We start from the raw sequence: 51,144 nt of genomic DNA, 5'->3' as shown, positions 1-51,144 counted from the left end.
CCCCACCCGGAGCTGTTTTTTACGGCCGCCTGGCGGCATTTGGGGGGGGGGGGGGGGGGGGGGCCGCGCCCCCGCCCCGCCCCCCCCCCCCCCGCGGGGGGGGAGGCCGGACCGGTCGTACGGCGTCAGCGCAGTTGAGCGTCGCTCGGGGTCTGCGCGCCCTGGCCGGGCACGGCCTGCGGGGCATCGGGCCCGGGGCTCTCCTTGGTGTCGCCCTCGATGTCGATGTGCGGCAGTACGCGGTCGAGCGCGTTGGGCAGCCACCAGGCCTTGCGGCCGAGGAGCACCATGAGCGCGGGCACGATGGTCATCCGGACGACGAGCGCGTCGAAGAACACGGCCACGGCGAGCGAGAGGCCGAACGCCTGCAGCATCGTCGACTCCGACAGGATGAAGCCGCTGAAGACGCTGATCATGATCAGTACGGCGGCGGTGACCACGCGGGAGCTCTGGGCGAAGCCCGTGACGACCGCTTCCTTGGACCGGCCGTCACGCACGTAGGCCTCTCGCATCCGGCTGACCAGGAACACCTCGTAGTCCATGGCGAGTCCGAAGACGAGGCCGATGATGATGACCGGCAGCAGGTTGACGATGAGGCCGGGTGCGGAGACGCCAAGGACGTCGACGGCCCAGCCCCACTGGAAGACCGCGACCATGACGCCGAAGGTTGCGGCGAGGCTGAGCAGGAAGCCGAGCGCCGCCTTGAGCGGTACCAGGATCGAACGGAACATCAGCATGAGGAGTAAGAAGGCGAGCCCGACGACGACTGCCACGTACGGCAGCAAGGTATCCGCGATGCGCTGGGAGATGTCGATGTTGAGTGCGGTCGTGCCGGTGACGGCGATCGCGGCGCCGCTGTCGCGGTGCACGTCCGCCGCCCGGACGCGGATGTCGCTCACCAGGTCCTCGGTGGCGGCGCTGGCCGGTGAGCTCTTCGGCGTCACCATCATCAGGACGGTGTCGCCGGCCTTGTTGGGCACCGCCGGGGAGACGACCTTGACGTCGGGCAGGGAGGAGATGCTCGAACTGACGCGCTTGGCGGCGGCGTTGGCGTCTCCGCCTTCCTTGGAGTCGACCACGATCGTCAACGGGCCGTTGTTGCCGGGGCCGAAGCCCTCGGTCACGAGATCGTAGGCCTTGCGTTGAGTGGTGCTTGTGGGTTCGCTGCCGTCGTCCGGCAGGCCGAGCCGGATGTCGGCGGCGGGCAGGGCCAGGACGACGAGCGCCGCGCAGGCCGCTACCAGGAAGAGCACCGGCCTTCGGGCGACCAGCTGGACCCAGCGCAGACCCATGGTCGGCTTGGCGGAGCGGTCGTCGCCGGTGTCCTTGTCGAGCGGTGTCCGGGAACTGTCCGGTCCCGCCTGCTCCTTGGCCTCCCGTTCGGCGCGGGCCCGGCGTCCGAGCACGCGCGGGCCGACGAAGCCGAGCAGCGCGGGCAGCAGGGTCAGCGCGACGAGCACGGCCACGGCCACGGTGAGTGCGGCGGCCACACCGATCTGCGTCAGGATCGGGATGCCGACGACCGAGAGGCCGACGAGCGCGATGATGACGGTGATACCGGCGAAGATGACCGCGGAGCCCGCGGTGGACACGGCCCGGCCGATGGACTCCTCCGCCGGGCGGCCGCTGAGCACCTCCTCGCGATATCGGAAGCTGATGAACAGGGCGTAGTCGATGGACACCGCCAGACCCAGCATCAGGGCGAGGGCGGGGGTGTCGGAGTTGAGCTCGATGAAGGCGCTGCTCGCCTGGACGGCGCAGAGGCTGACGCCTACGCCCAGGATGGCGGTCAGCAGCGGAAGGCCCGCGGCGACGAGCGAACCGAAGGTGATCACCAGGACGATGGCCGCGACGAGCACGCCGACGAGTTCGCTGCCGCCCTCCTCCGGTGCGCCCTTGGGCGCGTCACCGCCGAACTCGACGGTCAGTCCGGCCTGTTCACCGGGCTTGGCGGCATCGAACAGTGCCTCCCTGTCGGAGTCCGTGAGCTCGCTGCGCGGCTCGCGGTAGTCCACCTGGATGAGCGCCATCCGCTTGTCCGGGGAGATCGACTGCGCCTTGAAGGGGTCGGCGGCGCCGGCCACCTTGGGCGCGTCGCCGAGCCTGCCCACCATCTCCTCGACGGCCTCGCGCTTGTCGGGGGAGGTGACCTTCTGTCCCTCGGGGGCCACGATCACCACCCGGGCGACGGCACCGTCCGCGGAGGCCTGCGGGAACCGTTCCCCGAGCAGGTCGATAGCCCGCTGGGACTCGGTGTCCGGGATGGAGAAGGACTCCACGGTGGGCTTGGACAGAGTGGCTGCCCCGACGCCGAGGGCGACCAGGAGAACCACCCAGATCAGGGTGACGAGCCGACGTCGTCGGAACGACTCCCGCCCGGTCCGATACAGAAAGGCCTTCACAGGATTCAACCTTCTTTTGCAAGTGTACCGTCAGTTCGGAGTGCACTGTACTCTGACACCGGGAAAACTGAAAGAGGTCGGGGCGACCGCCGGCAGGGGCTGTGGTCGACCGCCCGCAACGAGAAAGAGGAAGAAGGGAACTCCCAGATGGGCGTTGCGAAACAGCACCAATCACGGACAGCGGCAGCGGCTCAGAGCGGGCCGGTCCTCGGACTGCGTGAGCGCAAGAAGGCGAAGACCCGCGCCTCCATCCAGCAGGAGGCGCTGCGCCTCTTCCGTGAGCAGGGCTATGAGACGACGACGATGGAGCAGATCGCCGAGGCCGCTGAGGTGTCCCAGAGCACGGTCTTTCGCTACTTCCCGACCAAGGAGGAGCTGGTCGCCTCCGACGAGCAGGACGCCTTCTTCATCGAGGCGTGGCGTGCCCAGTCGGCCGATCTGCCGGTCCTTCAGGCCCTGCGTCTGGCCATCAGGGAGACCCTCGAGGGGCTCTCGCCCGAGGAGTTCGGGGCTCAGCGCGACCGCGATGTACTGATGGTGACCGTGCCTGAACTGTGGGCCGCGAGCCTGGGGAACGTCACCCAGACCATGCGGGTGATCACCTTGTTGGTCGCCGAGCGCACGGGGCGCCCGGAGGACGACACGAAGGTCCGGGCCATCAGCGGCGCGATCTTCGGCGTCATCCTGAACACCATGCTCCGCTGGGCCGAGGACCCCGACCACGACGTCGCCGAGGACCTCGACCAGATGCTTGCCCATCTGGACAACGCCCGGTTCGACAGTGTCGTGCCGGAGTGACGGGCATCCGGTACCTCACGGCGACGCCTTGAGCCAGACCCGGCGGGCTCACAGACCACCGCCGGGTGCCATCAGTAGTGGGGGAGGGAGAGGCGATGAACGGGCAGCATCGCTCGGCAGGATCCGTCATGGTACGGGTCCTGAACATGGAAGGGCGCCCGGTTCCCCGGGCGCGCCTGACGCTTGTGGACCGCGGTGGCCGGATGCTCGGCCACGGCGAGGCGCGAGCCGACGGCTTATGTGAACTGGCAGTGCCCGGGGCCGAGCCGTACGTCCTGCTGGGCGGGGCCACCGGGCACCTGCCCGGCACGACGGACCTCGACGTGACGGCCCGGCTGCTGTCCGACGAGACCGTACTGTTGCTGCGTGAGGTGACGACCGCGCGGGGGAAGGTTTCCGAGGACTCGCTGTACATGCCGGTCCCGGAGGCGCTTGCGGTGTTCATGGACGACCGCGGAAACGTGGCCGGCTCCGCCGTGACATCGGACGACGGGTGCTTCGAGGTCGCGGGGTTGCGCCCCGGCGGCTACATGCTCATGGTGCTCCATCGGGAGTTCGAGTACTGGCTGCGTGCGGTGCACGTCGGGGGCACCGAACCGCTCCTGGCCGACGCCACGTTGACGCGCCGTCTGTTCTCGTGCCTGGGTGTGGTCCTCGACGCCCGCGGCGAACCGGTGCCGGGGGTGCTCGTCAGGCTTGCGGACGGCTCGGGCCTCGAGCTGCGGGAACACGCCGACGAGGACGGCAGGTTCGGCTTCCCGGCCGTACCCCAAGGGCTCTACGAGTTAGGGATCGGGGAGCGGCCGAGTTCCCGGAGCGTGCTCGTGGCCGAGAATCTGACCCACCTGGAGGTGACCGTCCCTGACCCCTAACCCGGAGCCTAGGGGCCCCCTAGGGGAAGTGTGCCGGTCCGCGCGGCCGGTAGCTTTCGTCCCGCAGTGCCGGGTTCCCCGTCCGCCTCGGCGCCCCGCGCCGAGCTCCCCTTTCGGGGGCCCCGCAGGAACGATTGGAGGTCGTCGTCGGACATGGCAAGTTCCCTCGAGCCGAACAGCCCGTGGATCCGGGTCTTCCACCCGTCGGAGCGGACGCGCGTGAGACTCGTCTGTTTCCCCCACGCCGGCGGATCGGCGAGCTGGTTCCACCCGATGTCCGCCGCGCTCGCGCCCGACGTCGAGGTGCTGGCCGTGCAGTACCCGGGCCGTCAGGAGCGGCGTCTGGAGCCGTCGTTCACGGACATCGCCGAAGCGGCTGACCGGATCACCGAGGAAATCGCCCCGTGGCGCGAGGGTCCCCTCGCCTTCTTCGGCCACAGCATGGGAGCCACCATCGCCTACGAAGTGGCCCTGCGCCTGGAGCGCGCGGGCTCCGGACCGGTCGCGCTCTTCGCCTCCGGCCGCCGGGCGCCGTCCCGGGTGCGAGACGAGGGCATTCACGAGCGGCCGGACAGCGGGCTCGTCGCCGAGATGAAGGCGATGAGCGGGACGGAATCGGCGCTCCTTGACGACCCCGAGATGCTGGCGATGATCCTGCCGACCCTGCGTGGCGACTACCGTGCCGCCGAGACCTACCGCCACCGCGAGGGCGACCGCCTCGACTGTCCCGTGTTCGCCTTGACCGGGGACCGCGATCCCCGCGCGGACGTGGTGGATGTCGAGGCCTGGCGGGAACACACCAGAGGTGACTTCGACCTGCGGGTCTTTCCGGGTGGCCACTTCTATCTCAATGGGTCGGCGGAAGTCGTGGACCTTGTACGCAACCGGCTTCTGACCGTTTCCGTCTGACGGCCGAGTTATCTCCCTCACACGTCGGCTGCCCGTCAATCCCCCGGACGTGCAGCCGACTTCCCGTCGTGTCGGCGCTTCACCGCCCGGTACCCGCTCGTCGCTTTCGGCGTGCGGGACTTCAACGTGCCCGAAAATGGCCCGATGTGCCCCGCCTGCTTTCGGTCGCGCTATCGGAGGCCGGGAAGATCCCACTGGCGCGTCCCTCTTGAGACGTGTAGCCTTCAAAAAAAATGAGACATTCATTTGATGGGGGACTCGTCGTCTGTGTGCCACGGGTGGTGGAGGCTGAAAAGCCTCGCGGGAAGCCGTTTCAGGCCAGGTGGCCATGGCCGACCAGCGAGCTCCGATCGTTGAGCCGTGTCCGCCTGGTGGGTGGGCCTACTTCTGATGTAGTCGCCACGGAGGTGCGTTAATCCTCCCGCCTTCACCTGGGTGAACGGTAGATGTAGCGGAGAACGGGTCATTACGGGGGCTTGTCATGCGCTTTTCGCACAACGACCGAGAATTAACGCAGTTGAACAGGATGCTGGGCTCGTGCCTGAGCCGAAAAGGCGGGGTCGTCCTGATTGACGGCACGGTCACCAGCGGAAAGACGGAGTTACTCAGGAGTTTTTCGGAGAATGCGCTCGAAGAGAACGCTCTGGTTCTCTCGGCGCTCGCCGTGCAAACGGAGAAAGAAATTCCGTTTGGTGTCGTAGATCAGCTGGCGCACAATGCGCCCATGCAGTTCGCCGAGATAGCCGAACTGCAGGAGATCATCGCTACCGGAGCCTCTGTCAGCACGACTTCCGGTGCCGACCCGGAACGGGTCACCCCCGAGCACGGCCGGGTGCTCGCCCAACTGCACGCTGCGGTGATACGGCTCGCGGAACAGGGCCCAGTGGTGATCACAGTGGACGACCTGCACCACGCGGACCGGATCTCCCTGCAGTTCCTGTGCTATCTGGCCCGCCGCATCCTCAACAAGCGTGTCCTGCTCGTGCTGGGCGTGCAGACCGGGGCCGTACCCATCTTCCCGCTGTTCCAGATGGAGATGTCCTCCCAGACGAACTGCCGGCGGGTGGTGCTCGAACCCCTGAGCGTCCGCCAGGTCGGCGACCTGCTCCGCGAGCGCGCGGGCGGCGAGGAGGCGGCCCGGCTGACGCCGCTCTACCACGCGCTGAGCGGCGGAAACCCGCTGCTCGTCAATGCGTTGCTCGCCGACGGCCTGGGCACCATGGACGTCCTGTACACCGAGGGCGGGCTGCCGAACTACCGCCGCGCGGTGCTCACCTGCCTCCAGCGGATGGACCGGATCTCGGCAGAGGTGGCACAGGGCATCGCCGTGCTGGAGGCGACGGGGTCCCGGCATCTGATCGACCGGCTGCTGGGGCTCGACAGCGCGCTGGTCCGGCGGGCGGAGCACATCCTGTACCGCAGCGGACTCCTCACGGCCCAGGGCTACCGCCACGGCGAGGCCCGCACTGCCGCGCGCGAGAGCCTCTCGGCCGAGCAGCATGAGGAACTCCACACCAGAGCCGCCCGATTGCTCTTCCAGGAGGGAGCCGGGGGCACCGATGTGGGCACCCACTTACTTGCCGCGGACAGCGCCAAGGAGCCCTGGGCGGTGCCTCTTTTGATCGAGGCCGCGGAACAGCAGTTGCGGGCGGACGATCTGGACCGGGCCACCGCGTATGTGCGGCTCGCCCAGCGGGAGGCCGTGACCGAGCAGCAGCACGCAGACGTCACCCTGATGCTGGCCCGGACGGAGTGGCGCCTCAACCCCGCGGTTGTGGCCCGCCACCTCGCACCGCGCCCCGGCTCCTCCGCCGAACCGGCGCTGCAGTCCGGACAGGTCGTCCAGATGGTCCAGGGACTGCTCGAACAAGGTCTCCTTGAACAGGCCCAGGAGGCGCTGCGCTGGGTCGGCGATTCGGGCTTCGACGCCCAGCACGCCGACTGCGAGGCGTGGACCGCCTTCAAGGTCTGGCTGGGGTGCACCTATCCCTTGCACGCCTTCCAACTGCCGGGCGTGCCCGAACGGACCTGCCCGCCCGGCCAGCCCCGGAATGCCCGCCCGGTCGGCGAGCTTGCCGCTTCGGCCCACCTGCTCGCTTCCGTGCTCCGCGGTGATCTGGCCGACCCCGGACTGGAACTGGCCGAGGACCGGTTCCGCAGGCTCCGCCTGACCGGCAGCACGTTCGAGGCGCTGGGCATCACGCTGCGGGCGCTGGTCTACGCCGACCAGTACGGCACGGCGTACGACTGGGGCGAGGTGCTGTTCAAGGACGCCAACGACCGCAACGAACCGGCGTGGCTCGCGCTCTTCGCGAGCATCATGTCCGAAGCGGCGCTGGGCCGGGGTGAACTGGGGGCGGCGGCCGAGTACGCCCGCACCGCCATGACCAGCGGGGCGGAGCTGAACGGCCCGGCGATGTCGGGCGTGTCCCTGGCCGTGCGCATCCTGGCCCTGGTCGAGTCCGGCGACCTCGACGGCGCGAGCCGCCTGCTCTCCCGGTCGGCACCGGATACGGCGGCCCACGGACGGCAGGGCCTGCACCTCCTCCATGCCCGGGGCCACTACCACCTGGCGAACCAGCAACCCCACCTGGCTTTGCGGGACTTCGAGTCCTGCGGGCAGCGCATGTCGGCCTGGGGTCTTGACTCGCCTTCCTTCATCCCCTGGCGCACCGACCGGGCGCAGGCCCTGATCGCGCTCCACCGGTACGAGGAGACCCGGGAGTTGGCCGAAGAGCAGCTTGCCGTACTCGGCCCGCTCCAGGGCCGCACCCGTGCCATGACCCTGCGCGTCCTGGCAGAGGTCACCATCCCCGAGAGGCGCCCGGTGCTCCTGGAAGAGGCGTTGCAGGTCATGGTGGAGGCGCCCGACCACGTCGAAGTGGCCAGGATCCTCGGCCTCCTGGGCCGTACGCACCAGGCCCTGGGCGAGCCCGCCATCGCCGGCAGGTTCCTGGAACGGGCCCGCGACACCGCCCGCGCCTGTGGCGCCGACCGGCTGCTCGCCACTCTCGGCGAGGACGCCGACACCACGTCCTGCGACGACGACGTCCGGAGCATCGCCGATCTGAGTGCGGCCGAGCAGCGCGTGGCCCTCCTGATAGGCGAAGGCCGGACCAACAGCGAGGCCGCGGCCAAGCTGTTCGTCACCGTCAGCACGGTCGAGCAGCACCTGACCCGGATATACCGCAAGCTCGGCATCAAACAGCGCAGCGATCTGCGCGCCCGTCTGATCGGAAGCCACAGCTGACGAAGCCTGCGGGCCTGCCCGCCCCCGACCCGGCTGCCGAGGCTCGCCCGGAGGGTCATGAGCACTCGGGCGAGCCCGGCGCGTACGGGAGGGGCATCACGGTGAAGACCGGCCTGCTGGACCGGCGGCGCCGGTGTGAACAGCGGGGCGGTTAAGGCGTGTTGGTGCCGTCGGGCGGGGCCACCGGGTGGGTGTGTGAGACGTGCGTGAGACGATCCAGAAACAGGCCGCAAGGGGAGGGATCTCATGGGGGACAAGGGTCGGCTGCACGTCAGTGCGGAACTGGCGGGGGTCCTGGAGCGGATCGACGCGCTCGGTGAGATGCTCGATGAACAGGCCCATACCGCCGAGGAGTTGGGCAGGCTGCCGGAGGACACGGCGCGGGCACTGCTCGACGCGGGGATCGTGCGGGCGGAGCTGCCGCTGAGCCTGGGCGGGTACGAGTTCGCGCCGCGGCAGCTGATCGAGACGGTGGAGCGGGCGAGCTACCACGACGCCTCGGCCGGGTGGACCATGTTCGCGCTGCAGCTGATGACCGGGACCACCGCGGCGTACCTCGCCGGGGAGGCGGCGGCCGAACTGTTCCCCGACGTGCCGAACGGGAAGTACGCGCTGCTCTCCGGGCACGGCACGCGCCCCGGCCGGGCCGTCCCCGTGGAGGGCGGCTACCGGGTCAGCGGCGCCTGGCAGTTCGCCTCCGGGATGGCGCACGCCACCCACATCCACAGCGCGATCCAGGTCGAGGACACCGGTGAGCTGCGGGTCCTTGCGATGCCGAAGTCGCAGGTGGCCCTGGACGGCAACTGGGACGTGCTCGGGCTGCGTGCGACACACAGCATCGACTACCACTGCACCGATGTGTACGTACCGCACGAGTACACGTACGTCGCGACCACGGACACCCCGGTCAACGGCGGAGCCGTCTACCGCCTCGGCCTGGTCAACATGTCAGCGATCGGGCACACGGGCTGGGCCCTCGGCGTCGGCCGGCGGCTCCTGGACGAGCTGAAGAGGGTCGCCGCGGCGCGGACCGGTTCGCGGGCCGCCGCGGTCGACACCTCCCAGTTCCACGCCGAGTACGCGACGGCGGAGGCCAGGCTGCGGGCGGCCCGGGCCTGGGTGAACGACGTCTGGCGGGACATCGAACAGACCTTGGACCAGGGCGAGTCGACGAGCACGGAGCAGGACACCCTGATCCGTCTGGTGCTCAATCACACGACCTCGACCGTGTACGAGGTGGGCCGCACCGTGCACCGCTGGGCCGGTTCGGCGGCGATCCGCCGCGGCCCGGTGGACCGCTTCCTGCGCGACCTCGGCACGGGCACGCAGCACATCACGTCGAGCCCTGTCGTGCTCCAGAACTGCGGCAAGTGGCTCAGCGGAGCCGAGCCGGACGCCCGGTGGAGCTTCCTCGACCTGGCCTGACCTGACCTGACCATCCGGCACGCCCCTCCGGGAGCCGGTTCAAATCCTGTGGTCCCGATGGAAACGTCGCAGGTGGGGGTGGCCCTCGGGTGGGCTCTGGTCTTCGTGCCCGGGAGCGCTATGGGGAGCTGTGGGCCGCTCCCTGCGCTTCAACTCGGTCGGTCCTCGGCTCGCACCAGGCGGGCCACCAAAGCGGCGACCAGGGCATCTCGTGGGATGAGCACTTTGAACTTGCCTGCCGTGGTGACGGCGAAGAAGCGGCGCGGGCTGGCGGTGAGGACCTCGGCCCAAGCGTCGTCCGGGGCCTGCGCGTCGATGCTGTCCGTCACCAGAAAGACCTCGTACAGCTCACGCAGACGCTGGATGGTCACGAGGCGGCCTGATTCCGGTGACGGTCTGTCCAGGTCCTGCTGCAGGTACAACTCGAAGGCGAACGCCGGGTCCGGTGTCTGGTTCTCCACCGGCGGCAGGCTCTGGTTGGCGCCCCAGGGAAGCATCACGGAGGGGGCAACGGATGCATGGGGGTTCGGAAGGGGCTGGCCGAGCTGCCAGGCGGCGGTCTTTGCGCGGGCCCGCTCATGGGCCGCGCTCAGCAGAGGATCGGCCTTGAGATGTGCGGCCAGCAGCCGGGACGGTGGCGCCCAGCCCAGGAAGGTGCCCGGCGTTCCGTTGCGTTCGCCCACGAAGGCGATGGCCTGCGGCCGGTCCCGCCGCGCGGCCCCGGCGATGAGGATGAACAGCCGGGTCTCCCACCAGGTCTGGCCCTGCCGCAGATCGACCACCGTGACTTCGCTGTCATGGGCTCGTCGCAGGGCCCGGAGGATGCTCCGCAGTGAGGTCCGCTCGAGCGGCATGTCCTCGGGAGTATCGAGGTTCTCGGTGAGTGTCGCGGTGCGCACCACTTCTGCCGCGGACTCCGATGCCGCGGCGAAGGACAGTGACACCCCGGCCACCTCGATGCTGCCGGCGTTCAGCGTCTGCAAGAACAGCAGTATGACCGGCAGCAGGCTGAGCGTAACTATGCCCAGCAGCAGCCATCCGTCGTAGCCCTGCTCCGGCCAATCGGCCACGCCCCTGGACAGCGTCAGTGCCAGCACCAGCGCTACGAGGATCAACGGTGCTGATAGCAGGGCCCGTTGGGCGGACCACGGCCATAACCGCCGACTGGTGCCGGTGCCGGTACCGGCACCTGACCTCGCCGATGCCGCTGCGTCAGACATGATTCCCCCAGCCCTGCGGGCCCTGGCAAGACACCGTGCAGAGTGTGGCATCGCCGGCCGCACAACCACCTCGCGCGAAAGACGTATTTCAGCTGGGAGCGAGCTACCGGTGCACGGCCGCGCGCGGGGTTGCGGGCGGCCAGGATGGTTCCCTCAAGAGGTGGTGCTCCGTCGGCCCAGCCGATGAGGCTCGCCCGTCGCTAGAAGGTGTAGCGCGTGTGGCTGAACACCTGGCCGTCGTGCCCGAAGCCGTACGCCGTGCCCGGTGCCACCGCGAACAGCAGGTCGGTGCCCTTGCGGATGCTGTCGCCGAAGCCGTGGAACGGGCCCTCCGGCGAGGTGATGTGCTCCCCGTACTGCGCCTCGAACGCGTCGATGACCTCCTCCTGCCGTGCCGGATCCGTCACCCGCTCCGCCGTGCCCTCGACCACGATGTCGAGGCCTTCGGAGAGCGAGTTGTGCCCTGTGGTGAGTGCGCAGTGGGCATTGCCGGCCAGGTTCTTCGCCTTCTGCTCGCCCTGCCCGGTGCTGAAGTGCAGTGCCCCGTCGTGCCAGGCGGCGATCAGTGGCGTGACGTGCAGTCGGCCGTCCGGCCGGATCGTGGTGATCCAGAAGACCTCGGCGGTCCGCAGCTCGCGCTGGGCCCTGGCCCAGTCGGTGGCGGTGACGTTCTCCGCGCCCGGGCGCGGGTTGAGCGCGGAGCTGTAGCGGGCGTCGAGCTCGGTCTGGGGCTGCTTCGGCGTCATGCGGGACTCCCTTCCCTCGTCATGTGGCGAAGGCTACGCAGCCCGGCGCCCGGCCGGATCGCTGAAGCGGCCGGGCGTGTCGGCCAGGACGTCGCGCCGTGCGGTTGAGCCTGCTCGCTTCCTTCATTCACTGCGTTGACCGGCGCCGATCCAGGGACGCCGGACGCTTGTGCCGCCCTGTCGGTGGCTTCAGGATGCAGGCATGTCTGAGTCAACGTCAGCAACCGAAGCAGGAGCCACAGCCCAAGCCGGAGCCGCAGCCCCAGCAGGAGCCGCAGCCGAAGCAGGAGCCGCAGCTGAAGCCGCGTCCGGTTCCTCCTCGCCCTCCGTTCTCGCTGCCCTGGTGGCGGGGTTGCGTGGTGGCGCGATCGAAGTCGTCGATCTCACCGCTCCGTTGTCGTCCACCACGCCGGTGCTTGAACTGCCGCCCGAGTTCGGGCAGACCAAGGTGTTCGAGCTGGAGGAGATCAGCCGGTACGACGAGCGGGGGCCCGCCTGGTACTGGAACAACTTCCGCACCGGCGAGCACACCGGCACCCACTTCGACGCACCCAACCACTGGGTCACCGGCAAGGACCTCGCCGACGTCGCCTCGGTGCCCGCCCACCAGCTCGTGGCTCCCGCGGTGGTGCTCGACTTCACCGACGAGGTCTCCAAGGACCCCGATTTCCTCATCGAGGTGGACCACATACAGGCGTGGCAGAACCGGTACGGGGCGCTGCCCGACGGCGGGTGGCTCCTGGTGCGGACCGGGTGGAGCAGCAGGTCGTACGCGCAGGAGCCGTTCCTCAACGCGGACGAGAGCGGGCCTCATACACCGGGCCTGTCCGCCGCGTGCGCCCGCTGGGTGGCCGAGCAGTCGCCGGTGGTCGGGCTCGGCGTGGAGACGGTGGGCACCGACGCGGGCCGGGCGCACGCGTTCGAGCCCGCGTTTCCCTGTCACTCGTACCTCATGGGCAGCGGCAAATACGGACTGACGCAGCTGCAGAACCTGGCGGAGCTGCCACCGACCGGGGCCGTCGTCGTCGCGGGGCCGCTGCCCATCGTCTCCGGCTCCGGGGCGCCGGCGCGGGTCCTCGCCCTCGTCGAACGCGCGGGGCGGCCGTCGTGAAGGTCGCCGAAGCGGTCGGGCGTGCCCTGGTCGCGGCGGGGGTCGGCCAGGTCTTCGGCGTGGTGGGCTCCGGCAACTTCCACGTCACCAACGCGATGGTGGCGGCGGGCGCGAAGTTCGTCGCGGCGCGCCACGAGGGTGGCGCCGCCACCATGGCCGACGCCTACGCCCGCGTCGGAGGCGCCGTGACGGTGGTCAGCGTGCACCAGGGGTGCGGGTTCACCAACGCCCTCACCGGGATCGGCGAGGCCGCCAAGAGCCGTACGCCGCTCGTCGTGCTCGCGGCGGAGGCCTGCAATCCGCGCTCCAACTTCCATGTCGATCAAGGGGCGTTGGCGGAGGCGGTCGGCGCGCGCAGTGCCCGCGTGACGTCGGCGGCCGACGCCGTCGCGCAGTCGTACGCCGCCGTGCGCCGTGCCGTCGAGGAGCGGTGCACGGTCGTGCTCAACCTTCCGCTCGACGTACAGGAACAGGCACTGGACGTTCCGGGCGCGGACCTGGCCCTGGCCGCCGTGGTGCCGCCGCCCCCGCGCCCCGCCGTCGTACCCGCCGACGACGACATCGCGGCCCTCGCCGAGATCCTCGCGCACGCCGAGCGCCCGGTGCTCGTCGCCGGACGCGGCGCGCGCGGCCCCGGCTGCCGCCAGGCCCTTGAGGCGCTCGCCGAGCGCTGTGGCGCGCTGCTCGCGACGTCGGCGGTGGCCCGCGGCCTCTTCCAGGGCAACCCGTGGTCGCTCGATGTCGCGGGCGGGTTCTCGTCGCCGCTCGCCGCCGAGTTGATCCAGGGCGCCGACGTGATCGTTGCCCTGGGCTGTTCCCTCACCATGTGGACCACGCGGCACGGCAGGCTCATCGGCCCGGACACGACCCTGGTCCAGGTCGACGACGACCCCGCGGCGCTCGGCGCGCACCGCCCCGTCCACCTCGGGGTCACCGGCGACACGCTCCTGACGGCGGAGAGGACGCACACCGCGCTGGGCGACAGGGGCGGCCCTGGCTACCGCACCTCCGCCACCGCCGACGCCCTCGCCGCGCGACTGAGCTGGCGCGACGTCCCGTACGACGACACCGGGACCCGGGACCGCATCGACCCGCGGACGCTGAGTATCGCCCTCGACGACATCCTTCCCGCGCAGCGCGTGATCGGCGTCGACTCGGGCAACTTCATGGGCTACCCGACGATGTACCTGTCCGTCCCCGACGAACACGGACTGTGCTTCACCCAGGCCTTCCAGTCCATCGGCCTCGGCCTCGCCACCACCATCGGCGCGGCGCTGGCCCGCCCGGACCGCCTCGCGGTGGCCGCGCTCGGCGACGGAGGGGCGCTGATGAGCGCCGTCGAACTCGACACGGTGCGCAGGCTCGGACTGCCCATGGTGATCGTCGTCTACAACGACGACGCGTACGGAGCGGAGGTGCACCACTTCGGCCCGCACGGACTCCCGCTCGGCACGGTCGAGTTCCCGCCCACCGACATCGCCGCCGTGGCCCGCGGCTACGGCTTCGACGCGGTGACCGTGCGCACGCCGGCCGACCTGAAGGGCGTACAGGACTGGGTCGCGGGCCCGCGTGCCGCACCGCTGCTCGTCGACGCCAAGGTGGTACGGGAGCACGGGGCTTGGTGGCTCGAGGAGGCGTTCCGCGGACACTGAGTGCGCCACCTGGTTGTTGGTGGGGCGGTTGAGACGAACGGGACTGCTGCGCGTACGTGACGGCACACGGAAACCATCCGGTGGTGGTGTGCACCGCCGGGGACAGGAGCCGCACGTGTCGCGCAAGAAGACTTTCAGCCGCAAGAAGAAGGTCGCCCTCATAGTGGGCGCCGCCGCGCTGGTGGCGGGAACCGCGGTGGTGATGACCGGTACGAGCCAGGCCTCGGTGGCGTGTGACGGACTGGCCACCGCGCTGGCCAACAACGAGGAGTTCATCGCGGGCCAGCGAGCGAAACCGGACGCGCAGTCCGCGGCTCGGATCGCCAATCGGGAAGCGGTGATCGAGGAGATCAAACGAAAGCAGGCGGCCTCGGGCTGTGATGCGGGTGAGGACGCGGATGCCGGTGCGGGGGAGGGGGCAGAGGCCGGGGCCGGTGAGGGTGCCGGTGGGGACACCGCCCAGCCACCGGTGGAGGAGCCGGGTGGCGATGCCACGGCCACGGTCACGGCCCCGCCCGGGGACGGCGGAGACGCGGGGGCGGAAGGCGAGGTCGTCTGCGCAGGCTCCACCGTCACGCTGTCCGGCGAGGGCGGTGCACCGGCCGCGTCCAGCAACGAGTTTCCCGTCGGTACGCAGCTGAAGGTGACGAACCTGGACAACTCCAAGTCCACCACGGTGGAGGTCACTTCGACGTCGGGCAGCTGTGTGCTGCTGAACAACGCCGCGTTCGAAGACGTGCGCGAGGCCGGGAAGTTCCTGATCCGCAAGGCGCGGATCGAGCGCGTGGGATAGACCGAGGTTCCCCTGATCGTATGATGCGTCAGAACCGCTTGTGGGTGGGGGACTTGAGGCGGTGGCAACTGCCCGGGTCCTTCAGGGCTCTGGGCCTCATCGCTCGGGGGAGACGTCGTTGTTCCGTGCCTGTCTGTACGCGGAGAACCCGGCGCCCGCGGTGCTGCCCCCGGCGCTGCGCGCGTGGCTGGGACTGACCTCGATCCTCGCCACGCTGGTGGTCGCCGTGCTCGGGGTCCTTTACGCCGGTCACGGCGAGCCCGGCAGGGTGGACAGGTGGTTCGTCGACCCGACGGCGGACAGCGTGCGGCCGCCGTGGCGGAACGTCGCTCTGGCCACGGACTTCCTGGGGGAGCCGGCCGGAGCGGCGGCACTTGTCGTGGCCGCCGTGACGGGCTGCCTGCTGCTTCGGTGGACTCGCGCGGCGGTGCTCGTCGTGGCCGCCGCCGGCCTGACCGTGGGGACGGCGACGCTGATCAAGCAGGTGGTGGGCCGCACCATCCACGGCGACGGGAACCTGTCCTACCCGAGCGGGCACGCCGCCTTCGTCACCGCGCTCGCCCTCGTGGTGGCGCTGCTCGCGACCGGCCGGCTCGGCCTCGGCAGGTCGGCCGGTACGTTGCTCGTGCTCGCCGCGGCGCTGGTCTTCGGGGCCGCCATGGGCTGGGCGCAGGTCGCCCTCGGCGCGCACTACCCGACCGACGTCCTCGGCGGCTGGTGCACCGCGCTGGCGGTGGTACCGGCGACGGCGTGGCTGGTCGACCGTACGGCCGACCGGCTGGCCGACCGAACGGCCGACGCCGGTCGGCGGGAGCATCGCTGACATCGCGCCACGTCACCTCACGCAAGGCGCCGGAACACGGGCTTCACCGGCCGCCCGCCCAGCCAGGGCGTGGGGTCGGCGGCGTCAAGTGCCTTGCGGTACACCGCACATGCCTGGGCCACCGCGTCGACGGTGTGGTCGATGTCGGCGTCGTCGAGCGCGCTGCTCACCACGAACGACGGGGCAAGCACCCCGCCCGCGAGGAGCCGGCGCAGGAACAGCGTGCGGTACTCCTGCGACGGCTGCCGGTTCTCGTCGAGAGTGGCGAACACCAGGTTGCTGGCCCGGCCCCGGACGACGATGTGGTCCCCGACGCCCATGGAGGCCGCGGCGTCGCGGACACCGGCGGCCAGCCGCTCGCCGATGGCGTGCAGTCGCGCGGTGACACCCTCCTCGACGTACGTGGTCTGCACGGCCATCGCGGCGGCCAGCGAGTGTGTTTCCGCGCCGTGCGTGGTGGACAGCAGGAACACCCGGTCGCCGGAGTGGCGAAGGCCGCCCCGCTCCATCAGCTCGCGGCGCCCGGCAAGCGCCGAGACGGCGAACCCGTTGCCCAGCGCCTTGCCGAACGTCGAGAGGTCGGGGACGACGCCGTACAGACCCTGGGCGCCCGCCTCGGACCAGCGGAAGCCGGTGATCATCTCGTCGAAGATCAGTACGCAGCCGTGCCGGTCGGCCAGTTCGCGCAGGCCTGCGAGGTATCCCGGCGGCGGCTCGGTGTGCCCGGCCGGTTCGAGGATCAGACAGGCGACCTCGTCCGGGTACCGGGTCAGGAGCTCCTCCGTGGCGGCCAGGTCCCCGTAAGGGAACGCCACGGTGAGCTCGGTGGTCGCCGCAGGGATACCGGCCGACATCGGCGTGGTGCCGATGAACCAGTCGTCGACGGAGAAGAACGGATGGTCGCCGCAGATGGCCACCCGCGGGCGCCCCGTGACGGCGCGGGCGAGGCGCACCGCGGCGGTGGTGGCGTCGGAGCCGTTCTTCGTGAACTTCACCATCTCGGCGGTCGGCACGGTGGCCAGGAAGCGCTCCGCGGCCTCGACCTCCACGATGGAGGGCCGGACGAAGTTGCTGCCGCGGTCGAGTTCACGCCGTACCGCCTCGAGCACGCGTGGGTGGGCGTGGCCGAGGCTGACCGACCGAAGGCCGGAGCCGTACTCGATGTAGCGGTTGCCGTCGACGTCCCACACGTGGGCACCGTGGCCGTGGCTGATGACCGGGGCCAGGTTCTCGGGGTACTGGTCGTCGCCCTTGGCGTAGGTGTGCGCGCCCCCGGGGACCATGGCGTGCAGCCGCTCGTTCGCCTGCCGCGACCGGGGCAGCAGGAACTCTTCGGTGTCCACGCTGACTTCAGCTCTCTTTCCGCTTCAGGACTTGCTCCAGGGCCTCGGCGAGGCCCGGTGCCTTCCGGTCCCGCTCGGACATCGATGTGACCGGCAGCGGCCAGGCGATGGCGAGCTCCGGGTCGTCGAAGGCGATCGTCACGTCCTCGGCCGGATCGTGCGGGCGGTCGATCCGGTACGAGGTGTCGGCGGTCTCGGTCAGCGCCTGGAAGCCGTGCGCGCACCCCGCAGGGATGTACAGGGTCGCCTGCGTCTCGTCGGACAGCTCGAAGAAGCCACGGTTGCGGTAGGTCGGCGAGTCCGGCCGCAGGTCCACGACGACGTCGAAGATCCTGCCGTACGAGCACCGCACCAGCTTGGCCTCGCCCGCTCCGGAGCGCAGGTGCAGGCCGCGCAGCACGCCCCGCGCAGAGCGGGACAGGCTGTCCTGGATGAAGGCGCCCGGGTCGAGGCCCACCGAGCGGACCACGTCGGCGTCGAAGGTGCGGCAGAAGAAGCCGCGTTCGTCGGCGTACGGCGTCGGCTCGAACAAGTACGCGCCGGCGATCGCCGGGACTTCGGTCGCCTTCATGAAGCCTCCCGCAAGGCGTGGGGGTGGTCGGTTGCCGGGAACAAGGCCTTGGTCAAGGCGGTGAATTGCTGTTCGAGCTGCCGGGCGACGACCCGGTTCCGCTCGGCGAGGGTCCGCCGCAGCTCCGCCGATCGCTCCTCAAGGGCCCGGAACTGCTTGAGCAGCGAGTCGGCGTCGACCTCGCGGGCCGGGTGGCAGTACGCCCCAAGGCCCATCCGCTCCATAAGGGCGTCGCTCTTCGCCGCGTAGCTGAGTGCGAGCGTCGGCGTGCCGACCTTCAGCGCGCAGACCAGGTTGTGGTAGCGGGTCGCCACCACGGTGTCGGCAGCCGCCGTCTCCTTCATGAGGTCGGCGAGCGAGGCCGCATCGGATGCGGTGACCAGCGGCGAGCCCACCGCGTCGAGGATCGCGGCGACCACCGGCGCGTCGCATGCGTCGCCGGTGAGCAGCCGGACCTGCCTGCCGTCCTCAACCAGCGTACGGACGAACCGAGTTGTTCCGTCGAGGTAGCGCCGGTGGATCTCCTCGGCCCGCGCGCGGTCGTCGTCGCCGCCGTGGAAGGCCATGACGCCGACGCAGACCGGACCAGGCTGACCGGATGACGCGCCCGCCGGCGGTGTCGGCAGGGCGAAGGCGAGGTCCGGGTAGACCTCGTCGCGCGCGGTGTCCACGCCCATCGCCCGCATCGCGTCGCGGGACAGGGCGTCGCGGTACGACCGGTAGGTGGCGAGCCGCGCCGACCAGCGCACCAGGGCCCGGGTCGACCGGTTGCCGATCGCGGCGGCGCCGACGCCGACCAGCGCGACCCGGGTGCCGACCAGCCGGCCGCTCGCGCAGAGGAGGAACAGCGAGTACGGGAAGCCCCACGGCCGCAGCGGCAGCGTGGCCTCCAGGACGCCCATGCCCGGCACGATCACCACGTCGTGCCGCCGCACCCAGGCAGCGGTGCGGACGACGTCGACGAGTTTGCCCAGACCCTTGCCCGCGATCGCGCCCGCACGCGACGCGGTCCGGTACTCGCCGCGGTACCAGTGCAGCCGCGTCGCGGGGATCCGGTACCGCGCCTCGACGACCTCGGGTCCGCCGCACAGCGCGTCCACGACCGCCTCCGGGTGCTCGGCGCGGAGGTACCCGAGCACGGCCTCGAGCGACCCGTCGTTGCCGAGGTTGCCGGAGCCGAGCAGGCCGAACACCCCGACGCGCACCGGGGTTTCGGACGCGGCGATCATGCCTGCCGCCCCTCAAGACCTTCACGGCCTTCACGGCCCGCGACGAGGGCGTCGACGGAGACCGTGAGCTCGGCCGGGTCGACCGGGGCGCGGTCCTCGACCCGCTCGCCGGTGCCCGGCCGGGCCCGGCTGGTCATCCAAGCGGCCAGGTGGCGGTAGCACGCACGACGGTCGGCGGAGGACAGAGGCGCCCGCCGGATCGCCGAGGCGAAGCCCCAGACGTACTCGGCGAGCAGCCGGGGCGTCGGGTGCAGCGGGCCCGCCCGGCGCGGGTCCAGATTGACGCACCGGGAGCGCTTGGAAGGGTTCGCGCGCTCGGCGCGGGTGGGGTGGTCGCGGCGGAAGTACAGCAGCTCGGGCACCTGGTGGAAGGGCCCGTGCAGGACGATCTCGGCGACGAACGTGCGGTCCGCGTGGTGGTAACTGTCGTGCGGCTTCACGCGGCGCAGCACGTCGGACCGCATCACCCCGTAGAAGTCGTCGCCCCCTGGCTCGAAGAGGAAGCTGCGGAAGCGCTCCGGCGCGCGCGGCAGGTCGGTGGCGATCCCGTACTCGTACGGGACCTTCAGCTGTCCTTCCTCGTCGATGACCGCCTGGCCGGAGTGCGCGAGGACCACGTCCGGCCGCTCGTCGAGGGCCTCCACGCAGCGCCGCAGCAGGTCCCTGGCGTACAGGTCGTCGTGCGAGGCCCACTTGAACAACTCGCCGCGGCACTGGGTGAACACGTAGTTGTGGTTCGGCGCGGCGCCGATGTTCCGGAGCAGCCGGATGTACCGGATGCGCGAGTCCCGCGCGGCGTACTTGCGGCAGATGTCCTGGGTCCCGTCGGTCGACGCGTTGTCGGTGATGACCAGCTCGAAGTCCTCGTAGGTCTGGCCGAGCAGGGCGTCGAGCGCCTCGGCGAGATACTCCTCGCCGTTGTACACGGGCAGGCCGATGCTCAGCCTGGGTTGCGCGGTCATGAGGTCCTCACTTCGGGAATGGGGTTCTGGTGGCGCTCACGCAGGGCGGACCGCAGCTGCAGCCACCACACGGCTGAGCTGCAGACGGTCGCGGCGGCGACGCCCCAGGCCGAGCCGACCGTGCCGGCCACGGCCGCCCCGCCGAGCCCGCCGCCGACATAACAGGTGGAGGCGATCAGTTGGCTGCGCAGGCTGCGCCGGGCCGCGCCGAGTGCGCGCAGCCCCGCCGCCGCGCCGGTGCCGAGGCCGGCGCCCGCGACGCCGAGTGCGGCCGGCACGATGAGCTGCGACGCGGAGCTCCAGACGTCGCCGAGCACGGCCTCGCCGAGCCGGTCCGGCATCAGGACCAGCGCCGCGCCCCAGAGCAGCGCGGCGACGGCCTGCCCGGCGCCGAGCACGAGGCAGAACCTGGCAAGGCGGTGCGGGGCCCGCCGCAGCACCCGTGCCGCCTCCGCGACGGTGACCAGGGACAGCCCCATCAGGACGGCGAGGAACGGACCGAGCAGCAGCTCCGCGCCCCGGACCGCACCCACCGCGCCGACCCCGACGATCGCGCCGAGCCCGTACGCCCGCAGCTGGCTCGCCCCGCTGACGCCGACGTTCTCGACCAGGTACCGGTAGCTGAGATCGCGCTGCTCGCGCAGCCACGCGCGCGCCCCGGTCATCCGGGGCCGGATGCCGGACTGGAGGCAGCCGTACACCGCGGCCACCGAGGCGGCCGCGCCCCAGGCGAGCACGAAGGCGGCCACGGTGCCCACGCGGGCCGCCACCACCAGGGCCGGGACGAGCGCGACGCCCCACACGAGGTCGTTGACGAACGCCTTCCGCCCGGTGCCCGCGGCGAAGAACGAGTACCGCCAGGCGTCCTGAAGGAGCAGCCCCGGCAGCATGACGCCGAGGCAGGCGAACGCGGGCCCCACGCTGCCGCCGAGAGCGAGGCCGACGACCAGGGACACCGCGCCGATGGCCGCACCGACGCCGAGCGCGGTGCCGGACGACCGGGCCACCGCACCGCGCCAAGACGCTTCCGGTACACCGCTGAAGCGCACCACGAGCGGGTCGGTGGCAAGACCGCGGGAGACGCTGAGCACCACGCCGTAGGTCACCCAGGCCAGGCTGAACACGCCGAACGCGGTCACGCCCAGCGAGCGTGCCACGTAGATCCCCACCGCGAAGTTGGTCATGCTGGAGGCCGCCTGGTCGGCAAGCCCCCAGGACAGCCTGCCGACCATGGCCCGCTTGGCGGTCACCACCGTCGGCCTCGTCTTCTCCCCCTCGGTGGTCATCGGCTTCACGCCTTGATCAGCCCGGCGCCGTGCAGGGCATCGGCCGCGGCGGCGACCGTGTCGAACGGAAGGCCTGCCCGCTCGGCGACGTCAAGGAGACTGTGCCCGCCGTCGGAGAGGCTCAGCACCCAGAGCATGGCCATCTGGGCCTGCTTCGCGTCGCTGCGGCCGCCGAGCGATTCGTACAACCCCCGTCGGCCCAGCTGTGGTTCGCCGTAGGGGCTGAGGTTGACGTACCGCCGGTTCCGGTCGAGCACGGCGAACGCCTCACGGCAGACGGCGAGCGTGTCCTCCATCGCGTCCGGGGAGACGAAGTCCGGGTTGTCCGCCGAGGTGTGGTACTCGGGGTAGCCCGCGTACGGCGTCCGGCTGAGCGAGCCCACGCCGAGATCGAACCCGGGGGAGCAGAACTGCCGCTCGTCGTAGCCGTACGGAGTGAACTCGGTGACGTGGTGCGGGCGTTCGGACGCGGCCAGCATGTGCCGCATCACCTGGTCGATCTCCGCGTCGCCGCGCCTGCTCTGCTTGTACGTCAGCCGGCCCCGGTCGCCTGCGCAGGCCAGCACGAGACCGTGCTTGACCCGCTCGATCCGCTCCGCGTTCTGCGCCAGCCAGGTGATGGCCCCGATGGTGCCGGGCGCGAAGATGAACCGGTAGGTGTAGTACGGCGTCTGCTCCGCCAGCGCCCGCGCCAGGAACGTCGCCACCGCGATGCCCGCAAGGTTGTCGTTGGCCAGCGACGGGTGGCAGACGTGGCAGGAGACGATCACCTCGTCGGGGACCTGCCCGGGGATCACGTGCTCGGCGTAGGTGAGGTGGCCGTCGGCGAGCGTGGAGTCGACGCACACCTCGTAGTCGCCGTCCGGCAGCGCGTCCAAGGTCTCCTGGGCCAGGCAGAAGCCCCATTCCGGCTTGTAGTAGCTGGTGCGGTACGGCACCCAGGCCGGGTGGTCCGGCAGCGTGTGCAGGTGTTCGCGCAGCTCGGCGAGCGGCATGGTCCGCGACACCGGCACGCTGTAGCCGAGCACGTGCAGGCTGGACGCGGCGAAGTCGACGACGCGGTGGCCCGCGGAGTCGGCGACGTACGCGTCCCGGATGTTCCACTCCTGCGGCACCGTCCAGTCGAGCACCTGCGTCCCGGTCGGCACCTCGTGCACGTGCAGCGGGACGTACTCGCCGACGATGTCCAGGGTGGCGCGCACGCCGTCGCCGGTGATGCTCCGGCACAGCGGGTACAGCCGCTCCACCAGCGCGTGCATCTGTTCACCGGCGGTGGTCATCCGCGCCGCCGCAGGGTGTCGTCGACGGTGCCGGCCTCGGACGCCGCGCGCAGCACGGCCAAGCGCGTGAAGCGCTGCTCGAAGTCCTCCCGGGTCAGGCCGAACGAGCGGTAGGCGTCGGCGAGTTCGATCGCTCCCTGCTTCACCGTCCACTCGCAGTCGAAGCCGGGTATCGCGGCGCGGAACCGGGAGAAGTCCACGCGGTACGACCGCGGATCGGCACCGGTCTCCCCGGTGATCACCACCTTCGAGCCGGACACCGCGTCGGCGACCTGCTCGGCGATCTCGGCGACCGTGACGTTGTTGATCTCGCTGCCGATGTTGAACGCCCGGTCGTGCACCGCTTCCCGCGGTGCGGTGAGCGCGGCCGCGAAGGCCCGCGCGATGTCGGCGGCGTGCACCAGCGGGCGCCAGGGGGTGCCGTCGGAGAGCACGAGCACCTCGCCGGACAGGAGCGCGTGGCCCACCAGGTTGTTCAGGACGATGTCGGCGCGCAGCCGGGGCGAGTAGCCGAAGGCCGTGGCGTTGCGCATGAACACCGGGCTGAAGTCGCCGTCGGCCAGGGCGTGCAGGTCGTCCTCCACCCGCACCTTGGACTCCGCGTACGGCGTCACGGGGCGCAGCGGGGCGTCCTCGGTCACCAGGTCGCTGCCGCCGGCGGCGCCGTAGACCGAGCAGGTGGACGCGTACAGGAAGCGCCGCACGCCGGCGTCGTGGGCGAGCCGGGCGAGGCGTACGGACGCGTGGTGGTTGATGTCGTACGTGAGGTCGGGCGCCAGCGAGCCCAGCGGGTCGTTGGACAGCGCGGCCAGATGGATCACGGCGTCCACCCCGGCCAGGTGTTCGGCCGTGACGTCACGCAGGTCCACCCGGTGCCCCGGCGGGTCCGCGGGGGGCGGGCCGAGGACGCAGTCGGCGAACAGGCCGGAGTCGAGCCCGACGACCTCGTGTCCGGCGGCCGCGAGGACCGGGGTCATCACGGTGCCCAGGTAGCCCTGATGTCCGGTCAGCAGTACGCGCAAGGTTCATTCCCCCAGGTTGAGAGTGAGTTTGGTGACGGCGAACGCCTCGGCGTAACGCGCGTTGCATTCGATACCGCGGATCCGTGCGAGGCCGAGGAAGGCCTCCCGGTCGTACCAGGCCCGGCGGTGCTGCGAGGGGTAGTGCTCCTCCAGCAGCCGCACCTTCTGTTCGGCGATCTCCGGCGACAGCGGCTGGTACGCCGCCATACGGCCGAGATCGCCGTCCCACTTGACGATCTCGTAGCCGAGCACGAGGTGGTCGCGGAACGCGGTGGGCACCAGCTGCGCGAGGCCGCGGTGATCCTGGTGCGCGTCATCGGTACGCGGCGCGAGCACCAGATCCGGATCGCTCCGCCCGCGCAGCTCCTCGATCGCGGCCTTGGCCTCGTCCCAGTGCACGGGCATCCGGCCGTCCGGCAACTTCAGCACGGTGAGGCGCAGTTCAGCTCCCGGGCAGAAGGCGGCGAGCGCGGCCCGCTCCTCCTGCTCACGCTCGGTGCCGCCGCCGGAGAGCACCAGCGCTTCGATGCGGAGACCCGGCCGCGCGAGACACATCGCGAGGAGCGTTCCGCCCGCGCCGATGGCGATGTCGTCGCAGTGCGCGCCCACCGCGACGACCCGGTCAAGGCTGCGGGTCCCGAGCCGGATCATGCCCTCGCCCCCGCGCCGTCCCGTTCCCACACGGCCCAGGGGCGCTCGCCCCTTGCGTAGCCGGCGTCGAGCGAGGCCCGCTCCTTCACGGTGTCGGTCGGCTTCCAGAAGCCGCGGTGCTGGTGCGCCACCAGGCGTCCCTGCTTGGCCAGTTGGGCGCATCCGTCGGCGACCAGGTCCCCGTTCTCCGGTATGTGGTCGAAGACCTCCTGACGGAGCACGAAGTAGCCGCCGTTCTCCCACATCGGCAGTTCGCTCACCGGGGTGATGCCCCCCACCAGGCCGTCCTCGCCCAGCTCCACACAGTGGAAGGAGGACTGCGGAGGCACCACCATCATCGACGCACCGGCATCACGCAGGGTGAACTTCTCGATCATCTCCGACAGCGGGGCGTCGGTCAGTACGTCGGCGTAGTTGGCGAGGAACATCTCGTCGCCGTCCAGGTGGTGGCGCACCCGGCGCAGCCGCTCCCCGATCGGCGACTCGATGCCGGTCTGCGCGAACGTGATCGTCCAGTCCGAGATGTCGGTGGAGAGCAGCTCGGTCCGCCCGCCCCGCAGTATGAAGTCGTTGGACGTCGTCTCCTCGTAGTTGAGGAAGAAGTTCTTGATGTGGTGGGCCCCGTATCCGAGGCACAGGATGAACTCCGTGTGCCCGAAGTGCGCGTAGTAGCGCATGACATGCCAGATCAGCGGTCGAGGGCCGACCATCGCCATCGGCTTGGGCACGTCGTCGGCGGCGCCGCTGCGCATCCGCATCCCGTAACCGCCGCAGAAGAGTACGACCTTCATGATGTCCCCTCGACAATGCTCAGTTCCGGGATGGGAAAGACGAGGCGGCCGCCCCAGGTGTGCACGAAGGACAGCTGCTCGACCAGCTCGGCCCGCAGGTTCCACGGCAGGACGAGGACGTAGTCCGGCCGGTCGGCGGCGATCTGCTCGGGCGCCAGGATCGGGATGCGGGTGCCGGGGGTGAACCTGCCGTGCTTGTAGGGGTTGCGGTCGACCGTGTACGGGAGCAGGTCGGGCCGGATGCCGCAGTGGTTGAGCAGGGTGTTGCCCTTGCCCGGTGCGCCGTAGCCGACGACCGTCTCGCCGCGCTCGGCGGCGTCGATGAGGAACCGCAGGAGGTCCCGGCGCACCTTGGCCACCCGGGCGGCGAACTCGGCGTACCCCGACAGCTCCTGCAGCCCGGCCGCCTTCTCCTTGTCCAGTACGTCGGCCACTTGCCGAGTCTGCTCGCCGGCCACCTCGGACGGCCTGGCCCACAGCCGGATGGAGCCGCCGTGCGTGGGCAGCAACTCGACGTCCACGAGCGTGAGTCCGCCGCTCGCGAGGGCGCGGGCCGCGGACGCGACCGTGTAGTACTGGAAGTGCTCGTGGTAGATCGTGTCGTACTGGTTCTCCTCGATCAGGGTCAGCAGGTGCTGCACCTCGATGGAGACCCAGCCGTCGTCGGCGACCAGGGCGCGCAGCCCCTGGGTGAACCCGACCACGTCGGGGATGTGCGCGTACACGTTGTTGGCCACGACCAGGTTCGCAGGGCCGTGCTCGGCGCGGACGGCCGCGCCGGTGGCCGGGTCCAGGAACGCCGTGAGCGTGGGCACACCCGCGTCGCGCGCCGCGGCGCCGACGTTCACCGACGGCTCGACGCCCAGGCAGCGGATCCCCCGGTCCACCACGTGCTTCAGCAAGTACCCGTCGTTGCTCGCGACTTCCACCACGAAGGCGTCGGGGCCGAGCCCCACCCGCGCCGCGGCGTCGTCGACGAACGTGCGCGCGTGCTCCACCCAGGAGGTCGAGTAGGAGGAGAAGTACGCGTAGTGCGTGAACGTGTCCTCCGGCGTGATCAGCGGCGGTATCTGCGCGAGCCAGCAGTCGGTGCAGACCCGCAGGTGCAGCGGGTACGCAGGCTCCGGCTCGTCCAGTTGCTCCGCGGCGAGAAAACTCTCGCACGGCGGGGTCGCCCCCAGATCGACGACGCTTGCCAGCGTCGCTGAGCCGCAGAGTCGGCATCGTGTCATGTGCTGTCCCCATCCCCCCTGCTCGCGCGGGTGCCCCGTCGCGAGCCGGTGTTTCCGTCCCCCAACGGCGGCGGGCTGTCCCCGCCGCCGGACCGACCCGCGATCGCGGTGCGGTACTCATCCACCAGGCGCTCCAGGCCGACGGCCGGGCTGAAGCCCTGCTCATATCGGCGCCGGGCCGCCTGGCCCATCTCCCGGTTGCGGCCCTGCTCGGCCGCGACCCGGCGTATGCAGGACGCCAGCGATGCGGCGTCGCCCGGCCGGTGCAGCAGCCCGGTCACCCCGTCGTCGACGAGTTCGACGAAGGCGCCGTGACCGGCGGCGACGGCCGGAACCCCCGCCGCCATCGCCTCCACGACCACCAGGCCGAACGCCTCGAGCCACGTCGAGGGGGCCACCACGGCGACCGACCGCGCGACGGCCTTGCGGCACTCCGCCGGGTCGTACAGGCCGACGTACCGCACGTCGTCCCGGCCCGCAGCCCAGTCGGTCACCTCGCGTTCCAGCGGCCCCGCGCCGGCGATCACGAGGGGCACGCCCACGCCGCCGCTCGCCGCGATCTCGTCCCATGCGGCCATGAGCAGCCGCACGCCCTTGGCCTCCGCGAGGCGGCCGAGATAGAGCAGATGCTCGCCGTCGCCCGCTCGGCGTGCGTCCGGCTCCGGCACGAAGTTGTGCTTCACCACGAGGCGTTCGGATGGCATGCCGGACCGCACCAGGACGTCGCGCTGCGCCGCGGAGATGCACAGGAAGCGCTCCACGCCGGACCACCACCGCCGCCGGTTGGCCGACAGGCTGACGGCGAGCGGCACCGTAGCGAGGCGGGAGCTCCGGTAACAGCCGTGCCGGACGGCGGGCAGCGGTGACCCGCCGACGCACTCGGTGCACGGCTTCCCGTCCCGCTGCAGTGTGCCGGGCGGGCAGACCTGGGTGTAGTTGTGCAGCGTGGCGACGGCGGGCACGCCCGCGTCGGCGCAGGCGGCGAGGACCGCGGGCGACAGGAGTGGGAAGACGTTGTGGACGTGCACCACGTCCGGCCGCTCGGCGCGAAGACGGGCGGCGAGCTCCCCCCGGACCGCCGGGTTCCACGGCACGAGCAGCGGCACCGCGGCCTTGGCGAGCAGGGACATCGCGGCGATGTCGTCGCTGCGCCGCTCGAACACCTCGACCCGGTGGCCGGCCGCGCGCAGCAGCGCCGCCTCCTGGTCGACGACCTTGTTCTCGCCGCTCGGCTGCGCCGAGTTGTAGCGGTTGTGCACCACGAGGATGTGCATGCTCAGGTCACCTCCGATTTCCGGGCCCAGCGCGGGACACGTCGTCGCGGCACTGCGGGCGTCGGCAGGTGCGCGGCCGCGGCGGGCGCCGCGAGCAGCGAGGCGGCCAGGGCCAGATGCAGCAGGTACGGCGAGGCGTCCCCGAGACCGGCCTCGGTGTACGACGCGATCGCGCAGTAAGTGATCAGGAAGATCGCGCAGGCCCTGGAGAGCGACGGCGGCCGCAGCAACGCGACGCCGGCAAGGACGACGATGATCGCCACCACGATGGCGGCGCCGGTCAGACCCTGCTCGTGGTAGACGGCCAGCCAGCTGTTGTCGATCGGCAGCCCGCCGAACGACTTGTCGCCGAGGCCCACGCCGAACACCTTCTCCGAGGTCGTCCGCGGCGCCGCCAGCAGGGCGTCCCAGACCTTGGCCCGGCCGTTGAGGCTCGAGAAGTACTCCTGGGTCTGTCCGCGCATGTACCACGCCTGCATGGCGGAGCTGAACCCCGCCACGGCCACGACGGCGCACAGCACCGCCCAGGTGAAGAACCGGCGGGCGGCGGCGCTGGTCAGGATGAGCGAGCTGATCGCCACCGCGAGGCCGATGAGCATGCCGAGCGTGGCCGTTCTGGTGTGGGTCAGCGCGAGCAGGACGAGTGACGGCACGATGACCACCGCCGCGCTGGTCCGGTCGGTCCGGCGGCCCAGCAGGAGCAGCACGGTGAGCCCGATGATCACCGCGGCGTACTGTCCGATCTGTGGCGGGGTGAGCGGCCACAGCGCACCGACGAGACGGCCGCCGTAGATCTCGGGCAGGGCGGCGCCCGGTGAGATGACCGCGCCCGCGGCCACCGACCCGAGCACCGCGAAGTACATCCGGATGTGGTGCCTGACGAACGTCAGGCCGCCGTCCCACCAGCGGCTGAGCAGCCACAGCGTGCCGACGAAGAGAGCGAACCGGCCGCAGCGGAACAGCGCGCCGAACCCGGACTCCAGGTGCGCGCTGGAGATCACGCTCGGCACGAGCAGCAGGGTGAGCAGGAACAGGAAGGCGCTGGCCCGGAAGCGCAGCCGGAGGTTGACCGTGAGCGCGAGCGCGAACGCGGCGACCAGCGCCCCCATGGTGACCATCTGGATGAGGGAGCGGGGCAGCGGAATGATGGTCTCCGCCCCGGCGGAGCCGAGCGTGTTGAGGATCAGCAGTCCCCAGACGATCCCGACGGCCCTCGGTGTACCGGCAGGGCGCGGTTCGACGCCGGGCCGGGTGTCAGCCGTGTCGATTCCGCCCGGCAGCCCGTCACGCCTCAGGTACCCGCCCACCTCAACCACCGGCCCGTGGGCCGAAGGTGCTGCCCTTGTCCTGCTCGTACGGCGTGCCCTGCCACTCCCCGGAGTCGAGCACCCGGCTCGGCTCGTGGGCGACGAACCTCCACGGTCCGAGGTAGTCGTTGTCGTGCCAGCGGTTGTGCTGCTTGCGGGTGATCGCCTCGGCCACCCGCTCGCCCTTGTACGGCGACCAGTCCGGATAGGTGCCGTAGTTGGCGAGGACCGCCATGCGGTCGCACTTGTCCGTGCACTTGACGACGGACTTGTCGAGGACGAAGCGGTTGTCGTGGATGTCCACCCGCTGGGTCTTCCACCGGCAGTCGGCGTACAGCGGTGCGGTGGCGATCTTCGGCCGCGCGCAGCGGTCGGTGTCCTTCACCAGCAACGTGCAGTCACCGGACGAGGTGTTGGCCGGGCTGTTGCAGAACCGGTCGGCGTTCTCCCACAGGGTGATCCCGGACCAGTTGTTCTCCAGCACGTTCCGGTAGATCTCGATCTTGTCCGTGCGCGCCCGGACCCGTGGTTCGCCGCCGGACTCGGACAGGTAGATGGTCGCGAACGGGAAGTTGTCGCCGCGGGCGTTCTTGCGGCCCTCGACCCAGTTGTTCCGCCGGACCGTGTTCTTGCGGATGACCGCGTTGTAGCTGGTCTCGTAGATCAGCGCGGCACCGTCGTTGGCCTCCAGGACGTTGTCCTCGATGCGGAAGTCGTTGTTGTTGGTGTCCGCCCACAACCCGGTCCCGCGGTTGTCGTGCACCCAATTCCCGCGCACGTCCGCCCCGTTGACGGCCCAGAACTTGATGCCTCCGGTGCAGCCGCAGCCCTTGCGCCGCCGCTCCCAGTCGCCGGTGTTGTTGCCCACGATCTCGTTGCCCTCGACCACCAGACCGCTGATGCGGCCGCCCGCCTTGTACGCGTTCATTCCGTACTGACCGTTGTCGCGCAAGCAGTTGGCGCGGACCCGCTGGCGTGCACCGGCCATCAGCCCGGCACCGGAGTTGTTCTGGATCTTGGAGTGCTCGATCAGCCACCCGTCGGCCGAGTCGTGGTTGACCACGCCCTCGTCCGGCGGCGCCACGAACCGCTGCACGGTCAGGTGGCGGATGGAGACGTCGCGGGCGGTGCCGCCGAACGCGTACTGGTTGGTCTTCCGGCCGTCGAGCACCGCGCCCGGTGCGCCGACGTAGCGGTTCCCCTTCTTGGGGATGATCTGGGCGAAGCGGTCGGGATCGAGCTTGTGCTTGCCGGGCCGGAGCCAGAACGTGGTGTTCGGCGGGCTGCTCTTGGTCTTCGCCGCCAGATCACCGGTCACCGCGGGGTCGACCTTCACCGCACCCGCCGGCGCCTTCGCGGGACCGGGCGCGGGCTTGGCGCACACCCGGGCCACGGACTTGGACGACGCACCGGACGTGGTCGGCGTACGGGTCGGCTCCGCCCCGGCGTCCGGCGTGCTCGTACAGCCGGTCGCCAGCAGGGCCAGCGCCAGCGGTGCCGCCGGCAGCGCCCAGTGCCGCCACTTGATCCCCACGCGTCCTCCTTAGTCGCAGAACCTGAGTACGGTGGTGAACCCCTCGGTGCTGTCGGCGAAGCCGGTGCCGATCAGCGTGGTGGAGGGTTCCTTGCGCCCGAAGCCGGGGGAGTACCAGCCAAGCGGCGGGTCGCTCTCGCCGCGATGCGCCTGCCAGGACAGCTGCCCGGGCAGGTCGAGCACCGCGGAGCGGTCCTCGCCGTCCCGGGTCCAGGTGAGCACCGCCCAGTTCGCCACCAGGTCCGCGGCGATCGCCGGGCCGAGGTGGAACGCCAGGCGCACGGCCGGCCGGCGCGGGCCGCGCACCTGGTCGACCACCCGCAACTCCTTGGCCGCGGCGTTCAGTTCCACCCGGCGGCGGTGCACGGAGCGCTGGTAGCCGTCGTGCTCGGCGCACCAACGGGCCGTCCCGCCTTCGGAGGCGCCGGATGTGTCCGCGACCAGGACGCGGCTGCGGGCATGCCGGGTCCACAGGAACGGGCCTCCGGACACGGACTGGTCACCGCCGTCCAGCTGCAGGGTGTTGTGGCCGAGGGTCGAGCGGAAGTACTGCCGCCACTCGGGCTGCCCGTGGTAGCAGAACGTCCCCGGGTCGGCGAGCACGTCGACCCCGTCGTGCCGGACCTCCACGGACAGCGCGTCCGCGTGGGCGTGCGCGGCGATGGACAGGAATCCGTGCGGACCGCCGTCGCAGCGGCACCAGATCTCCCCCGGGCCGCGCAGGATGGTCATGCCCGCGTCGGCGAAGTGGGCCGGCCGAACTGCCGGGCGGGTCACCGCCGGTGCGGTGCCCTTCTCCGCGTACGGGCGGATGAGCGCGGCAAGGAGCGGCGTGCGCACATCGGTGCCGGTCACGTCCGGCCACCAGGCGAGCCGGCCGAAGACGGCGTCCCCGGTGGCGAGGAGCGAGGCCCAGCGGTCGGTGCCCGCGCCGTCCACCACCAGACCGTGCCCGTCGTCCGCGTCCCCTTGACGCGGCGGCCGCAGTCGGCCGTCCACGACGGCCGCGAGCGCGTCGGTCATCCGCAGCAGTACGAGGCGGATCGACGCGGGAACCGGTACGTCGGCGGTGTCCGCCTCGGCCAGCGCGGCCAGGCCGAGCTCAAGGACGAGTCCGTGATACTCGGTTGCCGACTCGCGGTTGAGGCCGGAGCCGAAGGTGTTGCTCCGCAGATGCCGCTCAAGGGACCGCAGCGCGCCGGCCCGCCAGCGCGGCGACGAGGGGAACCACCCGAACGCGCACGCCGCCGCGAACTGCCCGGCGGTCTCGGCGATGACGTGGTTGTTCGCCGAAGAACCCCGGCTGGGGAAGGCGGCAAGCCAGCGCTGGTGGTGCCAGATCTGGTTCAGTGCCACCGGGTTGTCCTCGAAGAGACCGGCCGCGCCCGGCCAGCCGTCGAGCAGCCTGCGGATCCACACCCAGGAAAGGAGCCTGATGCCCAGCTCGATGCCGCTGATCCAGTGCACGCCGCGCAGCGGCGGGTTGGCCGTCCACCACGACCGCAGGTGCTCGGCCACCCGCTCGGCGTACCGCTCGTTCCCGGTGATCGCGTAGGCGGCGGCGAGCACGGTGAGGTACTGGTGCCTGGACAGCTCCCAGATCTGCTTGATGTCCCCGACCGCGTCCTCGTTCCGGTACGGCACGTCGAAGGCGTAGCCCCAGGGAGCCCTGCGCCCGGTCTTCGGGTCGCACCACCAGTCCGGGTCGGTCAGGTCGTCGCGGACCACCCCGAAGTACTCGGCGTGCCCGTACATCAGCCGGTCCGCCTCGGCGACGAGGCGTTTCGCGGCGTCCGGGGGTATCGCGGCGATCGTCCCCGCGGGCAGTACCGCGGTGAACCGGGCGCCGGTCACGCTCGGGCAGTCCGGCCGCGCGGAGCGCCACCGCCGCCTGCGCACCGCGTCGCCCGCCCGGCCGCCGACCTCCCGCGGTCCCATCCGGGAGAGGCGCCGTAAGTACCAGCCCGCGCTCATGGTCATCGCGCCCTCGCCAACGTCACCGGCGCACCGCCGACAAGGCCGGCCTGCACGGCGAGGGTGGCCGCCGTGGTGGCGACGAGCGACTCCAGCGGCACCGGCATCGGCCCGCCGGTCCGCACGGCCTTGATGAACGCGGCCAGTTCGGCGTTCTGGCCCTTGTCCCGGGCCTTGGGCAGCCGCGAACTGACCCACCGCTTGCGGCCGACCGCGCCGTCTGCGAACACCGAGGCACGGACGAAGTCGTCGAGCCGCAGCACACGGCCGTCCGCGAGAAGGTCCAGCGTCTCCTTGGGGAAGCCGGCCGCTCCCGTGGTGACGTAGCTGATGGTGGCGGTGGACCCGTCCGGGTAGCGCAGCACGACCTGGAGGTCTTCGTTGCCGGACGTGGCGGCCGCGTACACCGATACCGGGTCGGCATCGAGCAGCCAGCTCGCCGTGTCGATGAAGTGTCCGCCCTCGCCGGCGAACCGCGAGCCCTCGCTGCCCTGTTGGAGGTACCAGCTGCCGTGCTGGAGCCGGCCCGCGTTGACCAGGTAGCGCAGGCTCGCCGGGCCGGTGCGGGCGCCGAACCGCTTCCTGGCCTCCTGGAGGAGCGGTGCGAAACGGCGGTTGAAGCCCACCTGCAGCCGGTCGTTGCCGGACTCCTCCACCGCCGCGAGCACCCCGGCCAGCTCGTCCTCGGTGAGCGCCAGCGGCTTCTCCACGAACACGCTCTTGCCGGCGAGCAGCGCCCTTCGGGTCAGCTCGGCGTGCGAGCTGTGCCGGGTGACCACGAACACCGCGTCGATGGACTTGTCGTCGAGCACGGCGTCGAGATCGGTGGTCGCCTCGTCGAAGCCGAACTTCCGCTGCGCGTTGGCCGCGGACAGCGCCGTCGTGGTGACCACGGTCGACAGCTTGACGCCCTCGCGCTGAGCGAGGTGCGGCAGCAGCATCGACGTCGCGTAGTTTCCCGCGCCGACGAACGCGAGGCGCACCGGCGCCTTGGCGGACCGGGCGGGGGCGGAGGATCCGCCGCCGCGTCGCACCGCGGGCACCGCCACCTCCGGGGCCTGCGCTTGTCCCGCTTCCCCCGCGTCCCCTGCGAGTTCGGGGTACCGGAACAGCACGGCCACGGCCTTCAGGTCGCCGTCCTTCAGGCGCTGATACGTCTCGACGGCGTCATCGAAGTCGGCGGTGTGCGAGACCAGAGGCTCCACGTCGACGCGGCCGCGCGCGACGAGATCGAGGAAGCACGCCAGGTTGCGGCGCTCGGTCCAGCGCACGTACCCGATCGGGTAGTCGCGCCCCTCCAGCTCGTACTCCGGGTCGTAGCGCCCGGGGCCGTACGAGCGGGAGAACCGGACGTCGAGCTCCTTCTCGTAGTACGCGTTCCACGGCAGGTCCAGGCGGCACTTGCCGATGTCGACGACCCGGCCGCGGTCCCGGCAGAGCCGGGCGGCCAGCTCGACGGGCTGGTTGCTGCCGCCGCCCGCGGCCAGATACACCTGGTCCACGCCGTGACCGTCGGTGAGTTCGGCGACGGCGGCCTCCACGGCCGCGGACGCGGGATCGCCGCAGGCCGCGGCGCCCAGGCGCTCGGCGAGCTCGCAGCGCGACGGGTCGGGATCGACCCCGACGACGCGGACCCCCGACGCGGTGAGGAGCTGCACCACCAGCTGCCCGATCAGACCGAGGCCGATCACGAGCGCCACGTCGCCGAGCTGCGACTCGCCGCGGCGGACGCCCTGCATCGCGATCGACCCGACGGTGCCGAAGGCCGCGTGCCGCGGCGCGAGGCCCTCCGGCACCGGGGCGTAGAGGTTCTTCGGCACCCAGTTCAGCTCGGCGTGCAGCGCGTGCTCGTTGCCGGCGCAGGCCACGAGGTCGCCGACCTTCACGTCGTCGATCCCGGGGCCGACCTGCTCGACCACCCCGCACAGCGAGTAGCCGAGCGGCGTGTAGGAGTCCAGCTTGCCCATCACCTTGCGGTACGTGGCGGGCACCCCGTTGGTGGCCACGCTCTGCACGACCTTGGCCACCTGGTCCGGCCGGGAGCGGGCCTTGCCCAGCATCGACATGCCGGCCTCGGACACCTTCATGAGCTCGGTCCCGGTGGATATCAGCGAGTAGGCGCTGCGGACCAGCACACCGCCCGGCTTGCATCCCGGCACCGGCACGTCGAGCACCGCCAGCTCGCCACTCTTGTAGTTCTGCACAACCTGTTTCACCGAAGTCCCCTTGTTTCTACGCCGTCTAGCGAGCGTTCTGGCCGGACCCGGAGGTCGCGCCGCGGTACCAGTACTCGAGGGTGAGCACATGCCAGAGATGCTTGGAGAAGTCCCGCTGCCCGGCGGCGTCCTCGGCGACCATCCGTGCCAGCGCGTCGCGGCGCAGGATCCCGGAGTTGACGAGCACGCCGTCGTTGACCACTTCGCGTACCAGCGGTGCCAGATCCCGGCTCATCCAGGCGCGCAGCGGGGCGCTGAACAGGCCCTTGGGCCGGTACACGATCTCCCGGGGCAGGACCGAGGCGGCCGCCTCCTTGAGGACGGCCTTGCCCTGCCGTCCGACGATCTTGCGATCACCGGGCACGGAGAAGGCCGCCTTGACCACATCGACGTCCACGTACGGCACGCGCACCTCGGTCGACGCGGCCATGCTGGAGCGGTCCGTGTACGCGAGGTTCAGGCCCGGCAGGAACATCCGGGCGTCGCCCAGGCACATGCGGTTGACGAAGTCGTCGAGGTCGTTGTCCTGGTAGACGTCCGCGTGCTCGGTCAGCACGTCGTCGACCGTCCCGGCCAGGTCGGGATTGACCAGGGCGAGCAGCTCGTCCTGGTCGTACATGGTGTAGCTGCGCCGGAACGCGGTCTCCTCCGGCAGATCGGCGAAGGAGAGGAACCGCTTCGCGAACCGCACCGACCGGTACCCCCGGCGGGCCGTGGCGACCGGCAGCCGGTCCACGGCCCTGGACAGGCCGCGCCGCAGGGGCCGCGGGACGCGCTGGTAGCGCAGCGCGATCAGGTTGGCCAGGTGCTTGCGGTACCCGGCGAACAGCTCGTCGGCGCCCATCCCCGAGAGCAGCACCTTGACCCCGGCCTCCCGGGCGGCCTCGCAGATCAGGAAGGTGTTGATCGCGGCGGGGTCGCCGATCGGCTCGTCCAGGTGGTAAGTCATCTGCGGCAGCAGGTCGAGCACGTTCGGAGCGATCTCGATCTCATGCAGGTCGACGCCGAACTGCTCGGCCACCTGCCGGGCATAGCGCAGGTCTTCCGGCATCGCCTCGAACTTGGCGTCCTCGGCGCGGAAACCGATCGTGTAGGCGGAGATCCCGGGCCGGTCGCGGGCCGCGAGCGCGGTCAGGTAGCTGGAGTCGAGACCACCGGAGAGGAAGGTCGCCACGGGGACGTCGGAGAGCAGATGGCGCCGGGTCGACTCCTCGACGACGGCGGCGATGTCCGGCATCTCGCCGCTCCTGGCCCGCTCCTGGCCCTCGGAGGCGACGTCCCTCAAGTTCCAGAACTGGCCGCGCTCCACCCGGCCGTCGGGCCGGCACCGGAGCCAGCTGCCCGGCGGCAGCTTCTCCGCCTCGCGGAACGCGCACCGTGAATCCGGCACCCAGTAGTACAGGAGTGAGGCCACCAGCGCCGCCTCGTCCACCTCCAGCGACCCGCCGGTGGCGGCGGCCAGCGCCTTGAGCTCGGAGGCGAACACCAGGCCCCCACCGCGCCGGAGCAGGAACAGCGGCTTGATGCCGAGCTGGTCACGGGCGAGCACCAGGTCACCGGTTCGCTCGTCGAAGATCCCGAACGCGAACATGCCGCGCAGCCGGGGCAGGCAGTCGGTGCCCCAGCGCCGCCAGGCCTCAAGAAGCACCTCGGTGTCGGAGGTACCGCGGAAGCGCACCCCCGCGGCGGCCAGTTCGGCACGCAGCTCGGGCGCGTTGTACAGCTCGCCGTTGTACGTCAGGGCGAGGCCGTCCGAGACCATCGGCTGGGCGCCGGTCTCGGACAGGTCGATGATGGCCAACCGCCGGTGCCCGAGCTGCACTTCGCCGTCACCGACGGGATGGCCGTACCGGCCCGCCCCGTCCGGACCGCGGTGGGCGAGGGTATCGGTGAGCCGGTCGGTCACGGCCTTCCCGTCCGGCCATCGGTAGGTGCCTGCTATGCCACACATGTCCTACCGCGCTTCCTGGTCGATGTCCGGGACTCGTGCCCATGACGGCCGCTCCGTCGGCAACTGGCCCGTCCCGTTCTGCCTGCCGCGCAGCGCGGTGTGCAGCCCGTCCCACAGGGTGCCGTCGGTACGGTCCCTCGGGTCGGGGTCGATCAGCACCACACCGATCACCGGAATGAGCAGGTCCGCGAGCTGCCGCGCCACGGTGTGCAGCCATGCGGCGCTGCCGTGCCCGGCGCGTACGACGAGCACGGTCTGGTCGCCGAGATCCTGGAGGCCGGTCCACGCCGTGCCGGGCGCGAGCGAGCCGACGCCGATCCTGCGCACGTGATGCGGCACGGCCGCGGCACGCTCGCCGCTGACCACGGCCGGCTCTCCGGGCTCCTGGGTGCGGTTGGCGAGCGGCAGGCGCGGCAGACCGTCGACGATGACCACCGGCCCGTCCGCCGCCAGCGCGTTGGCCAGGTCCAGGGCGATCACGCTCGTCGTGTGCGCACAGCCCAGTTCGAGCAGCGACACCGGTTCCCCGGAGCCACGCACGGCGCGGGCCAGGGTCGCGGTGAGCCGTTCGCGTTCCGCCCGGGTCCGCCGGCCCTGCCACAGCCTGACCGGCCTGCGGGGCGCTCGGCGCAGTTCCGCGATGACCGAGGCGCCCAGGTTCGCCGCGATGTCCCTGCGCAGCACGGGGCGGTCCGCCACCACCGAGCCGACCGCGGCCAGCGCGAGCCCGAGGACGAGCCCCAGGACGAGCCCGATCGCGCCGTTGGTGAGCGCGGACTTGGGCAGGGAGTGCTGCACCGCGCGCGGGGCGTCCACGATCTGCGTACCGGCGACGAGATGGGGCGTGCCCATGCGCGCCTCCTCGGCGCGCAGGTCGAAGTCGGCGATCCGCGAGGTGAGTTCGGCCCGGCGGGCGAAGAGCGACTCGATGCTCGCCGACGCGCTCGGGTCGCTCTCCGGCGACCTGTCCCCGATCGCCTCGTTGACCTGGGCGAGTTCGACCCGCATGCGGTCACGCTGGTCGCGCAGGGCCTTGGCCTCGGCCTTCGCTGCTTGCTGCATCCGCCGCACATGGTCCGCGACGAACGCGTCCGCCAACGCCTTGGCGCGGGCCACGGCCTGCGCGTCGCTCTCGGCCGTCACATCGATCTGCAGCACGTTGTTGGTCAGGCCGGTTCCCCGGTAGTCCTGCATGAAGTCTTCCGGCAGCTGGGGGGACTTGAGGGACTTCAGGGCCTTGTCGGCGATCCGCGTGGTCCCCAGCAGCTCCACGTCGGTGCGGATCAGCGTCCCGGTGTCGTTCGCCTGGTCCTCCTTGTGCGCGACGAGGACCTTGGTCACCGCGGTCGGCGGCGGCGGCCGCAGGACCGCCACCGCCGCGCCGATCAGCAGCCCCACCAGAGCCAGGGAGCACCAGAGGCGGCGGCGTCTGCGCACCGCCACCACCAGCGCCTGCAGGTTCAGCAGCGGAGCGGCTGCCGACGACTCCGAAGTCGTGCTCGTCGTCACACTGAACCTCCCGTCCCGTGGCCGCGAGCCGCGAGCGCCGGAGTGGCGTTGTCCGGATGATGGGCGGCGGATCGCGCAGGACGGGCCCGGACGGCACCGGCGACGACGACGCCGACGACCTCGTGCCTGCCGTCCGCACACGCCTCGGCGATGCCTGCGAGCTCCCCCGCGGTCCAGCTGCCCGCGCTGAGCACGACCAGGGCGCCGGACTCGGTGTCGCGGTCCGGCACCATCGGCTGGGACACCGAGACCTCCACCACCCGCAGCAGCGGATCGCTCTTGGCCTCGGCGACGAGCTGCCCGGCGGCCCGGAGGGCGATCGCGTCCCCTTCCGGTACGACGGCCAGCAGCCGCCGGGCGCCCGGAAGTTGGACCCGCAGGCGCGTGCACACCCGCCGGTAGCGGATCCGTCTGCCGGCCTCGTCGCCGGACGACCGGGGGGTCGGTACGTCCCACCGGGTGTCGACGCCGAGGAGCCGGCGGATCCAGGTCCGCGGGCCACCGCCCCCTGTGCGCTGCGCGGACCGTTCACCGGGCACCTCGACGGTGCCGACGAGCGCCGAGCCGAGGGCCGCGGCGATCTCCGGTTCGGTGCGCAGCCGGCGATTCATCCGCGCGGCGGTGAGATGGCCGATGACCGCGAGCAGGAAGAACAGCACCGCCCCGCCGACGACGAGCTGCGTTCTCGTCGGCGGCGCCTCGCCGGTCGGCCGGGCCGCAGGACCCATGACGACCATGCCGGCCTTGTTGGTCGCGGGGTCGGCCTGGTCCAGCTTCTTCATGGCCTCCTCCAGCGAGGTGCGCAGCTTCTCGAGCGCGGTGCGGGCCTGCACGCCTTCCACGGTCTTCCCCGGGTCGGCGGATTTGGCCAGGTCGGTGATGCGGCGGTTGGTCTCCTCCACCTGCTTCCGCAGCGCTTCGGGCTCTGAATCCGCTTCCGGTTCGGCGCTGCCGCCCGCGATGCGCGCGGCGAAGGTGACGAACTGCTTGGCCACTTGGTCGGAGAGCCGCTGTGCGCGCTCCGGTGTCTCGGCCGTACCCGAGATCTTGATGATGTTCCCGTCGGCGGCCGTGGCGCTGACCTGATCCTGCAGCTCGCTGCCGCTGACGCCGCTCCAGCCGAGCGTGCCTGCCGCGCGGTCGACGACCGCCGAACTCGCGGCGATCTCCGCCTGGGTGAGCAGCTCGCGCTCCTCCCACTGCCCCGCGAGGAGTACCGATGCCGACGTCGTGTAGCGCGGCGGGAACAGCACCGAGGTGCCGTAGCCCACGAGGGCGCCCACCACGGCGAGGGCGGCGAGGAGCCGCCAGCGCCGACGGAGAATCCGCCCGATCGTGACCAGGCGTATCGTGTCTTCGCTCACCGGCGCGGCCTCCTCCCTGCCCGGGCCGCCGACACCGGAGCGTCACGGCAGGCAGCGGCGTAGGCCGCGAGCAGCGACGCCTGCGAGTTCCGCCAGGAGAGCTGCCCGCTGATCCGCTCCTGGCCGATCTTGCCCATGTGGGCCCGCTTCTCCGGATCGTCGAGCAACAGCGCGATGAGCTCGGCGAATTCGGTCTCGTCGTTGGCGGGTGCGTACACGGCGGCGTCACCGGCGGAGACGCGTGCCTCCCGGAGGTCGAACGAGACGATCGGCCGGCCCATCGCCATGTACTCGAGGACCTTGTTCATGGTCGACACGTCGTTGAGCGGATTGCGCGGGTCGGGGGAGAGGCACACGTCCGCGGTGGACAGATAGCGCACCAGGTCGGCGTCCGGTATGCGCCCGGTGAACTGCACCTGCTCAGAGAGCCCGAGCCGCCGGGACAGCTCCACCATCGCGTCGAAGGCGTCGCCGGAGCCGACGAACACCGCGTGCCAGTCGGTCCGCCCGAGTTCGTCGCGCAGCTTCGCGAGGGCCCGCAAGGCGTAGTCGACACCGTCCTGAGGGCCCATGACGCCGAGGTAGCACAGCAGATGAGGCTTGCCGCGCTTCAACTCCGGCTCGGGTGGCACCGGTTGGAAGCGCTCGACCGCGGGCGCGCTGCGCACCACGAAGACGTCCTGAGGCCGCTGACCGCCGCGGCGCACCGCGACGTCCCGGTAGCTCTCGTTCGTGGCGAGCACGACGTCCGCGGCCCGGTAGGTCCGCCGTTCCAGCGCGCACACGGCGCGGTAGAGCAGGTCTTCGCCGCGGTCGAACCGGGAGAGGTACAGCTCGGGCACCAGGTCGTGCTGGTCGAAGACGAACCGCGCGCCGCGCCGTCTGAGCCACCGTGCCGCAAGGAAGAGCAGGTCGGGCGGGTTGCAGGCGTGGACCACGTGGACCGGGCCGACCTTGCGGACAAGGCGGGCCGTGTGCCACAACGCCGATCCGTACTCCTGCAGATAGCCGGCGGGACCTCCGGTGGCCGCGCGCAACGGGTAGCGGTGGATCCGCACCCCGTCGATCACCGCTTCCGGTTCCGTGTCCCGCTTGCTCCCTCGGGGGCAGATGACGTGCACTTCCCAGCCCGCGTCGCGCAGTGTCGTGCACTCCTGCCACACCCGCCGGTCGAACGGCACCGACAGGTTCTCCACGAGGATCAGCGCGCGCCGCTTCGGCCGGCCGCCGCCGGTTGTGTCATCGAACGATGTGTTACCAAGCAAGGCCCATGTACCCCGGTTCAGTTCGGCGCGCATCTGCGTCGGGAAGGTGGATGAGGTCGATCAGCGCTGGGCCCTCGCCATGGGGCAGCGCCGCAAGGACGGCCGGGTCCCTGGTCCCGACCAGGCACACCTCGGCGTGTTCGAGCACCTCTTCGACGGAGTCCGCCAGCAGGTGCGCGAGGTGCGGAAGGCGGGTCTCGATGTACTCGCGGTTCGCGCCCATCAGCCGGGAGAGGCTCACGTTGGCGTCGTGGATCCGCAAGTCGTAACCCTTGCCGAAGAGTCTCTCCGCCAGCTCGACGAGCGGGCTCTCGCGGAGGTCGTCGGTGCCGGGTTTGAAGGACAGCCCGAACAGGCCCACCCGGCGCTTGCCGGTGCGCTCGACCAGCTCCACCGCGCGTTGCAGATGCGCGGAGTTGGAGGGCAGCACGTGGGCGAGGATGGGCACCGAGACGTCGGCCCGCTGCGCCGCGTGGACCAGGCTGCGCAGGTCCTTGGGCAGGCAGGAGCCGCCGAAGGCGAAGCCGGGCCGCAGATAGGCGGGGCTGATGTTGAGCTTCCGGTCGGCGAGGAACACGTCCATCACCTGATGCGAGTCCACCCCGAGCGCCTGGCACACCGAGCCCAGCTCGTTCGCGAAGCCGATCTTGAGGCCGTGGAACGCGTTGTCCGCGTACTTGATCGCCTCGGCCGTCGGGACCGGCACCCGGAACACCTCGCCGGGCAAGCCGCCGTACAGCGCCGCCACCACGTCGCCGCTCGCCGGGTCGAGCTCGCCGATGACGGTCTTGGGCGGGTCGAAGAAGTCCTGCACGCTCGTGCCCTCGCGCAGGAACTCCGGGTTGACCGCGACCCCGAAGTCCACCCCTGCCGTGCCGCCGACGTACTTCTCCAGGATCGGCACGAGCAGGTTCAGGCAGGTGCCCGGGAGCATCGTGCTGCGGAACACGACGGTCTGCCGCCCGCCCCGCTCGGCCACCGCGGCACCGATCTGCTCGGTGACCCGCTCCAAGTACGTGGTGCACAGACTGCCGTTGGGCTCCGAGGGCGTGCCCACGCAGATCAGCGACACCTCGCTGCCCATGATCGCCTCGCGGACGTCGGCGGTGGCGCGTAACGCCCCGGTCCGCACCACCTCGGCGGTGAGCTCGCCGATCCGCTCCTCGACCACCGGAGCCTTGCCGTCGTTGACCAGGTCGACCTTCACCTGGTTCACGTCCACGCCGATGACCTCGTGCCCCATGCTGGCCAGGCACGCGGCCGACACGCAGCCCACATAACCGAGCCCGAAAACGCTGACCCTCATGACCTGTCCATCCCCCCAGGCAGGCCCTGTGGGCCTGCGTTCCGCGCGCCGTCCGGACGACGAACCCCGCGCATCAGTAGGCCCCTTGCCCATACAGAACCGCGCGCAGCGTCTTCCACAAGATCACTGTGTCCAGGGCGAGCGACCAGTCCTCCACGTACCGCAGGTCGAGGCGGACCGCCTCTTCCCACGGCAGGTCGCTGCGCCCGCTGATCTGCCACAGGCCGGTGAGCCCGGGCTTCACGAGGAGCCGCCGCCGGATGTCCGGGCCGTACGCTGCGGACTCCTCCGGCAGCGGAGGCCTCGGTCCGACGAGCGACATCGATCCGGTGAGTACGTTGAAAAGCTGCGGGAGTTCGTCGAGCGAGTACCGGCGCAGGACCGCTCCCACCCGGGTCACCCGCGGATCCCGGCGGAGCTTGAACAACAGCCCCGCGCCTTCGTTGAGGTCGGCCAGCTGGGCGCGTGCCCCGTCCGCCCCGGTGACCATGGTGCGGAACTTGAAGATGGTGAACTCGCGGCCGTCCTTGCCGACTCTGCGCTGGCGGTACAACGCCCCACCCCGGCTGTCCGCGAGGACCAGCAGTCCGACGAGCACCATCAGCGGCGCGAACAGCAGCAGCAGGATCGCCGCGCCCATCCGGTCGACGACCCCTTTGACCGCCCTGCGGCCCCCGGTGAAGGTCGGCATGCTGACCCGCAGGAGCGGGATCCCGAGCACCGCGTCGACGTGCAGCCGCGGTCCCGCGACCTCCATCAGGACGGGGGCCACGATCATGTCGGCATCGCTGCCCTCGAGGTTCCAGGCAAGGCGCTGCAACCGGTCAGGTGACCAGTGCGGGTCCGGCAGGACCGCGACGACACGGTAGCCGTCACGGCGTACGTGGCCCGCGACGTCATCGAGCCGGCCGACGACCGGCACTCCGTCCACGTGGTCACCGTCGAGCCCGAGGCCGTCGGTCGTGCACACCGCGTCCACCCGCCAGCCGAGGTGCGGCAACTTGCGGGCCCTGGCGATCAGGTCGAGCACGGTGGTCAGGCTCCCGGCAGCGAGCACCGGGCGCAGGCACCGTCCTTCCTTACGCTGTTTGTGCAGCCAGAGGCGCAGCAGATAGCGCGCGGTCATGGTGACGAGCGCGATCGCCGGGATCGCGACGAAGATCCATAACTTGATGTTGCGCGAGGTGAGCGCGATCCCGCCGAGCGCCAGTACGACGGCCGCCGTGAACAGTGAGCGTCCGAGCCGGCGGAATTCCTCGGCGCCCTGGCCGAGCACGGCCGGTGCCCACGCCCGGCTCATCGCGAGCGCTCCCAGCACCAGGAGCTCGGTGCCGAAGGCGAGGATGACCCACTTCTCGTGCCAGTTGGCCGCGTCCCGGGCCCCGAAGAAGTTGCCGATCGCCGCCACCACGAAGGCGGTGGCCAGAGTATCGGTGGTGATCACGGTACGGCGGTACCGCTGCTCCCAGTCGATCGCGGGCCCGTTGATTGCCCCGTTCGCCAGACGCCCGCGCGCCGACGGAAACGGGCTGACTAATCCCCCCTGCCGCACAGAACCCCCCACAGGTCACCAGCGGTTCGACGTGTTCGCCCAACACACTGTTCCTCCCCCCGGGAGGCCCCCGCCCCCCGCGCCGCACTGTTCCTCCCCGCAGGAGACCCCCGCCCCCCACGCATGATGTGCCTGCTATGTCAGCGCCCGTCGAACAACCCACCCGAACCCGTCGAAACCCCGGGTGCTCCCCGCACCCAAGGCCCCCTTTCGGCGGGCTCCAAGAAATTGATCATCCCCGCGTTCGGTGCCGGGGACGAGAGTGCTGGCTTTCCGTAGCGCCGGATCTAAAGATCATTAATTGGTCGCCTCGTGACGAACAGCTGAAGCACGGTCAATCTAGACCATCGGGACCGGGTTGGAGAGGGTGATGTGTGCAATTTGTGCTCAAGCTTTGAAACTGGCTCCATCTGTCGGTCACGACCTACGGGTGCGGTGATGAAGAGGGTGCACCTTGACCTGTGACAACGAGGTCCCTGAACTGCCCGCGCCCGCAGGCCCCGCGCTGCTCCAGCCGCTCGCCCGGCCCGGACACGGCTTCCACGCGGCAGCGATCGGCGCGCCGCGACGGACCCTCCGGCGGGCTCCGCATTGGCGGGATTTCGACTCTGTGTTGTAACGGGATACCCGGGGCACGTTCTCCGCGCTCGTGGAACACCATCCAGAATTCCGGCGAACTTGCTGCGAACCCGGCAAAGGCCGGGAGAATTCGGCCCGGGGGATCCCGCGAGTCGCGATGAGTCCCGCGCTGTCCGGCGGTCGTACTGTCGAACCCCGTCACCGAGGAGGACTTCTGATGCGCAGCGTGACCTATTCGATGAACGTCTCACTCGACGGCTACATCGTCGGACCGGACGGCGGCTTCGACTGGACGGGGCCCGACCCGGAGGTCTTTCGCTTCTGGATCGACGGCATCCGAGACGTCGGTGTCCACCTGCTCGGACGACGGCTGTACGAGACGATGCTGTACTGGGAGACCGCCGACCAGGATTCCTCGCTCGACGCGGCGACGCTCGAGTGGATCGCCCTGTGGAACCCGCTCCCGAAGGTGGTGTTCTCCAGGACGCTGTCGGAGGTGCAGGGCCATGCCCGCCTGGCCTCCGGCGGCCTGGCGGAGGAGATCGAGCGGTTGCGGGCCGAGCCGGGGGAGGGCGAGATCGCGATCGGCGGCGCGACGCTCGCCGCCGAGGCGGCCGCGGCGGGACTGATCGACGAGTACCGGACGGTGGTCTACCCGGTGCTGGTCGGCGGTGGCATTCCGTTCTTTCCCCGGAACGAGCGCCGGGTGGACCTTGAACTCGTCGAGACCCGCACCTTCAGCTCGAACGTCGTCTACCTCCGCCACCGCGTGACGCGTTAGCCGGCTCGGCCGCCGAGCCCCGGAAGACGGCGGGCTCACCGCGGCAGGACGGAGGACTGTCAGTCCTTCGGCTACCGGGACTGTTTCCATGCGGAGCGACAGAAATGTGGCCCTGACCTCGGGAAACACGGCGCGTAGGGATCAGTTCGGCGTGTGCGGGGGCGCAGTTCGATCTTAGGGGCGAGCAGGAACGATGCCTCATCGCGGCCGTCGAACACCGCTTCGGTGCGAGGCGGTCACGGCGGAAGGAGCCTCTTAGGAATCTCTTAAAAGCCCCTCAGATACTCGCGATCATGGAACAGGCCAAGAACGCCCCGCAGGGGGAGAGCCACGGATCCCCGGACCGCGTACGGCACCGAGACGCCGCGGGAGTCGCGCGCAAGCGGCGCAATCGCGGTCTTGGGATCGCCGTCGCGCTCGTCGTCACCGGGACCACCGCATCGGCGGGCTACGCCGTCGTCGTGGACGCCGATGCCAAGTCCTCGCAGGCCGGGCCCCCCAAGGTGCACGGCAGATCCGTGGACTTCGCGGTAACAGGCGGCAGCACCACGGTCGACACCTCCACGCTGCGGATCACGGGACGCACGGAAGGCGGGGGAGCCGTCCCCGTCTCCGCTGCCGCGGCCGACGACTTGGGCAGGCCGAGCCGGGTCGAGGTGGACGGTTCCCGTGCCCGGTGGTCGTACGCCGCCAAGGGCTTGCGGGTCACCGCCGCCAGTGAGGCGGGGCGGCTGCGGATGACGGTCCGGGCCGAGAAGGACGGCGCCCTCGCATGGCCCGTCACCGGCAAGGGGCCGGGCACCGACACCGCGGGCGCCTCGCTGCAGGTGCCGCGGGGCGAGGGTCTTTCCGTGCCGACCGCGGACCGGTTCTGGAACGCGAAGGCAGCGGGTCTGGCCGGCACCGAGGCGGAACTGGCCACCGGCTCCCTGACCCTGCCGGTGTGGGGGTACAGCTCGGGCGGACGCGGCGTCAGCTACCTCGTGCCGGAGAGCATCGGCACGTCCCTGGCGTTCGCCTCGACGGGCGGGCGGCTGAACGCGACGGCGAAGCATGAGTTCTCCCGGCGGGAGAAGACCCTCGGCTACACCGTCACCTTCGCTCTCACCTCTGGTTCCCCCGTCGCACCGGGCGACGACTACCACCGATGGCTGCGTCAGCACGGCGAACTGCGCACCCTCAAGCAGAAGATCGCGGAGAACCCCGAGACCGAGAAGCTGCTCGGGGCCGAGCACGCGTACCTGTGGGGCGGCGCCCGCGGGGCCAAGGCCGTCGAGAAGCTGCGCGAGCAGGGCAACACCCGGCTGTGGCTCGGCTATGACGCCGACGGCAGCCCCATGAGCAAGGAAGCGGTGGCGACCGCCAAGAAGCAGGGCTATCTCGTCGGCCCGTACGACACCTACGCCAACGGCCAGGACCCGGAATCCGCCGACACTCCCGTGGCGAAGTGGCCGGACAAGGTCTACCCCGACTTCTGCGTGCGGGACTGGAAGGGCGAGATCAAGACGGGATTCGGGGACCGCGGCTGCTATCTCAGCTCGGAGGCGTTCGCCGGGTCCGAGCCCGCCGAGCGTTACCTTGCCCGGCACGTGAGGGACATGACCAAGAACGGCGTCAACAGCGTCTTTCTCGACGTCGACGCGGCGGGAGAGCTCTTCGCGGACTTCTCCGAGAACCACCCGATGACCAAGAAGCAGGACCGTGCCAACCGCATGGAACGCATGCGCACGCTCGCGGACAAGGACGGCTTCGTCCTGGGATCGGAATCCGCCGTCTCCTGGTCGGCACCGGCGCTCGCGTTCAACCACGGGTCCCAGACACCGGTGAACGACGGTCTGTGGCCGTTCCAGAAGGACAAGAAATGGGGCGCCTACTATCCGGACGACGCTCCCGGATTCTTCTTCAAGCGCACCACACTTCCCCACGCGCTGGCGAAGTCGATGTACGACCCCGCCTACCGCGTGCCCCTGTACCAGACCGCGCTGCACGACTCCCTCATCAGCACCGAGCGCTGGGAAATGCCCTACGACAAGTTCCCCGCGCAAAAGCGTGACCGCGCACTGATGTCCGTGCTCTACAACACTCCGCTCAACTTCGTTCTCGGCGAGGAGAATCTGGAGACCACGGGCAGGGAGATGGCCGGACTCCAGCGGTACTTCGCCCCGCTGCACAAGGCGGCGGGCACGGAACGGATGACCGACTTCCGACGGCTGACGAAGGACCACACGGTCCAGCGTTCGGTCTTCGGCGACGGCACCCTGACGGTGACGGCCAACTTCGGCACGAAGGCGTACGACGGCCTGCCGGCCGGGTGCGTGGACGCCAATTTGAAGACGGACCCCCGGCCGCGCCGCCTCTGCCCGGCCGAGGGCTGACGGCCGGCACCGACGTCCGCGCCGCGGAACTGTCCCGTGAGCGTCTCGTGGAACGGGGAAGTTCCCGTCACACTCGGAAGATGCAGGGGGACGGGCTGGACGACGGCCGGTACGAGCTGAGGATGCGGCTCGGCGGCGGTGGCATGGGGGATGTCTGGCAGGCGATGGACTGGCGCATGCGGCGACCCGTCGCGATCAAGGTGCTGCGGCCGGACCTGGAAACGGATCCGGCTGCGAAGCGGCGCTTCGTGCGTGAGTGGACGATCACCGGTGAGATCGCCCACGAGAACGTGGTGCGTGCCTATGACTGCGGCTGGGGTGTGCTCGGCGGCCGCGATGTCATGTATCTCGTCATGGAGTTGCTCGACGGGAAGACGCTCAACAGGCGGGCGGCCGAGGAGACGCCCGGCGGCGTACCGCTGAGAGAGATCGTCTCCTGGTGCGGGGACATTTGCCGGGCGCTGGAGGCAGCCCATGAAGTGAACCTGGTGCACCGGGACATCAAGCCCACCAATGTGCAGATCACCGCCAGTGAGCGGGTCAAGCTGCTGGACTTCGGAATTGCCTGCTTCCAGGAGGACGCCGAGGGGAATACGCGGATCACTGAGGACGGCCGGGTCGTCGGGACCTACCCGTACATGTCGCCGGAGCAGATCAGGGCCGGCCGGGTCGACGGCCGGTCGGATCTCTATTCGCTCGGTTGTCTGCTCTACGAGTTACTCGCGGGGCGTACACCCTTTGTGGGGCTCGATGTCATGCGACAGCATGTGCAGGACATCCCGTGCGAACCGGGAACTCTCAGGCCCGGGATTCCGCCGGATCTGAACGAACTCGTGATGGACCTGCTCGAAAAGCGCCCGGGCAACCGCCCCGCCACGGCCCAAGAGGTGAGGCGGCGACTGGACGCCATATCCACGGCACCTCCCTCCCCGCCTCGCCCTCCGCCCCCTCCTCCTCCTCCGCCCCGTCCGTCCCCTTCGCCCCCGCCCCCTGCTCCGGATCCTCGCCGGGATCACCGGGAGCTGCGCGAGATGCTGGGCGCCGGTCTGATCGCTGGGCTCGGCGCCTTCGGACTCTTGCTCGGAGCCGGCGGATCAGGCGTCGTGGCAGCTGTGATCTGGGGCGCTGTCCTCGCTGCCGCTGTGGCCTTCACCGGTTTCGCGTCGAACTGGCGGTGGGCGTATCTCCGGGGCCACCGAAGGGGCGGGCCTTCGGAGGTGATCCCCTGCTTGGGTCTGGTCGCAGTGATGGTCGGCCTCGTCGGCCTCGTATGGCTGATGGCGGCGAGAAGTGAATTTCCTTGGTACTACGACTTCTTGATCGGGCTCGGCGAGACGGTCGGTGTATTCGTCCTCGGCGTGATTGCCTACTTTGCCGGGGAGGAATCCGGCGAGAGCGACAGCGCCGGCCTGCTCGCGCTGCTCAACATGGTGCTGCTCGGCGGCCTCGCCTGCGTGCTCTTTGCCGTGAGCCTGGACTTCACTTGGTGGACGACGGCGCTGGCCGCTCTCGGCACGGGTGCTGGAGCGTTGTTCCTGACGGCCGTGGTCTTCGAAACCGCGTAGGAACGTCAGGCGAGCGAGTCCAGCGCGCACCTGGCTGCGAGCAGGTGAGGATGGCCGGGTTCAAGATGGGAGCGCATGTCCATGAGTAGCGTGCGCAGTTGTTCTCGGGCCCGCCCACGGTCACCGCTGCACGCGGTGGCCACGGCGAGTTGATGGCGGGTTGCCAAGGTGTGGGGATGAGCAGGGCCGAGTACGGACCGCCGGTCGTCCAGAACCCCGGCGAGTGCTTGGGCGGCCTGGCCCCATGCGCCTGACTGCCCGAGGAACCAGGCGTGTGCCGCGCGGACAGCCAGGACGTGCGGGTCTCGGCGGCCCAGGGTGAGTTGGGCCTCGGCCAGGAGCGTGTCCAACTCTCGTGTTGCGTGGTCCAGTTGGCCTGACTGGCCTTGGAACCAGGCCAGACTGCGGCGTGTCGCGAAAGTCTGTGGATGTTCGGCGCCAAGCACGCGTTGACGATGAGACACCAGTGAGGTGAGTTCGCTGATGGCGGCCGAGGTGTTCCCTGCCTCGCCCGTGTAGTACGCCGCTTCGTGGCGTGCGGCGAGGGTGTCCGGGTGGTCCGTGCCGAGCGAGCGCCCCATCTCGTCGGCGAGGCCGCGAAATGACAGGGCGGCAGCGTCATATTCGCCCGCCACGCCCAGGAAGTGGGAGAGCTGGAGGTCGGTCGTCGGCGAACCGTGCTCGTCATGGCCGGGGAGCGCTCGGAGCAATGCCATGGCCTGTCGGGGGTGTCCCGCATCCCCGATGACCAGCGCGCGTGCGAACTCGGCCCCGGGCACGTGGTTCTCGCACGCCTTGCGCAACGCCGACCGGGCGTGTTCGAGGCGGAGTTCACTGTGGGCGATGAGCCCGAGTTCGTATGCTTCCTGCGGATCGAGCCGCGGGAGCAATGCCTCCCAGAGGTGGTCCGGCACAGGTTCCAGATCCTCGCATCCCAGCAGGTAGTCGAAGCAGCTCAGGCCCTCGGTGCGGTCGTCCTGCGCGAGCAGGCTGCTGGTGGCGCTCAGTGGCCGGCACGCCCAGGCCAGTGCTTCGGGGAACGGCTCCGGGCGCAGCAGATGGCCACCACGAGCCGCCAGGTACGGCTCATGATCCAGCGACGACCAGCCAAGAGGTACGGGGCGGTGCAGGCCGGCGCGGCGGCAGTCGAGCACTGCCGTCACGAGCGCCGCACCGCGGGGGTGCGCGCCGCATGTCCACGCGTTCCGCCACTCGTGCACCAGGTCCGGTCCGCAGGCGAGGGACTCGGAGATCCCGAATCGGTCGGCTGCCTGCAGGGCCAGACGCAGTCGCCGACTGGGCGGGAGCTCGCGGGCGCGGCCGATCTCCGTCGGTGACCAGAGCCGATCCAACCGGATCACGGTCGCCAGGGCCACGACGGCGCACTCCTCCCGCCAGAAGTCGCGCTCGGCACCGGTGAGTCTGCTCCCCTCCCGTGCGCTGTAACGGCGGTGCTCTTCGCTGCGGAGAGTGGCGACCACCACCACTTCCCCGCGGGAATGCTCCAGCAGGCGCCTTACCTGGGACTCGGTGAGGCCCCCGCTTCCGAGATACTTCTCCAGATCGTCCAGCCAGAGGACGCAGCGGGAGCAGGTGCCGACAGCGTCCAGGGCCACCGCCACCGAGTCCCGGCTGACAGGCTTCACCCATGCGTGGTCCGGCAGCAGCCGTCGCACGGCTTCACAAGCGGCGCGTGTCTTGCCCGCTGTCGACTCGCCGAGCACCAGGACGAATCCGCTTCCGTCCAGGGCGGCACGCCATTGGTAGTCCATGTCGCGCTCGACGTAAGGGACCGCATGGCGGTCGCGATCACGGGGATGCTTCACTCCCCATGCTCCGAAGTCGATGACCTCCCGTACGCGCGGCACCCGACCGCGCCGCACTTGGGCCAGGTGGTCGGACCACTTCCGCCTCGGCACGCGGGCCTGGTGGAGCGAGCGCAGATGCTCCGTCAGCAGCCCGACGCCGGCCGTCAGAGCCGCTGCGAGGCCGACTGCCACAGCCCCGGTCGTCCAGACCTGGGACAAGCCCACGGCCACGCCGCCGACCACCACGGCAGCCGCGTACAACAACCGGCCCCCGGGGCGCAGCAGCCTCCGCGGCCCCGCGGACCGAGCGTCCGAGCCGCGGGTGAGGAGCCACCTCCTGCTGCGCCCGCCTGCCATGGCGACCTCCCGGTGATACCCGTCAAGTGCACATGAATCGACGGCGAATCACCAGAGAA

At 70.7% G+C, this 51,144-nt stretch carries 37 protein-coding genes; 12 read left to right on the top strand and 25 right to left on the bottom strand.

Features of this window, described 5'->3' with window-relative positions:
- Nucleotides 1–125: 125 nt before the first annotated feature.
- The gene (locus ABZ833_RS05410; protein WP_361041238.1) at nt 126–2,402 is read right to left on the bottom strand and encodes an MMPL family transporter; all 2,277 of its coding nucleotides are present in this window, start codon (nt 2,400–2,402) and stop codon (nt 126–128) included.
- A gap of 147 nt (nt 2,403–2,549) precedes the next feature.
- Between ABZ833_RS05410 and ABZ833_RS05405 the strand changes: the two genes are divergently transcribed.
- The 5 genes from ABZ833_RS05405 to ABZ833_RS05385 all read left to right on the top strand — a co-directional run bounded on the left by ABZ833_RS05405 (nt 2,550) and on the right by ABZ833_RS05385 (nt 9,656).
- Complete coding sequence (locus ABZ833_RS05405; RefSeq protein ID WP_361041236.1) at nt 2,550–3,200, top strand: TetR family transcriptional regulator; 651 nt, start codon at nt 2,550–2,552, stop codon at nt 3,198–3,200.
- A gap of 95 nt (nt 3,201–3,295) precedes the next feature.
- Entirely contained in the window at nt 3,296–4,072 is a 777-nt protein-coding gene (locus ABZ833_RS05400) for a hypothetical protein (RefSeq protein WP_361041233.1), read from the top strand.
- A 153-nt stretch (nt 4,073–4,225) separates the two neighbouring features.
- Nucleotides 4,226–4,981 carry an alpha/beta fold hydrolase gene (locus tag ABZ833_RS05395; RefSeq protein WP_361041230.1) on the top strand — a complete coding sequence of 252 codons (756 nt, stop codon included), beginning with the start codon at nt 4,226–4,228 and terminating at the stop codon, nt 4,979–4,981.
- A 481-nt stretch (nt 4,982–5,462) separates the two neighbouring features.
- Nucleotides 5,463–8,231 (top strand): AAA family ATPase, encoded by a 2,769-nt coding sequence (locus ABZ833_RS05390; RefSeq protein ID WP_361041227.1) that lies wholly within the window; start codon nt 5,463–5,465, stop codon nt 8,229–8,231.
- Between the two features lie 246 nt (nt 8,232–8,477).
- Nucleotides 8,478–9,656, top strand: a complete 1,179-nt coding sequence (locus ABZ833_RS05385) for an acyl-CoA dehydrogenase family protein (RefSeq protein ID WP_361041224.1) — start codon at nt 8,478–8,480, stop codon at nt 9,654–9,656.
- Nucleotides 9,657–9,805: 149 nt separating this feature from the next.
- Here the strand turns inward: ABZ833_RS05385 and ABZ833_RS05380 are convergent, their stop codons facing one another.
- On the bottom strand, nt 9,806–10,876 hold the full coding sequence (locus ABZ833_RS05380; RefSeq protein ID WP_361041221.1) for a hypothetical protein: 1,071 nt from the start codon (nt 10,874–10,876) through the stop codon (nt 9,806–9,808).
- Nucleotides 10,877–11,076: 200 nt separating this feature from the next.
- Nucleotides 11,077–11,622 carry a pyridoxamine 5'-phosphate oxidase family protein gene (locus tag ABZ833_RS05375; RefSeq protein ID WP_361041219.1) on the bottom strand — a complete coding sequence of 182 codons (546 nt, stop codon included), beginning with the start codon at nt 11,620–11,622 and terminating at the stop codon, nt 11,077–11,079.
- Between the two features lie 340 nt (nt 11,623–11,962).
- Between ABZ833_RS05375 and ABZ833_RS05370 the strand changes: the two genes are divergently transcribed.
- The 4 genes from ABZ833_RS05370 to ABZ833_RS05355 all read left to right on the top strand — a co-directional run bounded on the left by ABZ833_RS05370 (nt 11,963) and on the right by ABZ833_RS05355 (nt 16,001).
- A complete protein-coding gene (locus ABZ833_RS05370; RefSeq protein ID WP_361041409.1) occupies nt 11,963–12,733 on the top strand; it encodes a cyclase family protein in 771 nt (256 codons plus the stop codon).
- Complete coding sequence (locus tag ABZ833_RS05365; protein WP_361041216.1) at nt 12,730–14,385, top strand: thiamine pyrophosphate-binding protein; 1,656 nt, start codon at nt 12,730–12,732, stop codon at nt 14,383–14,385. The genes ABZ833_RS05370 and ABZ833_RS05365 overlap by 4 nt, the downstream gene beginning before the upstream one ends.
- Nucleotides 14,386–14,500: 115 nt before the next feature.
- Nucleotides 14,501–15,178, top strand: coding sequence for a hypothetical protein (locus ABZ833_RS05360; RefSeq protein WP_361041214.1), 678 nt, complete (start codon nt 14,501–14,503; stop codon nt 15,176–15,178).
- Nucleotides 15,179–15,296: 118 nt separating this feature from the next.
- Entirely contained in the window at nt 15,297–16,001 is a 705-nt protein-coding gene (locus ABZ833_RS05355) for a phosphatase PAP2 family protein (protein ID WP_361041211.1), read from the top strand.
- Between the two features lie 17 nt (nt 16,002–16,018).
- Here the strand turns inward: ABZ833_RS05355 and ABZ833_RS05350 are convergent, their stop codons facing one another.
- From ABZ833_RS05350 to ABZ833_RS05250, 21 genes are all read right to left on the bottom strand, one after another.
- Nucleotides 16,019–17,344 (bottom strand): glutamate-1-semialdehyde 2,1-aminomutase, encoded by a 1,326-nt coding sequence (locus tag ABZ833_RS05350; protein ID WP_361041208.1) that lies wholly within the window; start codon nt 17,342–17,344, stop codon nt 16,019–16,021.
- Between the two features lie 7 nt (nt 17,345–17,351).
- The gene (gene rfbC, locus ABZ833_RS05345) at nt 17,352–17,915 is read right to left on the bottom strand and encodes a dTDP-4-dehydrorhamnose 3,5-epimerase (protein WP_361041205.1); all 564 of its coding nucleotides are present in this window, start codon (nt 17,913–17,915) and stop codon (nt 17,352–17,354) included.
- Entirely contained in the window at nt 17,912–19,144 is a 1,233-nt protein-coding gene (locus ABZ833_RS05340) for a polysaccharide pyruvyl transferase family protein (protein WP_361041202.1), read from the bottom strand. Before ABZ833_RS05340 ends, rfbC begins: the two co-directional genes overlap by 4 nt.
- A complete protein-coding gene (locus tag ABZ833_RS05335) occupies nt 19,141–20,106 on the bottom strand; it encodes a glycosyltransferase family 2 protein (protein ID WP_361041199.1) in 966 nt (321 codons plus the stop codon). Before ABZ833_RS05335 ends, ABZ833_RS05340 begins: the two co-directional genes overlap by 4 nt.
- Nucleotides 20,103–21,392, bottom strand: a complete 1,290-nt coding sequence (locus tag ABZ833_RS05330; RefSeq protein WP_361041196.1) for a hypothetical protein — start codon at nt 21,390–21,392, stop codon at nt 20,103–20,105. Before ABZ833_RS05330 ends, ABZ833_RS05335 begins: the two co-directional genes overlap by 4 nt.
- Nucleotides 21,393–21,397: 5 nt before the next feature.
- Complete coding sequence (locus ABZ833_RS05325) at nt 21,398–22,672, bottom strand: DUF4910 domain-containing protein (protein WP_361041194.1); 1,275 nt, start codon at nt 22,670–22,672, stop codon at nt 21,398–21,400.
- On the bottom strand, nt 22,669–23,694 hold the full coding sequence (locus tag ABZ833_RS05320; protein ID WP_361041191.1) for an SDR family oxidoreductase: 1,026 nt from the start codon (nt 23,692–23,694) through the stop codon (nt 22,669–22,671). The genes ABZ833_RS05325 and ABZ833_RS05320 overlap by 4 nt, the downstream gene beginning before the upstream one ends.
- 3 nt (nt 23,695–23,697) lie before the next feature.
- Nucleotides 23,698–24,345, bottom strand: a complete 648-nt coding sequence (locus ABZ833_RS05315; protein ID WP_361041188.1) for a PIG-L deacetylase family protein — start codon at nt 24,343–24,345, stop codon at nt 23,698–23,700.
- Nucleotides 24,342–25,136 (bottom strand): glucose-1-phosphate cytidylyltransferase, encoded by a 795-nt coding sequence (locus ABZ833_RS05310; protein WP_361041185.1) that lies wholly within the window; start codon nt 25,134–25,136, stop codon nt 24,342–24,344. The genes ABZ833_RS05315 and ABZ833_RS05310 overlap by 4 nt, the downstream gene beginning before the upstream one ends.
- Nucleotides 25,133–26,368 (bottom strand): class I SAM-dependent methyltransferase, encoded by a 1,236-nt coding sequence (locus ABZ833_RS05305; protein ID WP_361041183.1) that lies wholly within the window; start codon nt 26,366–26,368, stop codon nt 25,133–25,135. The genes ABZ833_RS05310 and ABZ833_RS05305 overlap by 4 nt, the downstream gene beginning before the upstream one ends.
- Nucleotides 26,365–27,642, bottom strand: coding sequence for a glycosyltransferase (locus ABZ833_RS05300; RefSeq protein ID WP_361041181.1), 1,278 nt, complete (start codon nt 27,640–27,642; stop codon nt 26,365–26,367). Before ABZ833_RS05300 ends, ABZ833_RS05305 begins: the two co-directional genes overlap by 4 nt.
- 2 nt (nt 27,643–27,644) lie before the next feature.
- Nucleotides 27,645–28,949 carry an O-antigen ligase domain-containing protein gene (locus ABZ833_RS05295; protein WP_361041179.1) on the bottom strand — a complete coding sequence of 435 codons (1,305 nt, stop codon included), beginning with the start codon at nt 28,947–28,949 and terminating at the stop codon, nt 27,645–27,647.
- Between the two features lies 1 nt (nt 28,950).
- The gene (locus ABZ833_RS05290; protein ID WP_361041176.1) at nt 28,951–30,483 is read right to left on the bottom strand and encodes a right-handed parallel beta-helix repeat-containing protein; all 1,533 of its coding nucleotides are present in this window, start codon (nt 30,481–30,483) and stop codon (nt 28,951–28,953) included.
- Nucleotides 30,484–30,492: 9 nt separating this feature from the next.
- Nucleotides 30,493–32,463, bottom strand: coding sequence for an alginate lyase family protein (locus ABZ833_RS05285; protein WP_361041174.1), 1,971 nt, complete (start codon nt 32,461–32,463; stop codon nt 30,493–30,495).
- Nucleotides 32,460–34,673 carry a bi-domain-containing oxidoreductase gene (locus ABZ833_RS05280; RefSeq protein WP_361041171.1) on the bottom strand — a complete coding sequence of 738 codons (2,214 nt, stop codon included), beginning with the start codon at nt 34,671–34,673 and terminating at the stop codon, nt 32,460–32,462. The genes ABZ833_RS05285 and ABZ833_RS05280 overlap by 4 nt, the downstream gene beginning before the upstream one ends.
- 25 nt (nt 34,674–34,698) lie before the next feature.
- Nucleotides 34,699–36,624, bottom strand: a complete 1,926-nt coding sequence (gene asnB, locus ABZ833_RS05275; protein ID WP_361041168.1) for an asparagine synthase (glutamine-hydrolyzing) — start codon at nt 36,622–36,624, stop codon at nt 34,699–34,701.
- A 3-nt stretch (nt 36,625–36,627) separates the two neighbouring features.
- Nucleotides 36,628–38,133 carry a Wzz/FepE/Etk N-terminal domain-containing protein gene (locus ABZ833_RS05270; protein ID WP_361041165.1) on the bottom strand — a complete coding sequence of 502 codons (1,506 nt, stop codon included), beginning with the start codon at nt 38,131–38,133 and terminating at the stop codon, nt 36,628–36,630.
- A complete protein-coding gene (locus tag ABZ833_RS05265; RefSeq protein ID WP_361041163.1) occupies nt 38,130–39,497 on the bottom strand; it encodes a Wzz/FepE/Etk N-terminal domain-containing protein in 1,368 nt (455 codons plus the stop codon). Before ABZ833_RS05265 ends, ABZ833_RS05270 begins: the two co-directional genes overlap by 4 nt.
- Nucleotides 39,494–40,762: a glycosyltransferase family 4 protein gene (locus ABZ833_RS05260; RefSeq protein WP_361041161.1), complete on the bottom strand. Its 1,269-nt coding sequence runs from the start codon at nt 40,760–40,762 to the stop codon at nt 39,494–39,496. Before ABZ833_RS05260 ends, ABZ833_RS05265 begins: the two co-directional genes overlap by 4 nt.
- Nucleotides 40,752–42,068 (bottom strand): nucleotide sugar dehydrogenase, encoded by a 1,317-nt coding sequence (locus ABZ833_RS05255; RefSeq protein ID WP_361041158.1) that lies wholly within the window; start codon nt 42,066–42,068, stop codon nt 40,752–40,754. Before ABZ833_RS05255 ends, ABZ833_RS05260 begins: the two co-directional genes overlap by 11 nt.
- A gap of 73 nt (nt 42,069–42,141) precedes the next feature.
- Nucleotides 42,142–43,620 (bottom strand): sugar transferase, encoded by a 1,479-nt coding sequence (locus ABZ833_RS05250; protein WP_361041155.1) that lies wholly within the window; start codon nt 43,618–43,620, stop codon nt 42,142–42,144.
- A gap of 796 nt (nt 43,621–44,416) precedes the next feature.
- Here ABZ833_RS05250 and ABZ833_RS05245 point away from each other — a divergent pair.
- From ABZ833_RS05245 to ABZ833_RS05235, 3 genes are all read left to right on the top strand, one after another.
- Nucleotides 44,417–44,980: a dihydrofolate reductase family protein gene (locus tag ABZ833_RS05245; protein ID WP_361041153.1), complete on the top strand. Its 564-nt coding sequence runs from the start codon at nt 44,417–44,419 to the stop codon at nt 44,978–44,980.
- A 293-nt stretch (nt 44,981–45,273) separates the two neighbouring features.
- Nucleotides 45,274–47,355: a glycoside hydrolase gene (locus tag ABZ833_RS05240; RefSeq protein WP_361041150.1), complete on the top strand. Its 2,082-nt coding sequence runs from the start codon at nt 45,274–45,276 to the stop codon at nt 47,353–47,355.
- An 80-nt stretch (nt 47,356–47,435) separates the two neighbouring features.
- Nucleotides 47,436–48,920, top strand: coding sequence for a serine/threonine-protein kinase (locus ABZ833_RS05235; RefSeq protein ID WP_361041147.1), 1,485 nt, complete (start codon nt 47,436–47,438; stop codon nt 48,918–48,920).
- A gap of 5 nt (nt 48,921–48,925) precedes the next feature.
- Here ABZ833_RS05235 and ABZ833_RS05230 read toward each other — a convergent pair whose 3' ends face one another.
- Nucleotides 48,926–51,085 (bottom strand): hypothetical protein, encoded by a 2,160-nt coding sequence (locus ABZ833_RS05230; RefSeq protein WP_361041145.1) that lies wholly within the window; start codon nt 51,083–51,085, stop codon nt 48,926–48,928.
- Between the last annotated feature and the right edge of the window lie 59 nt (nt 51,086–51,144).

This window comes from Streptomyces sp. NPDC047525 (assembly GCF_040643025.1).
GTDB classification, from domain to species: domain Bacteria; phylum Actinomycetota; class Actinomycetes; order Streptomycetales; family Streptomycetaceae; genus Streptomyces; species Streptomyces durmitorensis.
This window is presented reverse-complemented; position numbering and strand designations above follow the sequence as displayed.

Bases quoted from the DNA above. Each gene is read 5' to 3' on its own strand.
- ABZ833_RS05405 (WP_361041236.1), top strand. From the start codon at position 2,550: ATGGGCGTTGCGAAACAGCACCAATCACGGACAGCGGCAGCGGCTCAG.
- ABZ833_RS05400 (WP_361041233.1), top strand. From the start codon at position 3,296: ATGAACGGGCAGCATCGCTCGGCAGGATCCGTCATGGTACGGGTCCTG.
- ABZ833_RS05395 (WP_361041230.1), top strand. From the start codon at position 4,226: ATGGCAAGTTCCCTCGAGCCGAACAGCCCGTGGATCCGGGTCTTCCAC.
- ABZ833_RS05390 (WP_361041227.1), top strand. From the start codon at position 5,463: ATGCGCTTTTCGCACAACGACCGAGAATTAACGCAGTTGAACAGGATG.
- ABZ833_RS05385 (WP_361041224.1), top strand. From the start codon at position 8,478: ATGGGGGACAAGGGTCGGCTGCACGTCAGTGCGGAACTGGCGGGGGTC.
- ABZ833_RS05380 (WP_361041221.1), bottom strand. From the start codon at position 10,876: ATGTCTGACGCAGCGGCATCGGCGAGGTCAGGTGCCGGTACCGGCACC.
- ABZ833_RS05375 (WP_361041219.1), bottom strand. From the start codon at position 11,622: ATGACGCCGAAGCAGCCCCAGACCGAGCTCGACGCCCGCTACAGCTCC.
- rfbC (WP_361041205.1), bottom strand. From the start codon at position 17,915: ATGAAGGCGACCGAAGTCCCGGCGATCGCCGGCGCGTACTTGTTCGAG.
- ABZ833_RS05340 (WP_361041202.1), bottom strand. From the start codon at position 19,144: ATGATCGCCGCGTCCGAAACCCCGGTGCGCGTCGGGGTGTTCGGCCTG.
- ABZ833_RS05335 (WP_361041199.1), bottom strand. From the start codon at position 20,106: ATGACCGCGCAACCCAGGCTGAGCATCGGCCTGCCCGTGTACAACGGC.
- ABZ833_RS05330 (WP_361041196.1), bottom strand. From the start codon at position 21,392: ATGACCACCGAGGGGGAGAAGACGAGGCCGACGGTGGTGACCGCCAAG.
- ABZ833_RS05325 (WP_361041194.1), bottom strand. From the start codon at position 22,672: ATGACCACCGCCGGTGAACAGATGCACGCGCTGGTGGAGCGGCTGTAC.
- ABZ833_RS05315 (WP_361041188.1), bottom strand. From the start codon at position 24,345: ATGATCCGGCTCGGGACCCGCAGCCTTGACCGGGTCGTCGCGGTGGGC.
- ABZ833_RS05310 (WP_361041185.1), bottom strand. From the start codon at position 25,136: ATGAAGGTCGTACTCTTCTGCGGCGGTTACGGGATGCGGATGCGCAGC.
- ABZ833_RS05305 (WP_361041183.1), bottom strand. From the start codon at position 26,368: ATGACACGATGCCGACTCTGCGGCTCAGCGACGCTGGCAAGCGTCGTC.
- ABZ833_RS05300 (WP_361041181.1), bottom strand. From the start codon at position 27,642: ATGCACATCCTCGTGGTGCACAACCGCTACAACTCGGCGCAGCCGAGC.
- ABZ833_RS05285 (WP_361041174.1), bottom strand. From the start codon at position 32,463: ATGACCATGAGCGCGGGCTGGTACTTACGGCGCCTCTCCCGGATGGGA.
- asnB (WP_361041168.1), bottom strand. From the start codon at position 36,624: ATGTGTGGCATAGCAGGCACCTACCGATGGCCGGACGGGAAGGCCGTG.
- ABZ833_RS05255 (WP_361041158.1), bottom strand. From the start codon at position 42,068: ATGAGGGTCAGCGTTTTCGGGCTCGGTTATGTGGGCTGCGTGTCGGCC.
- ABZ833_RS05245 (WP_361041153.1), top strand. From the start codon at position 44,417: ATGCGCAGCGTGACCTATTCGATGAACGTCTCACTCGACGGCTACATC.
- ABZ833_RS05240 (WP_361041150.1), top strand. From the start codon at position 45,274: ATGGAACAGGCCAAGAACGCCCCGCAGGGGGAGAGCCACGGATCCCCG.
- ABZ833_RS05235 (WP_361041147.1), top strand. From the start codon at position 47,436: ATGCAGGGGGACGGGCTGGACGACGGCCGGTACGAGCTGAGGATGCGG.
- ABZ833_RS05230 (WP_361041145.1), bottom strand. From the start codon at position 51,085: ATGGCAGGCGGGCGCAGCAGGAGGTGGCTCCTCACCCGCGGCTCGGAC.